The sequence below is a fragment of the Streptomyces macrosporus genome (genome assembly GCF_039533145.1).
Lineage (GTDB): Bacteria > Actinomycetota > Actinomycetes > Streptomycetales > Streptomycetaceae > Streptomyces > Streptomyces macrosporus.
The window spans coordinates 50965-104856 of record NZ_BAAASZ010000008.1 but is presented as its reverse complement, the minus strand read 5'-3'; the positions used below and the strand labels follow the sequence as shown (position 1 = coordinate 104856).

49 protein-coding genes, 1 tRNA gene and 1 pseudogene are annotated in these 53892 nt (G+C 72.9%); 22 read left to right on the top strand and 29 right to left on the bottom strand.

The window, feature by feature from the left end:
* Nucleotides 1-68: 68 nt before the first annotated feature.
* From ABD335_RS05610 to bldG, 3 genes are all read right to left on the bottom strand, one after another.
* Nucleotides 69-2531, bottom strand: a complete 2463-nt coding sequence (locus tag ABD335_RS05610) for a sodium-translocating pyrophosphatase (RefSeq protein ID WP_344320952.1) — start codon at nt 2529-2531, stop codon at nt 69-71.
* Between the two features lie 241 nt (nt 2532-2772).
* Entirely contained in the window at nt 2773-3207 is a 435-nt protein-coding gene (locus ABD335_RS05605) for an ATP-binding protein (RefSeq protein ID WP_344320951.1), read from the bottom strand.
* Between the two features lie 152 nt (nt 3208-3359).
* Nucleotides 3360-3701, bottom strand: a complete 342-nt coding sequence (bldG, locus tag ABD335_RS05600) for an anti-sigma factor antagonist BldG (protein WP_093657489.1) — start codon at nt 3699-3701, stop codon at nt 3360-3362.
* A 336-nt stretch (nt 3702-4037) separates the two neighbouring features.
* Here bldG and ABD335_RS05595 point away from each other — a divergent pair, with 336 nt between their 5' ends.
* Entirely contained in the window at nt 4038-6350 is a 2313-nt protein-coding gene (locus ABD335_RS05595) for a DEAD/DEAH box helicase (protein WP_344320950.1), read from the top strand.
* Here the strand turns inward: ABD335_RS05595 and ABD335_RS05590 are convergent.
* The 7 genes from ABD335_RS05590 to ssd form a co-directional block, all read right to left on the bottom strand.
* On the bottom strand, nt 6274-6624 hold the full coding sequence (locus ABD335_RS05590) for an Rv3654c family TadE-like protein (RefSeq protein ID WP_344320949.1): 351 nt from the start codon (nt 6622-6624) through the stop codon (nt 6274-6276). The genes ABD335_RS05595 and ABD335_RS05590 overlap by 77 nt on opposite strands.
* On the bottom strand, nt 6608-6985 hold the full coding sequence (locus tag ABD335_RS05585) for a TadE family type IV pilus minor pilin (RefSeq protein WP_344320948.1): 378 nt from the start codon (nt 6983-6985) through the stop codon (nt 6608-6610). The genes ABD335_RS05590 and ABD335_RS05585 overlap by 17 nt, the downstream gene beginning before the upstream one ends.
* Nucleotides 6972-7181: a DUF4244 domain-containing protein gene (locus ABD335_RS05580; protein WP_344320947.1), complete on the bottom strand. Its 210-nt coding sequence runs from the start codon at nt 7179-7181 to the stop codon at nt 6972-6974. The genes ABD335_RS05585 and ABD335_RS05580 overlap by 14 nt, the downstream gene beginning before the upstream one ends.
* A 142-nt stretch (nt 7182-7323) precedes the next feature.
* Nucleotides 7324-7941 carry a type II secretion system F family protein gene (locus tag ABD335_RS05575; protein ID WP_344320946.1) on the bottom strand — a complete coding sequence of 206 codons (618 nt, stop codon included), beginning with the start codon at nt 7939-7941 and terminating at the stop codon, nt 7324-7326.
* A 200-nt stretch (nt 7942-8141) separates the two neighbouring features.
* Nucleotides 8142-9050, bottom strand: a complete 909-nt coding sequence (locus ABD335_RS05570; RefSeq protein ID WP_344320945.1) for a type II secretion system F family protein — start codon at nt 9048-9050, stop codon at nt 8142-8144.
* Complete coding sequence (locus ABD335_RS05565) at nt 9047-10261, bottom strand: TadA family conjugal transfer-associated ATPase (RefSeq protein WP_344320944.1); 1215 nt, start codon at nt 10259-10261, stop codon at nt 9047-9049. The genes ABD335_RS05570 and ABD335_RS05565 overlap by 4 nt, the downstream gene beginning before the upstream one ends.
* Nucleotides 10258-11370: a septum site-determining protein Ssd gene (ssd, locus tag ABD335_RS05560; RefSeq protein WP_344320943.1), complete on the bottom strand. Its 1113-nt coding sequence runs from the start codon at nt 11368-11370 to the stop codon at nt 10258-10260. The genes ABD335_RS05565 and ssd overlap by 4 nt, the downstream gene beginning before the upstream one ends.
* Before the next feature lie 454 nt (nt 11371-11824).
* Here ssd and ABD335_RS05555 point away from each other — a divergent pair, with 454 nt between their 5' ends.
* The gene (locus tag ABD335_RS05555; protein WP_344320942.1) at nt 11825-12661 is read left to right on the top strand and encodes an HAD family hydrolase; all 837 of its coding nucleotides are present in this window, start codon (nt 11825-11827) and stop codon (nt 12659-12661) included.
* A 421-nt stretch (nt 12662-13082) separates the two neighbouring features.
* Here ABD335_RS05555 and ABD335_RS05550 read toward each other — a convergent pair whose 3' ends face one another.
* Nucleotides 13083-13931 carry a Fic family protein gene (locus tag ABD335_RS05550; protein WP_344320941.1) on the bottom strand — a complete coding sequence of 283 codons (849 nt, stop codon included), beginning with the start codon at nt 13929-13931 and terminating at the stop codon, nt 13083-13085.
* A 105-nt stretch (nt 13932-14036) separates the two neighbouring features.
* Between ABD335_RS05550 and ABD335_RS05545 the strand changes: the two genes are divergently transcribed.
* Entirely contained in the window at nt 14037-15026 is a 990-nt protein-coding gene (locus ABD335_RS05545) for an ATP-binding protein (protein WP_344320940.1), read from the top strand.
* A gap of 146 nt (nt 15027-15172) precedes the next feature.
* Here ABD335_RS05545 and ABD335_RS05540 read toward each other — a convergent pair.
* Nucleotides 15173-16465, bottom strand: a pseudogene (locus ABD335_RS05540) (polysaccharide deacetylase family protein).
* Between the two features lie 250 nt (nt 16466-16715).
* Here ABD335_RS05540 and ABD335_RS05535 point away from each other — a divergent pair.
* From ABD335_RS05535 to ABD335_RS05515, 5 genes are all read left to right on the top strand, one after another.
* Complete coding sequence (locus ABD335_RS05535; RefSeq protein ID WP_344320939.1) at nt 16716-19106, top strand: bifunctional SulP family inorganic anion transporter/carbonic anhydrase; 2391 nt, start codon at nt 16716-16718, stop codon at nt 19104-19106.
* Nucleotides 19107-19308: 202 nt separating this feature from the next.
* A complete protein-coding gene (gene acs / locus ABD335_RS05530) occupies nt 19309-21273 on the top strand; it encodes an acetate--CoA ligase (protein WP_344320938.1) in 1965 nt (654 codons plus the stop codon).
* Nucleotides 21274-21577: 304 nt separating this feature from the next.
* A complete protein-coding gene (locus ABD335_RS05525) occupies nt 21578-22039 on the top strand; it encodes a phage holin family protein (RefSeq protein WP_344320937.1) in 462 nt (153 codons plus the stop codon).
* A gap of 23 nt (nt 22040-22062) precedes the next feature.
* Nucleotides 22063-22995, top strand: a complete 933-nt coding sequence (locus ABD335_RS05520) for an alpha/beta fold hydrolase (protein WP_344321085.1) — start codon at nt 22063-22065, stop codon at nt 22993-22995.
* 243 nt (nt 22996-23238) lie between these two features.
* The gene (locus tag ABD335_RS05515; RefSeq protein WP_344320936.1) at nt 23239-23424 is read left to right on the top strand and encodes a hypothetical protein; all 186 of its coding nucleotides are present in this window, start codon (nt 23239-23241) and stop codon (nt 23422-23424) included.
* Nucleotides 23425-23525: 101 nt separating this feature from the next.
* Here ABD335_RS05515 and ABD335_RS05510 read toward each other — a convergent pair whose 3' ends face one another.
* From ABD335_RS05510 to nth, 3 genes are read right to left on the bottom strand one after another with little or no spacing between them, the layout of a single operon-like run.
* Nucleotides 23526-24725, bottom strand: a complete 1200-nt coding sequence (locus tag ABD335_RS05510) for a MarP family serine protease (RefSeq protein ID WP_344321084.1) — start codon at nt 24723-24725, stop codon at nt 23526-23528.
* Between the two features lie 13 nt (nt 24726-24738).
* Nucleotides 24739-25476 (bottom strand): NUDIX hydrolase, encoded by a 738-nt coding sequence (locus ABD335_RS05505; RefSeq protein WP_344320935.1) that lies wholly within the window; start codon nt 25474-25476, stop codon nt 24739-24741.
* Between the two features lie 5 nt (nt 25477-25481).
* Entirely contained in the window at nt 25482-26228 is a 747-nt protein-coding gene (nth, locus tag ABD335_RS05500) for an endonuclease III (RefSeq protein ID WP_344321082.1), read from the bottom strand.
* Nucleotides 26229-26568: 340 nt separating this feature from the next.
* Between nth and ABD335_RS05495 the strand changes: the two genes are divergently transcribed.
* Nucleotides 26569-27243, top strand: a complete 675-nt coding sequence (locus ABD335_RS05495; protein WP_031509240.1) for a Crp/Fnr family transcriptional regulator — start codon at nt 26569-26571, stop codon at nt 27241-27243.
* A 45-nt stretch (nt 27244-27288) separates the two neighbouring features.
* Here ABD335_RS05495 and ABD335_RS05490 read toward each other — a convergent pair whose 3' ends face one another.
* The 4 genes from ABD335_RS05490 to sp36 form a co-directional block, all read right to left on the bottom strand.
* Nucleotides 27289-28119 (bottom strand): MBL fold metallo-hydrolase, encoded by an 831-nt coding sequence (locus ABD335_RS05490; RefSeq protein WP_344320934.1) that lies wholly within the window; start codon nt 28117-28119, stop codon nt 27289-27291.
* The gene (locus tag ABD335_RS05485) at nt 28116-29138 is read right to left on the bottom strand and encodes an NUDIX hydrolase (RefSeq protein WP_344320933.1); all 1023 of its coding nucleotides are present in this window, start codon (nt 29136-29138) and stop codon (nt 28116-28118) included. Before ABD335_RS05485 ends, ABD335_RS05490 begins: the two co-directional genes overlap by 4 nt.
* A 96-nt stretch (nt 29139-29234) precedes the next feature.
* Complete coding sequence (locus tag ABD335_RS05480) at nt 29235-29699, bottom strand: RidA family protein (protein WP_344320932.1); 465 nt, start codon at nt 29697-29699, stop codon at nt 29235-29237.
* Nucleotides 29696-29851, bottom strand: a complete 156-nt coding sequence (sp36, locus tag ABD335_RS05475; RefSeq protein ID WP_100202903.1) for a Sp36 family protein — start codon at nt 29849-29851, stop codon at nt 29696-29698. The genes ABD335_RS05480 and sp36 overlap by 4 nt, the downstream gene beginning before the upstream one ends.
* Before the next feature lie 136 nt (nt 29852-29987).
* On the opposite strand from sp36, the gene bagA reads away from it, so the two are divergent.
* Both bagA and bagB read left to right on the top strand, forming a co-directional pair.
* The gene (gene bagA, locus ABD335_RS05470; protein ID WP_344320931.1) at nt 29988-30965 is read left to right on the top strand and encodes an ATPase BagA; all 978 of its coding nucleotides are present in this window, start codon (nt 29988-29990) and stop codon (nt 30963-30965) included.
* Nucleotides 30962-32323, top strand: coding sequence for an ATPase BagB (gene bagB / locus ABD335_RS05465; protein ID WP_344320930.1), 1362 nt, complete (start codon nt 30962-30964; stop codon nt 32321-32323). Before bagA ends, bagB begins: the two co-directional genes overlap by 4 nt.
* Before the next feature lie 175 nt (nt 32324-32498).
* Here bagB and ABD335_RS05460 read toward each other — a convergent pair whose 3' ends face one another.
* Nucleotides 32499-32858: a WhiB family transcriptional regulator gene (locus ABD335_RS05460; protein WP_344320929.1), complete on the bottom strand. Its 360-nt coding sequence runs from the start codon at nt 32856-32858 to the stop codon at nt 32499-32501.
* A 395-nt stretch (nt 32859-33253) separates the two neighbouring features.
* Here ABD335_RS05460 and ABD335_RS05455 point away from each other — a divergent pair, with 395 nt between their 5' ends.
* Nucleotides 33254-35626, top strand: a complete 2373-nt coding sequence (locus tag ABD335_RS05455; protein ID WP_344320928.1) for a transglycosylase domain-containing protein — start codon at nt 33254-33256, stop codon at nt 35624-35626.
* Nucleotides 35627-35758: 132 nt separating this feature from the next.
* Here the strand turns inward: ABD335_RS05455 and ABD335_RS05450 are convergent, their stop codons facing one another.
* Entirely contained in the window at nt 35759-36223 is a 465-nt protein-coding gene (locus tag ABD335_RS05450; RefSeq protein ID WP_344320927.1) for a GatB/YqeY domain-containing protein, read from the bottom strand.
* A gap of 96 nt (nt 36224-36319) precedes the next feature.
* Between ABD335_RS05450 and ABD335_RS05445 the strand changes: the two genes are divergently transcribed.
* From ABD335_RS05445 to ABD335_RS05420, 6 genes are all read left to right on the top strand, one after another.
* Nucleotides 36320-37261, top strand: coding sequence for a metallophosphoesterase (locus tag ABD335_RS05445; protein WP_344320926.1), 942 nt, complete (start codon nt 36320-36322; stop codon nt 37259-37261).
* A gap of 83 nt (nt 37262-37344) precedes the next feature.
* A tRNA-Pro gene (locus tag ABD335_RS05440) sits at nt 37345-37418 on the top strand.
* Nucleotides 37419-38218: 800 nt separating this feature from the next.
* Nucleotides 38219-38734 (top strand): hypothetical protein, encoded by a 516-nt coding sequence (locus ABD335_RS05435; RefSeq protein WP_344320925.1) that lies wholly within the window; start codon nt 38219-38221, stop codon nt 38732-38734.
* Between the two features lie 82 nt (nt 38735-38816).
* Nucleotides 38817-39659: a DUF4097 family beta strand repeat-containing protein gene (locus ABD335_RS05430; protein ID WP_344320924.1), complete on the top strand. Its 843-nt coding sequence runs from the start codon at nt 38817-38819 to the stop codon at nt 39657-39659.
* Between the two features lie 62 nt (nt 39660-39721).
* Nucleotides 39722-40714 carry an ATP-binding cassette domain-containing protein gene (locus ABD335_RS05425; RefSeq protein WP_344320923.1) on the top strand — a complete coding sequence of 331 codons (993 nt, stop codon included), beginning with the start codon at nt 39722-39724 and terminating at the stop codon, nt 40712-40714.
* Nucleotides 40711-41502 (top strand): ABC transporter permease, encoded by a 792-nt coding sequence (locus tag ABD335_RS05420; protein ID WP_344320922.1) that lies wholly within the window; start codon nt 40711-40713, stop codon nt 41500-41502. Before ABD335_RS05425 ends, ABD335_RS05420 begins: the two co-directional genes overlap by 4 nt.
* A 129-nt stretch (nt 41503-41631) precedes the next feature.
* Here the strand turns inward: ABD335_RS05420 and ABD335_RS05415 are convergent, their stop codons facing one another.
* From ABD335_RS05415 to ABD335_RS05380, 8 genes are all read right to left on the bottom strand, one after another.
* Nucleotides 41632-42354, bottom strand: a complete 723-nt coding sequence (locus ABD335_RS05415) for a hypothetical protein (RefSeq protein WP_344320921.1) — start codon at nt 42352-42354, stop codon at nt 41632-41634.
* Between the two features lie 59 nt (nt 42355-42413).
* On the bottom strand, nt 42414-42953 hold the full coding sequence (locus tag ABD335_RS05410; RefSeq protein ID WP_344320920.1) for a SigE family RNA polymerase sigma factor: 540 nt from the start codon (nt 42951-42953) through the stop codon (nt 42414-42416).
* A gap of 97 nt (nt 42954-43050) precedes the next feature.
* Nucleotides 43051-43662 carry a hypothetical protein gene (locus tag ABD335_RS05405; RefSeq protein WP_344320919.1) on the bottom strand — a complete coding sequence of 204 codons (612 nt, stop codon included), beginning with the start codon at nt 43660-43662 and terminating at the stop codon, nt 43051-43053.
* A 242-nt stretch (nt 43663-43904) separates the two neighbouring features.
* Nucleotides 43905-44747: an SURF1 family protein gene (locus tag ABD335_RS05400; protein ID WP_344320918.1), complete on the bottom strand. Its 843-nt coding sequence runs from the start codon at nt 44745-44747 to the stop codon at nt 43905-43907.
* Between the two features lie 87 nt (nt 44748-44834).
* Entirely contained in the window at nt 44835-46124 is a 1290-nt protein-coding gene (locus ABD335_RS05395; protein ID WP_344320917.1) for a hypothetical protein, read from the bottom strand.
* Nucleotides 46121-46696, bottom strand: a complete 576-nt coding sequence (locus ABD335_RS05390; protein ID WP_344320916.1) for a SigE family RNA polymerase sigma factor — start codon at nt 46694-46696, stop codon at nt 46121-46123. The genes ABD335_RS05395 and ABD335_RS05390 overlap by 4 nt, the downstream gene beginning before the upstream one ends.
* A gap of 415 nt (nt 46697-47111) precedes the next feature.
* A complete protein-coding gene (locus tag ABD335_RS05385) occupies nt 47112-48212 on the bottom strand; it encodes an aspartate-semialdehyde dehydrogenase (RefSeq protein ID WP_344320915.1) in 1101 nt (366 codons plus the stop codon).
* Nucleotides 48209-49480: an aspartate kinase gene (locus tag ABD335_RS05380; RefSeq protein ID WP_344320914.1), complete on the bottom strand. Its 1272-nt coding sequence runs from the start codon at nt 49478-49480 to the stop codon at nt 48209-48211. Before ABD335_RS05380 ends, ABD335_RS05385 begins: the two co-directional genes overlap by 4 nt.
* 317 nt (nt 49481-49797) lie before the next feature.
* On the opposite strand from ABD335_RS05380, the gene ABD335_RS05375 reads away from it, so the two are divergent.
* The 4 genes from ABD335_RS05375 to ABD335_RS05360 all read left to right on the top strand — a co-directional run bounded on the left by ABD335_RS05375 (nt 49798) and on the right by ABD335_RS05360 (nt 53847).
* Entirely contained in the window at nt 49798-50271 is a 474-nt protein-coding gene (locus ABD335_RS05375) for a hypothetical protein (RefSeq protein ID WP_344320913.1), read from the top strand.
* Nucleotides 50268-51437, top strand: coding sequence for a zinc-dependent alcohol dehydrogenase (locus ABD335_RS05370; protein ID WP_344320912.1), 1170 nt, complete (start codon nt 50268-50270; stop codon nt 51435-51437). Before ABD335_RS05375 ends, ABD335_RS05370 begins: the two co-directional genes overlap by 4 nt.
* A 578-nt stretch (nt 51438-52015) precedes the next feature.
* Nucleotides 52016-52267, top strand: coding sequence for a hypothetical protein (locus tag ABD335_RS05365; protein ID WP_344320911.1), 252 nt, complete (start codon nt 52016-52018; stop codon nt 52265-52267).
* A gap of 194 nt (nt 52268-52461) precedes the next feature.
* Nucleotides 52462-53847, top strand: coding sequence for an FG-GAP-like repeat-containing protein (locus ABD335_RS05360; protein WP_344320910.1), 1386 nt, complete (start codon nt 52462-52464; stop codon nt 53845-53847).
* The last annotated feature ends 45 nt before the right edge of the window (nt 53848-53892 follow it).

Genomic DNA, 53892 nt, shown 5'->3' with positions numbered 1-53892 from the left:
GCACGGTGTCCGTGCGTGCCGCCCACCCGTGCGGGACCCCGCCGAGAGGGTCCGGCCCTACGGGGACGTCATCGGAGCCTCGGGCTCCGACGGGCCCGAACCGTCTCCCGACCTGTCGGAGGGGTGATCGGCCTCCCCCTTCCGACCGTCCCCGCCGCTCCCGTCGGTCCGCCGCTCTCTCCGCCCTCGCCGCTCGTGTCGCCGACCGCGATGCCGCGCCGCTTGGAGACGCGGACCGCGACGACGATGATCGCCAGGGCGATGGCCGCGACGACGATCCGCGCCCCGACATGGGCGTCGTCCCCGTGGCCGAGCTGCACCACCGCCGGCGCGATCAACAGCGCCACCAGGTTCATCACCTTCAGCAGCGGGTTGATCGAGGGGCCGGCGGTGTCCTTGAACGGATCGCCGACCGTGTCCCCGATGACGGTGGCGGCGTGGGCCTCGCTGCCCTTGCCGCCGTGCCGGCCGTCCTCGACGAGCTTCTTGGCGTTGTCCCACGCGCCGCCGGAGTTGGCGAGGAAGACCGCCATCAGCGTGCCCACGCCGATGGCTCCGGCGAGGAAGGAGCCGAGCGCGCCCACGCCGAGGGTGAAACCGACGGCGATGGGCGCCATCACGGCCAGCAGGCCGGGGGTGGCCAGCTCGCGCAGCGCGTCCTTGGTGCAGATGTCCACGACGCGGCCGTACTCGGGCTTCTCGGTGTAGTCCATGATTCCGGGCCTCTCACGGAACTGGCGCCGCACCTCGAAGACCACCGAACCGGCCGACCGGGAGACCGCGTTGATCGCCAGCCCGGAGAAGAGGAAGACCACGGAGGCGCCCAGAACGAGGCCGACCAGGTTGTTCGGCTGCGAGATGTCCAGGCTCAGGCCGAGCTCCCCGGCGCGGGCGTTCACGTCCTCCACGGCGGTGGCGATCGCGTCGCGGTAGGAGCCGAAGAGGGCGGAGGCGGCCAGCACCGCGGTGGCGATGGCGATGCCCTTGGTGATGGCCTTGGTGGTGTTGCCCACGGCGTCGAGGTCGGTGAGCACCTGGGCGCCCGCGCCCCGGACGTCGCCGGACATCTCGGCGATGCCCTGGGCGTTGTCGGAGACCGGGCCGAAGGTGTCCATGGCGACGATCACGCCGACGGTGGTGAGCAGGCCGGTGCCGGCCAGGGCGACGGCGAACAGCGCCAGCATGACGGAGGCGCCGCCCAGCAGGAAGGCGCCGTAGACGCCGAGGCCGATCAGCAGGGCCGTGTAGACCGCGGACTCCAGGCCGAGGGAGACCCCGGAGAGGATCACGGTGGCGGGGCCGGTCAGCGACGTCCTGCCGATGTCGCGGACGGGCCTGCGGCCGGTCTCCGTGAAGTAGCCGGTGAGCTGCTGGATCAGCGCGGCGAGCACGATGCCGATGGCGACCGCGATCAGTGCCAGCACCCGCGGGTCGCCGGCGTGGCCGACGATGTCGGGGTCGGTGACGCCGCCGAGCTCGTCGTAGTCGGAGGGCAGGTAGGCGAACGCGGCGACGGCCACCAGGCCCAGCGAGATCACCGCGGAGAGGAAGAAGCCGCGGTTGATGGCGCTCATGCCGCTGCGGTCGGCGCGGCGGGGCGCGACCGCGAAGACGCCGATCACGGCGGTGACGACGCCGATCGCCGGGACGAGCAGGGGGAAGACCAGGCCGAAGTCGCCGAAGGCGGCCGTGCCCAGGATCAGGGCGGCCACCAGGGTGACGGCATAGGACTCGAAGAGGTCGGCCGCCATGCCCGCGCAGTCGCCCACGTTGTCGCCGACGTTGTCCGCGATGGTGGCGGCGTTGCGCGGGTCGTCCTCGGGGATGCCCTGCTCCACCTTGCCGACGAGGTCGGCGCCCACGTCGGCGGCCTTGGTGAAGATGCCGCCGCCGACCCGCATGAACATCGCGATCAGGGCGGCGCCCAGACCGAAGCCCTCCAGCACCTTGGGGGCGTCGGCCGCGTAGACGAGCACCACGACGGCGGCGCCCAGCAGGCCGAGGCCGACGGTGAACATGCCGACGACGCCGCCCGTGCGGAAGGCGAGCTTCATCGCCCGGTGGGAGACCTCGGTCAGGTCCCTCTCGGGCTCGCCCTCGCCGGGGGTCGCCTCCCGCGCGGCGGCGGCGACCCGCACGTTGCTGCGCACCGCGAGCCACATGCCGATATAGCCGGTGGTCGCGGAGAAGCCGGCACCGACCAGGAAGAACACCGAGCGGCCCATTCGCTCGCCCACGCCTTCCGCCGGGAGCAACATCAACAGGAAGAAGACCACGACGGCGAATACGCTCAGAGTGCGCAACTGCCGTGCCAGATAGGCATTCGCGCCCTCCTGCACGGCGGCGGCGATCCTCCGCATGCCTTCGGTGCCCTCGCCCGCCGCGAGCACCTGGCGCACCAGCACCACGGCGACGACCAGAGCCGCCGCGGCGACGAGCGCGACAACCAGGACCAGACCGCGGTTGCCGCTGGTGAGAACGGCCTCGGCGAGCTGTAGCCGACTCTGTGAAAGGAAGGGTTGCCGTGCCATTCGTCCTCCTCGACGTTTGGCACACGGGCGCGCTCGAGCACGCTCGGGCGTCCTGCCGCAAAGATGTCGACGGATTGCGGAAGCGCCCCGTGTCACAACCAGGGTGCGACATTCGCTATTGGTCCGCACCCGCAGAGATCGAATGACGGCGAAAAACAATTCCCCCGGACGGCGAAGATATTCGTCTTCCGCGCCGCGGGGGAAATGATCTCGAAGAATACCGGGCGGTCCCGGAACGGGGTCAGGGCTCGACGGACGCCGAGGTGGTCGGCCAGCTCATCCTGATGAGGCCGCCGTGTCCGTCGGCGGTCACCTCGAGGTCGTCCACCAGACCGCTGATCACCGCGAGCCCCATGTCGCCCTCGTCGTCGATCTCGGTTCCGTCCCCGTCGGAGGAGGAGCCGTGCACCGGACCGTGCGCGGCCCGCGGGGCGTCGTCGCCGACCTCGATGCGGAACGTCTTCTCGTCCTCGCTCAGCGCCACCCGGACCGGCGTCTCCAGACCGTGGCCGATGTGGAGGCCGACCGCCCTGCTGCACGCCTCGCCCACCGCGAGCCGGACCTCGTCGAGGACGGCCTCGTCGACACCGGCCCGACGTGCCACGGCGGCCGCCACCAGACGCGCCGTTCTGACGTGCTCGGGCAGCGGGCTGAAACGCAGTTCGACGGTGGCCATGCCATCCCCCTCGGTAAATACGTGCGGTCACCTGATGACCCGATGCCTGCGGTGGCCAAGGGGTACCGGGCCGGCACACACGTGCGCGCGGCCCGGTACCCCTGATCGCCGCCTTGTGCGGGCTTGTTCCGGCTCGACTTCTCTCGGTCGGCTCAGTCGGTGGCAGCCACGGCCTCGTCGACCGAGGTGTGGATGGGGAACACCTTGGTCAGGCCGGTGATACGGAAGATCTTGAGAATGCGCTCCTGGTTGCAGACCAGGCGCAGCGAGCCCTCGTGGGCACGCACCCGCTTGAGCCCGCCGACGAGCACACCCAGGCCGGTGGAGTCGAGGAAGTCAACGCCCTCCATGTCCACGACCAGGTGGTAGCTGCCGTCGTTCACCAGCTCGACCAGTTGCTCACGCAACTTGGGCGCGGTGTATACATCGATCTCGCCACCCACCGAGACGATCGTGCGATCGCCGACGGTACGGGTCGACAGGGACAGGTCCACGGATCCTCCAGCACCTTGCTATCGAGCGGTCCGCCCCCCTGGGATTCCCCGCCCAGGGCGGGAAGGGGACCTCCCCACCGGTGGTGGAGAGCGTCTCCCCGCCGAGGGTGGGACTGGGCCTCCCCACCGAAGGTAGGGGACGGATCGGCAGCCGCAGAAGCATTCAATCACTTACCCAGGGGCCTGCACGACGCCTTGCGACCATTGTCCGTCGCGCCGGTGACACACTCGATGCCGATGGCCAACGACCACCACGCGACGTCGGCAGACGCACGCCCCTCCCCCTCGTCTCCCCGAGCGGTTCTCCAGAGCCTCGCCGCCGGGGCGGACCGGGCCATGCGCATCACCCATACGGAGCACTTGCCCCCGCGGAACGGTCGTCATGCGGACTGGCCTGGCCAGATTCGGTCGGAAGTAATCGACGCGATCCGGACGGCGGGCATCGACCGCCCGTGGGAGCACCAGGCCCGCACCGCCGAGCACGCCCTGCGGGGCGAATCGGTGGTCATCGCCACCGGCACGGCGTCGGGCAAGTCCCTCGCCTACCTGGCCCCGGTGCTCAGCACCCTGCTGGACGGCGCCGAGGCACCGAACGGACGCGGCGCCACCGCCCTGTACCTCGCCCCGACCAAGGCGCTCGCCGCCGACCAGCGGCGGGCCGTGGGCGAGCTGGCCGCGCCGCTGGGCAGCGCGGTCCGTCCGGCCGTGTACGACGGCGACACCCCGGTCGAGGAGCGCGAGTGGGTGCGGCAGTACGCCAACCTCGTGCTCACCAACCCCGACATGCTGCACCGCGGGATACTCCCCGCCCACCCCCGCTGGTCCTCCTTCCTGCGAGCCCTGCGCTACGTGGTCGTCGACGAGTGCCACACCTACCGCGGGGTGTTCGGCTCCCACGTCGCCCAGGTGCTGCGCCGGCTGCGGCGTGTGTGCGGTCGCTACGGCAGCGCCCCGGTCTTCCTCCTGGCCTCCGCCACCGCGGCCGAACCGGGCGAGGCCGCGACGCGGCTCACCGGCCTGCCCGTCACCGAGATCACCGAGGACGCCTCTCCGCGCGGCGAGATGGTCTTCGCCCTGTGGGAGCCCCCGCTGACGGAGATGCGCGGCGAGCGCGGCGCCCCCGTCCGGCGGACGGCCACCGCCGAGACCGCCGACCTCCTCACCGACCTGGCCGTGCGCGGCGTGCGGACCGTCGCCTTCGTCCGCTCCCGGCGCGGCGCCGAGCTGATCTCGGTGATCGCCCGGGAACGGCTCGCCGAGGTGGACCGCGCCCTGGCCGAACGGGTCGCCGCCTACCGCGGCGGCTATCTGCCCGAGGAGCGCCGCGCCCTGGAACGGGCCCTGCACTCCGGCGACCTCCTCGGCCTGGCCGCCACCACCGCCCTCGAACTGGGCATCGACGTCTCCGGCCTCGACGCCGTCCTGCTGGCCGGCTGGCCCGGCACCCGGGCCTCGCTGTGGCAGCAGGCCGGGCGCGCCGGACGGGCGGGCCAGGGAGCCCTGGCCGTCCTCGTCGCCCGGGACGACCCGCTGGACACCTATCTCGTCCACCACCCCGACGCGATCTTCCGCCGTCCCGTGGAGTCCACCGTCCTGGACCCGGACAACCCCTACGTCCTCGCCCCCCACCTGTGCGCCGCCGCGGCGGAGATCCCCCTCACCGAGGCCGACTTCGCGCTGTTCGGTCCGGCCGTGCCGGAGTTGATGCCGCAGTTGGAGCGGCGCGGACTGCTGCGCCGCCGAGGGACGGGCTGGTACTGGACCCGCCGCGAACGGGCCACCGACCTCACCGACATCCGCGGCCGGGGCGGCAGGCCCGTCCAGGTCGTGGAGGCGGGCACGGGACGGCTGCTGGGCACGGTCGACGCCGCGGCCGCCCACACCACCGTCCACGACGGCGCGGTCCACCTCCACCAGGGCCGCACCTACGTGGTCGAGCGCCTCGACCTGGACGACGCGGTCGCCCTGGTGAAGGAGGCCGGTCCGCCTTGGACCACGATGGCCCGGGACACCACCTCGATCTCCGTCCTGGAGACCGACGCCGAGGTCCCCTGGGGCGAGGCGCGGCTCTGCTTCGGCTCGGTCGAGGTCACCAACCAGGTCGTCTCCTACCTGCGCCGCAAGCTCGTCACCGGCGAGGTGCTCGGCGAGACCAAACTCGACCTGCCGCCGCGCACCCTGCGCACCCGCGCGGTGTGGTGGACGGTCACCGAGGACCAGCTCGACGCCGCCCGGGTGGGCCCGGAGGTGCTGCCCGGGGCCCTGCACGCCGCCGAGCACGCCTCCATCGGCATGCTGCCCCTCTTCGCCACCTGCGACCGCTGGGACATCGGCGGCGTGTCCGTCCCCCTCCACCCCGACACCCTCCTGCCGACCGTCTTCGTCTACGACGGGCACCCCGGCGGCGCCGGCTTCGCCGAGCGCGCCTTCCACACCGCCCACGAATGGCTGACCGCGACCCGCCAGGCCATCGCCGCCTGCGAGTGCGACAGCGGCTGCCCGTCGTGCATCCAGTCGCCCAAGTGCGGCAACGGCAACGACCCCCTGCACAAGAGCGGCGCCGTCCGACTCCTCACCGAGCTGCTGCGGCAGGCCCCGCCCGGGCCCGCACCGCGGCGGCGTACGGACCCGCCCGCACCCGCACCGTGAGGTCGGCGACGAGGTCCCGCACCTGGCAGCGCACCACCCGCGCCCGCTGCGCGGCGGCCACCTCCCGGGCGGCGGCGCACGCCGCCTCCGCGCCCAGGACGGCGCGGTCGGCCGCGGCGAGCGCCGCCGTGTCCGCCGCCGCTCCCGCGCGGTGCCGTGCCGCCACGGCCTGTCCCAGGCCCACCACGCCCACCGCCACCAGGCAGAGCACCACCCCGCACAGGACCGCCCACACCGTGGCCGAGCCCCGCTCCCGGTCATCCCGGTTCCACACGTGCCACCGCCTCCGCCTCCACCTCCACGTCCAGCGGCCCGGGGCCGGCCGCCCGGGCCGTCACCCGGACCCGCACCAGCTCGCCCTCCCGCGCCATCTCCACCCCCGCTCCACGCGGCGCGACCGCCCGCACCGCCTGCCGGATCCTCTCCGGCGGCTCGTCCCGGGCCGCCGCCCGCGCACCCGCGCCCGCCGCGTCCACGCACCGGACCTGCGCGACCATCGCCGTCACGCCCCACAGCAACATCCCGAGCAGAGCCACCAGGGACGGCACCACCACGGCCGTCTCGGCCGTGACGTGGCCGCGCTCCCGCGCCCCCGCTCCGCCCGCCCCGAGAGGCCGCTTCTCAGAAGCCCGCATCGAGCGCCCGCTCGATCAGCCCCCGCATCGCCGTGCTCACCGGACCGCTGGTGACGATCTTGTAGAGCACCGCCGCGAACCCCGCCGCCGCGATCGTGCCCACCGCGTACTCCGCGGTGCTCATCCCGGCCTGCGCGTCCTGGCTCCGCGCCCTGCGCACGACCCGGTCGATCCGCTCCCTCGTCCATCCCCACATGACCCTCTCCTCACTTTCCGCCGTCGTCGTTCCGTCGGTGTCGTTCCGTCGGTGTCGTTCCGTCGTCGTGGTTTCGTCGGCGTGGTTCCGCCGTCTTCGTTCCGTCGTCCTCGCCACGGCCCGCCGTGGCCATCCACGCGGCTCACATCAGCGCCCCCGCCAGGCCGATGACCACCGGGACCACGCCCGCCAGCAGGAAGGCGGGCAGGAAGCACAGGCCCAGTGGCGCCGTGACCAGGACCGCCGCCCGCCGGGCCCGTTCCGTGGCCGCCCTCGCGCGACGGGCCCGGCACTCCGCGGCCAACCGGCCCACCGGTTCCACCGCGGGCACCCCGGTCGTCCCCGCCCGTTCCAGACAGCGCGCCAACCCCGCGGCCCCCGGCACCTCGCCCAGCCGCCCCCAGACGGCCGCCGGGTCGCCGCCGAGCCCGAGTTCGGCCGAGGCCCGCACCAGCCGTTCGCCGAGCGGACCCCCGATCGAGCCGCCCACCGCACCGGCCGCCTCACGCGGCCCCGACCCCGCAGCCAGACAGGCGGCCAGCAGTTCCGCGACGATCGGCACCTGACCGATCAGCCGCGACTCGTCGCCCCCGCCAAGCGATTCGAGGTTTTTGCCCGGATATGCTCTCTTCGTCTGCCCCGGCCGGTCTCCGCGGCCACGCGCGACGCACCTCAGGCCGTACGCCACGGCCATCCCGAGGAGACAGCCGACCACACCGCCGACCAGGACGAACCCCAGCGCCACGACCCCGGACGCCACCGCCGCCTCCCGAACCGGCAACCGCCTCCACACCCCGACCGACCACGAAGTCCTCCGCCCACCGGTTCCGGACCCCGACAGGGCCGCCAGTCGCCGTCTTCGCACCCTCCTCGCCGGCAGCACCGCGTCCACCAGGCACACGGCGACCGGCACGGACAGGGCCGCACAGGTTGTCCACAGCCTGTGGACGACTTCCCCGCTCATCCCCGACCGCCTTCCTCCGCCGTTCGGACGATCCGCGAGACCCAGGCCAATCCGGCCCACTCCAAGAGCCCCGCCGCCACCAGGCAGGCCCATCCGGCCGGACTGTGGAGCAGCACCCGCAGCGGCTGCGCGCCCATGGCACCGCCCAACAGCAGCCCGAAGACCGGCAGCAGCGCCAACACCACCGCCGTGGACCGCGGACCCGCCAACTGGGCGCGCAGTTCCTCCCGTTGGTCGCGTTCCGAGCGCAGGGCCCCGGCCACCCGGTCCAGCCCGTCCGCGAGTCCCGCGCCCCCGTCCACCGCCACCTGCCAGCACGCGGCCATCCCGGTCAGCCCGTCCGCCCCCTCCTGCCGGGCCGCCTGACGCAACGCCCCCGGCACGTCCCCGCCGAAGCGGGCCGCCGCCAGCACCGCCGCCCCACCGTCTCCGAACCCGGGCATGCCGACCGCCAGCAGCGCTCGCTCCGGTGTACGGCCCGCCCGCAGTTCCCCGGCGATCGCCGAGCACAGGTCGATGACGGCCTCCTCCCGCAGCTCCCGCGCGCGCCGCCGCTCCCGCCGCCGCAGCCGGCGTCCGAGCAACGGGACCGCCACGGCGCCCGCCAGCAGTGGCAGCACCGACTCCCCCAACAGCGCCAGCGCCGCGCCGCCCGCCAGACACCACCCCTCACGCCCCCATCGGGCTCCGAGGCGCCGTACGGCCCGGACGACGGCCGCCACCCCCGGCCCTCCGGCGCCACCCCAGCGGGGCACCGGCTCCGCGCCGTCCGCGCACAGCAGCCGCGCCCGGCGCACCCCCTCCCGGGAACCGCCCGTCAGCCGACTCAGCGCGCCCGCGCACACCAGCGCCGCGCACACCGATCCCGCGTACAGCACGCCCGGCTGCCCCTCCGCCGCGATCACAGCGCACCCCCGCTCCGCGCGCACAACCGCTCCAACCGCGGCCAGCCCCGCTCACGGACGAAGCCGTCCGGGCCCCACACCGCGGCGGGCACGGTCGCCACCAGGCCGTACCGGTCCTGCTCCACCACGTGGATCTCGGCGATCCGCCGCCGGCCTCGGCGATCCCGCGCCAGGTGGAGGACCACCGACAGCGCCGCCGCGAGCTGGCTGTGCAGGGCGGCCCTGTCGAGCCCGGCCGTGGTGCCCAGCGCCTCCAGCCGGGCGGGCACGTCGGCCGCCGCGTTGGCGTGCACCGTCCCGCACCCGCCCTCGTGGCCGGTGTTCAGCGCGGCCAGCAGATCCGTGACCTCCGCGCCCCGCACCTCGCCGACCACCAGCCTGTCCGGCCGCATCCGCAGCGCCTGCCGCACCAGATCCCGCAGGGACACCCGACCCGCGCCCTCCTGATTGGCCGGTCTGGTCTCCAGCCGGACCACGTGCGGATGGTCGGGCCGCAGCTCGGCGGAGTCCTCGGCCAGGACGATCCGCTCCCGCGGTCCCACCAGCCCCAGCAGGGTCGACAACAGCGTCGTCTTGCCCGAGCCCGTCCCCCCACTGACCAGGAACGACAGCCGGGCGTCCAGGATCGCCCGCAGCAGCCGGTCGCCGCCGCGCGGCACCGTCCCCGCCGCCACCAGCTCCGGCAGGGCGAAGGCGCGCGGTCTGACCACCCGCAGGGACAGGCACGTACAGCCGACCGCCACCGGTGGCAGCACCGCGTGCAGCCGGGTGCCGTCCGGAAGCCGGGCGTCCACCCAGGGACGGGCGTCGTCCAGCCTCCGTCCCGCCGAGGTCGCCAGCCGCTGGGCCAGCCGGCGGACCGCCGCCGCGTCCGGGAAGCGGACTCCGGTGCGCTCCACCCCGCTGCCCCGGTCCACCCAGACCTCGTCCGGCGCCGTCACCAGCACGTCCGTCACGTCCGGCTCGGCGAGCAGCGGTTCGAGCGGCCCGGCTCCCACCATCTCCGACCGCAGGGCCTCCACCACGCCCAACACCGCGCTGTCCCCGAGCAGCCGGCCCTGGGCCCGCAGCGCCGCCGCGACCCGGGCGGGCGTGGGCTCGGCGCCGGTCTCCGCCAGCCGCAGCCGTACCGCGTCCACCAGCGTCCGCGGGGCCCGGGGCCCGACGGTCGCGCCCTCCGCGCTCGCGCGGGCGTCCGTGCGCGCGCTCATACGGCCACGCTCCCCAGGCCGCCGACGGGCGGAGCCCCGCCGTTCTCGGGCAGCGCCCGTGCCCAGAACTCCGCGCAGAACCGGGCCAGTGGGCCGCGCGCGTCCGCGCCGGGCGGCCGGCCGCCGTCCACCGCCGCCGACAGTCCTCCCTCGGTGGGGACCGCACCGGCGAGCCGCAGCCCGAGCAGCCCCGCGATCTCCGTGCCGTCCAGGCCGCCCGGGCCGCTCCCGGCGGGGCCGCGCACCACCACTCGCAGGTCCCGCAGCACCATGCCCGCCCGGGAGGCCACCCGCTGCGCCGCCGCGACCGCCCGCAACTCGGTGGGGACGACCAGCAGACCGAGGTCGAGTTGGGTCAGCGCCTCGGCGACCGCTTCGTCCAGACGCCGCGGCAGGTCCACCACGACCACCCCGCCGAGGCGTCTGGCCGCGCCCAGCACCGCGCGCACCGCCTCGGGCGGGACGACCGTGCTGTCCCCGCGGTCCCAGCTGAGCACGCGCAGCCCGTGCAGCCTCGGCAGGGACTCCTCCAGCGCCATGCCGCCGACCCGGCCGCGCGACTCGGCGAACGCGGGCCAGCGCAGGCCCTCCGCCCGCTCTCCGCCGAGCAGGATGTCCAGTCCGCCGCCGAGCGGGTCGCCGTCGACGAGCACCGTGCGGTGCCCCGCCCGCGCCGCCGTGACCGCCAGCGCGCACGCCAGGGTGGAGGCCCCGGCGCCGCCCCGGCCGCCCATCACCCCGACGGTCAGCGCCTGCCGTCCGACGCCCTCGGCCGCGTCGGCGATGCGGCCGGTGAGCCACGACTCCCCGTCCGGCAGGAGCACCACGTGCTCCGCGCCGATCCCCATGCCGCGCCGCCAGACGCCGGGGTCGTCCGGATCCCGCCCGACGAGCAGCACCCCGGCCCGGCGGGCGGGCGAGCGCGCCGAGCGGAGCAGCGGCCCGGCCCGATCGTCCCCGACCAGGACCAGCGGAGCGCTCTCCCAGGCCCCGGGACCCGGCGGAATCCCGTGTGCCACTTCCGCCTCGGCTCCCGCCGCCGCGCACAGCCGCAGCAGGTCGTCCAGCAGTTTCTCGTCCTCCGTGACGATCAGGATGCTTTCGGTCACCGTCACCGTCCCCTTCCGGATTCGCACTCTCCAGTTCGCGGAACATCCGCGAACGCCGTGCTCAATCACCGTGCCGGGGATCGGAAAAACGAGATGATCTTGGTCTAAATACGGGGACAACTCGGCAGTTGTGAATAACTTGCCCACCCAAACGGGTGGCTTCCCATGAGCAGCCTGACGGACACGGAGAGTGACCGATCGGGAGAGGCGGGACGCCGGCGCCCCGGAGGGCCGAGGGCGGGGAGAAGAGGGCGCCGGAGGACGCGACATGCCCCCGGACATGCGACGACCCCCGCCGGGGGGGAGAGCGGGGGTCGTCTCCACGGCCGACTCGGGGGGGGAGGAGCCGGACCGGGGTAGCACGGTCGCGAACGATCCGTGACTTCCATGGTGTACCCGAGAGCCTTCTCAGGCAAACCCACGCGCCCCACCTTACGCCGAATGGCGGGCGCATATGCTCACCCCCGTGGAAAACCACTCGCTGCCGCGCACCGCAGCCTTCTTCGACCTGGACAAGACGGTCATTGCGAAGTCGAGCACGCTCACCTTCGGCAAGTCCTTCTACCAGGGCGGCCTGATCAATCGGCGTGCCGCTCTCCGCACCGCCTACACGCAGTTCGTGTACCTCGTGGGCGGCGCCGACCACGACCAGATGGAGCGGATGCGCGCCTACCTGTCCGAACTGTGCCGCGGCTGGAACGTCCAGCAGGTCAAGGAGATCGTCGCCGAGACGATCCACGAACTCATCGACCCGATCATCTACGACGAGGCCGCGTCCCTCATCGAGGAACACCACCTCGCCGGCCGCGACGTCGTGATCGTGAGCACCTCCGGCGCCGAGGTGGTCGAGCCGATCGGCGAGCTGATCGGCGCGGACCGCGTCGTGGCGACCCGCATGGTCGTCGAGGACGGCTGCTACACGGGCGAGGTGGAGTACTACGCCTACGGCCCGACCAAGGCGGAGGCGGTGCGCGAGCTGGCGGAGTCCGAGGGGTACGACCTCTCCCGCTGCTACGCCTACAGCGACTCGGTCACCGACATACCGATGCTGGAGGCGGTCGGCCACCCGCACGCCGTCAACCCCGACCGGGCGCTGCGCCGGGAGGCGCTGGCCCGGGACTGGCCGATCCTCACCTTCCAGCGCCCGGTCCGCCTCAAGCAGCGGCTGCCCGCGCTCTCCATGCCCCAGCGGCCTGCCCTGGCCGCCGCGGTGGCGGTCGGCGCCGCGGCGGCCACCGCCGGCCTGGTGTGGTACGCGAGCCGGAGACGCGCCCGATTCGATGCCGTATAGGAGCACTTGAAGGGAAAAGTAAATTCTGCGGCGAGGTGTTCCGCTTCTCCCCTCGGCGCAGTACAAAGGAACCAGAAGGCCCGCGAGACCTGAACCGAATCGAATCCGAGAGGAAGTCCGGTACAGACAAAGGCCCCACGGACCTGTACATGGAAACCGGGAACCCACGCGCAGCAGACCCGCGATCGGGCCAGCCGCATCGGAGTCGGGCGAAGTCCCCCCCGATGTTCCGGCAGATACCGTGCACGCTTGGTACCCCGGTGGACATGCCAGCGGCGGCACCGGCTCCACGCCGGTGCCGCCGCATCTCGTCGTACGGCCGCTCGTATGACCGCGGCGTCCGCACCGTCCGCGCCGCCCGCCCCCTCCCCCGCGGGCCGCAGAGCCGCGAGAGGGACGGGCCGCGCACGGGGCCGGAAGGTCAGGCCGCCCCTCGCTGCAGGGCCTCACAGACGGCCGTGCTCTCGCGCGCGCCCAACTCCACCGCCCGGCCGCAGTGGGCGATCCACTCGGCCATGCCCTCCGGGGTGCCCGAGACGTACCCCCCCAGGGCGCGGACGTAGCCCTCGTCGCCCTGTTCGGCGTGGCCGACCTCCGCGGGGCAGATGGACTTCGGGTCCAGGCCGCTGCCGACCAGGACGATCCGTTCCGCCGCCCGGGCGACCAGGCCGTTGTACGTGCCGAAGGGACGCAGGGCCATCAGTTCGCCGTGCACCACGGCCGCCACGACGAGCGCGGGCGCGGAGGTGCCGGCCACGACGAGCTGGGCCAGGCCGTCCAGCCGGGCCGAGACCTCGTCGGCGTCCAGCAGCGGGAACCCTTCGAGCAGCGGCTCCGTCACCGGCTCGCCCGCCAGCCGCGGCCGGCCCACCGGTTCGCCTCCGGACCGCACCGAGGTCGTGTCCCGCACGTCGCCGCCCGCCGCCACCAGGTGCAGCCGGGCCAGGACCCGCAGCGGCGACTGCCGCCACACGTCCAGCAGTTGTCCGGCCTCCGCCGTCACCCGCAGCGCCGCGCCGACCGTGCGCGCCTCGGCGTCCGCCCCGAAGTCGCTGCGGCGGCGCACCTCCTCCAGCGGCCAGTCGGCCCCGCCGAGCGCCGCGGAGGACCGGGCGCCGCGCAGCACCGCCTCCGCGGTGACCTCGCTGCTGCGGCGCCGCATCACCCGGTGTCCGTACACCCGGTCCACGGCTCCGCGCACCGATTCGACGGAGTCGGCGACACCGGGCAGCGCGCCCAGCGCGGCAAGGGGATCAGCAGTCGTAGGCATGCCTAGACCCTACGCACCCCCGAACGACGGCCATGCCCCACGTTCGAGTGGTCTTCTTCACGTGAAGCGGCCTCGCGCCCCGGACGTCCGGCTACGCTTCCGGTTATGAAAATCGCTTTCGTTGGAAAGGGCGGCAGCGGCAAGACGACGCTGTCCTCGCTGTTCGTCCGTCATCTCGCCGCCCACCGCGTCCCCGTCGTCGCCGTGGACGCCGACATCAACCAGCACCTGGGGGTCGCGCTGGGGCTGGACGAGGCGGAGGCGGCCGCCCTGCCCGCGATGGGCGCCCATCTGCCGCTGATCAAGGAGTACCTGCGCGGCACCAATCCGCGGATCGCCTCCGTCGAGACGATGATCAAGACGACCCCGCCGGGCGAGGGCTCCCGGCTGCTGCGGATCACCGAGGACAACCCCGTCCACGACGCCTGCGCCCGACGCGTCCGGCTCGACGGCGGCGAGGCACGGCTGATGGCCACCGGCCCCTTCACCGAGGCCGACCTGGGCGTGGCCTGCTACCACTCCAAGGTCGGCGCCGTGGAGCTGTACCTCAATCACCTGGTCGACGGGCGCGGGGAGTTCGTGGTCGTCGACATGACGGCGGGCTCCGACTCCTTCGCCTCCGGGATGTTCACGCGCTTCGACATGACGTTCCTGGTGGCCGAGCCGACCCGCAAGGGCGTGGCGGTCTACCGACAGTACAAGGAGTACGCCCGCGACTGGGGCATCTCCCTGCGCGTGATCGGCAACAAGGTGCGCGGCGAGGACGACCTGGACTTCCTGCGCGCGGAGACCGGTGACGACCTGTTGGTGACCGTCGGGGACTCCGCCTGGGTGCGCGCGATGGAGAAGGGGCGCCCCCGGCCCTTCGTGGAGTTGGAGGACGCCAACCTCGAGGCGCTGCGCACGATGTACGAGGCGGCGGACGCGTCGTACGAGCTGCGCGACTGGGAGCGCTACACCCGGCAGATGGTGCACTTCCACCTGAGGAACGCCGAGAGTTGGGGCAACGCGAGGACGGGCGCCGACCTGGCCGCCCAGATCGACCCCTCCTTCGTCCTGGGCGAGGAGCCGGCCCCCGCGCCCCAGCCCGCCTGACCCCGCCGGCCGCGCCGCGCCGGAGTCCGTCCGGGGCTCCGGCGCGGCGTGTGACGGACGGGGCGGTGGCCCCACCGGATCACCCGGACGGATCACCCCGGCGGATCAATCGGGCGGGGCGGATCGGTCGGGCCGTCCGCAGCGGCTCACGCCGGTTGCCGCGCGGGGTGCCGCGCGCCGGGGCCGGCCGAGGAGGACGGCGGCGCGGTCGAGGGCGTCGAGGGCGCGGCCAGGAAGTCCTTCCACCCGCCCTCCGGGGCCTGTCCCACCTCCAGGGTGCGCAGCTTCTCCAGGGTGGCCGGGTCCTGCTCGTCGAGCCAGTCCACGAGCTGCCGGAAGGAGACGCAGTGGACGTCCTTCTTCGGGCAGACCTCCTTGATAACGTCCTCGACGGCCTTCATGTAGACGCCGCCGTTCCAGTCCTCGAAGTGGTTCCCGACGATCATCGGTGCCCGGTTGCCGTTGTACGCCCGGTCGAAGCCCAGCAGCAGGCCGTCGCGCATCTGGCGTCCCCACGCGGCACGCTGCGACGGGTCGCCGTTGACGGTTCCCGACTGGTTGGCGAGGAAGTTGTAGTCCATCGAGAGCGTCTCGAAGGAGCGGCCGGGCATCGGGACCTCCTGGAGCGGGAGGTCCCACAGCCCACCCTCCTTGTCGGGCCAGACCTGGGTGCCGCTGCCGGAGGAGTCGTAGCGGAAGCCCATCTCCCGGGCGGCCGGCAGCAGGTTCGCCCGGCCCTCCAGGCAGGGGGCGCGGCCGCCGACCAGTTCCTTGTCGTAGTCGAAGGGGAGCGGCTCCTCGCTCGTCCAGCCGGTCGTGGTCTTCCAGTTCCGCACGAACCACTTGGCCTGCTCGATCTCGCTCTTCCACTGCTCGGTCGTCCAGGTGCCGACGCCGGCCGGCCCGCAGAAGTGACCGTTGAAGTGGGTGCCTATCTCGCTGCCGTCGAGCCAGGCGCCGCGCAGCTGCTCCAGCGTGGCCCTGACGTTCTCGTCCTCGAGGTAGCCGATGTCGGAGGCGCCGGGCGAGCGGCCGGGCGGGACGTAGCGGTAGGCCTCCGACTCGGGGAGGACGTAGACGCCGCTGAGGAAGTACGTCATGTGGGCGTCGTACTCCCTGCCCACCCGGCGGAAGCGGGAGAAGAGCCTCTTGTCGTCCTCGCCGGCACCGTCCCAGGAGAAGACGACGAACTGCGGGGGCTTCCGGCCGGCTTCGAGCCGTTCGAACTAGGGTTGGTTGGGTTGGGCGCCTATGGACGCGGTGGAGCCGTCGCCTATGAGTCTTGCCCTGGCCGCCCGGCTCTCCCGTCGCCCGTCCTTGTTGGCCTTGTCCCCCCTGCCGCCCTCCGGCGTGGCCGGGGCGATCGAGCAACCGGCCGCCAGCACGACCAGTGCGGCCGCTCCCGCGACGCTTCTGGTCAACCTCCCTGTGGCTCCCATGAGTTCCACCTCACCACTTCTGTGCGTGTACGACCGATGTGTTCGGCCTGCGACCAACCTCACACGCACCGTGAGAGGCGCAAGTGCGACAAGTGGCTCCCCTGACTTTTTCACCCCCAAGCGTGAATAGTGGACCCGTTTGCCCGACTCCCCTTCCAAGGTCCTTTACGCGACATTACGATTCGTTTACCAAAACTTTTAGTAGCCAACTTCATACGGACCGTGACGGATCTCTGTGACGGAGACGGATATGTCCGCCTGCGCCCCCTCTCGCTCCTCTGACGCCGACCCCACCGGTCGTACCGGCCGGTCCGCCCCCTCGGCCCGCGCCCGCCGGGCCGGAGACGACCCACGCCGCTTCCGGTACGGGAACGGCCCCCGAGGCGCCCTGTCCGCCGACCTCTCGGCCTCCGTGGCCGTCTTCCTCATCGCCCTGCCGCTCTCCCTGGGCATCGCGCTGGCCACCGGCGCGCCCCTCCAGGCGGGACTGGTCGCCGCCGCCGTCGGCGGCATCGTCGCCGGACGGTTCGGCGGCGCGCCCCTCCAGGTCAGCGGCCCGGCCGCGGGCCTGACGGTGGTCGTCGCCGAACTGATCCAGCGCTACGGATGGCGCACCACGTGCGCCATCACGGTGCTCGCCGGCCTCGCCCAGCTCGGGCTCTCCGCGCTGCGGACGGCCCGCTCCGCGCTGATGATCAGCCCCGCGATCGTGCACGGCATGGTGGCGGGCATCGGTGTGACGATCGCCCTCGCCCAGCTGCACATCGTGCTCGGCGGAAGCCCGGAGAGCTCCGCCGTCGCCAATGTGCTGGCCCTTCCCGGCCAACTGTCCGACCCGCGTCCCGCCGCCCTGTCCGTGGGCGTCCTCACGGTGGTCGTCGCCCTGCTGTGGCCACGGCTGCCCGGCCGGGCGGGCGCCCTGGCCCGCAAGGTGTTCCCCCCCGCCTTGGCGGCGGTGGCGCTGGCGACGGCGATGGCGGCCCTCGCCGGCCTGCGGCTGCCCCGCGTGGACCTGCCGTCCTGGCACAGCCACGCCCTGCCCTCGCTGCCCGAGGGGCCGGTCCTGGGGCTGTTCGCCGCCGTGCTGACCGTCACCCTGGTCGCCAGTGTGGAATCGCTGCTGTCCGCGATGGCCTCCGACAAGCTGGCCGTCGCCCGCACCCTCCCGGAGCACCTGGCCGGGGTCAGGGTCCCGCGCGCCGACCTGGACCGGGAGCTGCGCGGGCAGGGCCTGGCCAACATGGTCTCCGGAGCCCTGGGCGGGCTGGCGGTCACCGGAGTGGCGGTGCGCACCGCGGCGAACATCCAGGCCGGCGCGGTCAGCCGGAACTCCACCGTCCTGCACGGGGTGTGGGTGCTGCTCGCCGCCGGACTGCTGGTGGGCGTGCTGGAGCTGATCCCGCTGGCCGCCCTCGCCGCCCTGGTGATGGTGGTCGGCGTGCAGATGGTCAAGATCGTCCACATCCGCAGCGTCACCCGCCACCGCGAGGTGCTGGTGTACGTCGCGACGGCGGCGGGCGTGGTGCTGTTCGGCGTTCTCGAAGGGGTGGGGATCGGCATCGTCGTCGCCGTCGCCGTCGCGCTGCACCGCCTGGCCCACACCCGGATCGCCTGCGAGACCGACGCGGAGGACGGAACCCACCGGGTACGGGTGCGCGGCCAGCTGACGTTCCTCGCGGTGCCGCGGCTGAGCCGGGCCCTGGGCCGGGTGCCCGAGGGGAGCCGGGTGGTGGTCGAGCTGGGCGGCTCCTTCATGGACCACGCCGCGTACGAGACCCTGCGGGACTGGGAGACCTCCCACACGGCGCACGGCGGCAGCGTGGAGATCACCGGTCGTTCGGCGCCCTGCGTGCAGGAGCCCGCGTCCTCGCACGGCTGCACTCCGTGGACCCCTTGGCGCAACCACCAGTGCACCAGGCCGCACGCCGACTCCGGCGGGCGTCCCGACCGGGACCAGCTCCTGGGCGGCGTGCGCAACTTCCAGCGCGCCACCGCGCCCCTGGTCCGCGAGGAGCTGGCGCGCCTGGCCCGGGAGGGGCAGCGGCCCTCGCAGCTCTTCCTCACCTGCGCCGACTCGCGGCTGGTCACCAGCATGATCACTTCGAGCGGGCCCGGCGACCTCTTCACCGTGCGGAACGTGGGCAATCTGGTGCCGCCGCCCGGCGCCGAGGTGAACGACGACTCGGTGGGGGCGGCGATCGAGTACGCCGTCGAGGTGCTGCGCGTGCGGTCGATCACCGTCTGCGGGCACTCCGGCTGCGGCGCGATGCAGGCGCTGCACGACTCCGGGCCGGAGGGCTCCGCCACCCCCCTGAACCGCTGGCTGAGTCACGGCCGTCCCAGCCTGGAACGGCTGGCCGCACGGCGCGGTACGGGCCCGCGCATCGCGGACCACGGCCCCGTACCGCGCGAGGTCGACGAGCTGGAGGCCCTGTGCCTGGCCAACGTGGTGCAGCAGTTGGAGCACCTGCGGGCCCATCCGTGTGTGGCCCGGCGGCTGGCCGAGGGGTCGCTGGAACTGCACGGTATGTACTTCCACGTCGGCGAGGCCCAGGCGTACGTCCTGGACGACACGGGCGACGGGGACGGCGGGGAGGGCCCGGTCTTCACCCCCGTACGGCCCGATGTGGCGGTGGCCTGAAGCCACGGTCGGGCGAGCGGGCGACCGCGGTCCGAAGGGGTGGAACCATGCCGTTCGACCGCTCGTCGCCCGCTCGCCGACACACGCCGACCCCTCGCCGCAAAAGGTCTACACCACCTGGCAGACAAGTCTTGTCAGGCGGCACACGGCCTGATGAGCTATGACGTGGGACACAGCAGACACCCTGGGAAAGGGAGATGTCGTGAGCAACGAAAGCCTGGCCAACCTGCTCAAGGAGGAACGGAGGTTCGCGCCCCCCGCCGAGCTGGCAGCGAACGCCAACGTCACCGCGGAGGCGTACGAACGGGCGAAAGCGGACCGGCTGGGCTTCTGGGCCGAGCAGGCCCGTCGGCTGACGTGGGAGACGGAGCCGACCGAGACGCTGGACTGGTCCAACCCGCCGTTCGCCAAGTGGTTCAAGGACGGCCGCCTCAACGTGGCCTACAACTGCGTCGACCGCCACGTCGAGGCGGGCCTCGGCGACCGGGTCGCCATCCACTTCGAGGGCGAGCCCGGCGACACCCGCGCCATCACCTACGCCGACCTGCAGCGTGAGGTCTCCAAGGCCGCCAACGCCCTCACCGAGCTGGGCGTCCAGGCAGGCGACCGGGTCGCGATCTACATGCCGATGATCCCCGAGACGGTCGTGGCGATGCTGGCCTGCGCCCGCATCGGCGCCCCGCACTCGCTGGTCTTCGGCGGCTTCTCCGCCGACGCGCTGGCCGCCCGCATCCAGGACGCGGACGCCCGGGTCGTCATCACCTCCGACGGCGGCTACCGGCGCGGCAAGCCCAGCGCGCTCAAGCCCGCGGTGGACGAGGCCCTGACCCGGCCGGGCACCGAGAACGTGCGCACCGTCCTGGTCGTCCGCCGCACCGGCGAGGAGACCCCCTGGACCGAGGGCCGGGACGTGTGGTGGCACGAGCTGGTGGACCGCCAGTCCGAGCAGCACACCCCGCAGGCGTTCGAGGCCGAGCACCCGCTGTTCATCCTCTACACCTCCGGCACGACGGGTAAGCCCAAGGGCATCCTCCACACCTCCGGCGGCTACCTCACCCAGGCGTCCTACACCCACCACGCCGTCTTCGACCTCAAGCCGGAGACGGACGTCTACTGGTGCACCGCCGACGTCGGCTGGGTCACCGGCCACTCGTACATCGTCTACGGGCCGCTGGCCAACGGCGCCACCCAGGTGATGTACGAGGGCACCCCGGACACCCCGCACAAGGGCCGCTGGTGGGAGATCGTCGAGAAGTACAAGGTCACGCTCCTCTACACCGCCCCGACGGCCATCCGCACCTGCATGAAGTGGGGCGACGACATCCCGGCGAAGTTCGACCTGTCCTCGCTGCGCGTGCTGGGCTCGGTCGGCGAGCCGATCAACCCCGAGGCGTGGATCTGGTACCGCCACCACATCGGCGGCGACCGCACCCCGGTGGTGGACACCTGGTGGCAGACCGAGACCGGCGCCATCATGATCAGCCCGCTGCCGGGCGTCACCGAGGCCAAGCCCGGCTCGGCGCAGGTGCCGCTGCCCGGCATCTCGGCGACCGTCGTGGACGACGAGGGCCACGAGGTCCCCAACGGCTCGGGCGGCTACCTCGTCCTGACCGAGCCGTGGCCGTCGATGCTGCGGACGGTCTGGGGCGACGACCAGCGGTACCTGGACACCTACTGGTCGCGCTTCAAGGACCGCTACTTCGCGGGCGACGGCGCCAAGAAGGACGACGACGGCGACATCTGGCTGCTGGGCCGGGTGGACGACGTGATGCTGGTCTCCGGCCACAACATCTCCACCACCGAGGTCGAGTCCGCGCTCGTCTCCCACCCGAAGGTCGCCGAGGCCGCGGTCGTCGGCGCCACCGACCCGCAGACCACCCAGGCCATCTGCGCCTTCGTCATCCTGCGCGGCAACGCCGCCGAGGACGAGAACCTCGTCGAGGAGCTGCGCGCCCACGTCGCCAAGCACCTCGGCCCGATCGCCAAGCCCAAGCGCATCCTGCCGGTGGACGAGCTGCCCAAGACCCGCTCCGGCAAGATCATGCGGCGTCTGCTGCGCGACGTCGCCGAGAACCGGGCGCTGGGCGACGTCACCACCCTCACCGACTCCACGGTGATGGACCTCATCCAGGCCAAGCTGCCGGGCGCCGCCTCCAGCGAGGACTGAACCGGCGAGGGACCGAACCGGCGAGGACCGGGCGCGGCCCGAACGGGCAGCCCCCGGCGCCGCCGGCACACGAGGGACGCAGGGGCGTCCGACCACCGTCGACACGGTGGCCGGGCGCCCCTGCCCTCGTTGTGGTGCCCTCGTTGTGGCGGGACGACGAGGCGGGCGGACGGCGGGCCGGAACGGCGTGAGAGACGTGAGATACACCTCGGCCGGGCACCGACGGCTCGCCGCCGCGACGCCGGGGACCGCGGTCCGGCATGATCTGAGCCATTCGGTAGCCGAGGACGGGAGGAAGCAAGCGATGAGCGCAGCCGACGACGGCCGCAGCATCGGCCAGTTGGTCGCCGCGGCCACGACCGAGCTGTCCGCGCTGGTGCACGAGGAGATCGCACTGGCCAAGGCCGAATTGCGGCAGGACGTCAAACGGGGCGTGATCGGCAGCGGAGCCGCCATCGCGGCGGGGGTGCTGCTGCTCTTCTCGCTGCCCGTGTTCAGCTTCGCCGCGGCGTACGGCATCCACAACCTGGGACTCGGGCTCGCCTGGTCCTTCACCATCGTGGGCGGCGTGTACCTGGTGATCGCGGCCGTCCTCCTGCTGCTGGCCAAGGTCAAGCTCTCCAAGGTCAAGCCGCCGCGGCGCTCGATCGCCTCGGCCAAGGAGTCGGCGGCCCTGCTGTCGAGCGTCAAGCCGCACCCGCGAGCCGTCCCGAGGGGGAGGACGGAGTCCCAGGCCATCGAGAACATGTCACGCTCTTCCGCATGACCGACAACACGGGCACGACAGGCATGACAGGCACGCCCCCCGGCTCCCCCTCGTCCGTCGTGCGGAGGGACGGCCCCTGGACGCACCGGGACGTCGCGGCCAACGGCGCTCGCTTCCACATCGCCGAGATGGGCGACGGCCCGCTGGTGCTGCTGCTGCACGGCTTCCCGCAGTTCTGGTGGACCTGGCGGCACCAGCTGCCCGCCCTGGCCGGGGCCGGCTACCGCGCCGTCGCGATGGACCTGCGGGGCGTGGGCGGCAGCGACCGCACGCCCCGGGGGTACGACCCGGCGAACCTCGCCCTCGACGTCACCGGCGTGATCCGCTCGCTGGGCGAGCCGGACGCGGCGCTGGTCGGGCACGACCTGGGCGGCTACCTGGCGTGGACGGCGGCGGTGATGCGTCCGAAGCTGATCCGGCGCCTGGCCGTGGTCTCGATGCCGCACCCGCGCCGCTGGCGCGCGGCGATGCTGGGCGACCCGCGGCAGACGGCGGCCGGCTCGTACGTCTGGGGCTTCCAGAGCCCCTTCGTCCCCGAGCGTCGGCTGGTGGCGGACGGCGGGGAGCTGGTCGGCCGTCTGCTGCGGGAGTGGTCCGGACCCCGGCCGCCGGAGGACGACGCGGTCGAGGTGTACCGGCAGGCGATGTGCATCCCCTCCACCGCGCACTGCTCGATCGAGCCGTACCGCTGGATGGTCCGGTCGCTGGCGCGGTTGGACGGCTTCCAGTTCAACCGGCGCATGAAGCGCCCGGTCCGCGTCCCCACCCTCCATCTGCACGGCTCCCTCGACCCGGTGATGCGCACCCGCAGCGCGGCGGGTTCGGGCGAGTACGTGGAGGCCCCGTACCGCTGGCGGCTCTTCGACGGGCTCGGCCACTTCCCCCACGAGGAGGATCCGGAGGCGTTCACCAAGGAGCTGATCGACTGGCTCAAGGACCCCGAACCGGACCGCTAGGGACCACCGGCGGGGGCCCGGCCGGGGGACCGGGCCCCGGAAAAAGGCCCGGAGAAAAAACCCGGAGGGAGCCCGGAAAAAGACGGCCCTCGCGCAGGGAATTCGAACACATGGACCGAGGAACCGGTCGACTCGCTCACGTCCCCGAACCGGGCCGATGATATGCGCACGTGACGCGCGCATAGGCCAATTGACGGACCATTGGGCGATTACCGACCTTGGGGCCCGGGCAGAGTCCGGGGTATGGGCTGGACGCACGACTACCGTGACGTGTCACGCGACATCCGGGAACAGAGCAGCGCGCGGGGCGCCTCCCCGCGCCCCCCACGGGACCACCGCGATCTCCGCGACCCCCGACTCGGCATTCCGCACATCCTGCGCCGCCGCGCCCGTTGGGTCGGCGCGCGGCTGCGGCATCCGCGCGACTGACGCCGCCGCCCCGCCGTCACGGCACCGAAGCGGCACCGAAGCGGCACGGACCCGGTATGGATCCGGCATCGCTTCGGTGCCGTCCCGGCGCCGTCTCCGCCTCACATCGCGCAGCCCTGGCTGTCCACCGGACCCCGGGCCACACGTCCTTGCCGGACGTCCTGCAGCACCTCGTCGTTGGTGAGGGCGTATCCGGTGCTGTCGTCCTCCAGGGACTTGGCGAAGACGACGCCGTACACCCTTCCGTCGGGCGTGAGCAGCGGGCCGCCGGAGTTGCCCTGCCGGACGACGGCGTGCAGGGAGTAGACGTCGCGGCGCACCGTGCCGCGGTGGTAGATGTCCGGGCCGGTGGCCTGGATGCGTCCGCGTACCCGCGCGGAGCGGACGTCGAACCCGCCGTTCTCCGGGAAGCCCGCGACGATCGCGTCGTCGCCGGTCTCCGCGTCGTCCGACACGAACCGCAGCGCCGGCGCGTCGAGTGACGGCACGTCGAGTACGGCGATGTCGCGCTCCCAGTCGTAGAGGACGACCGTGGCGTCGTGGAGCCTGCCCTCGCCGCCCACCTGCACGGTCGGCTCGTCGACGCCGCCGACGACGTGCGCGTTGGTCATCACGCGTCCGTCGTCGAAGACGAATCCCGTGCCCTCCAGCGCCTTGCCGCAGCTCGGTGCCGTGCCCATCACCTTGACGATGGACCGCTTGGCGCGGGCGACGGCCGGGCTGTCGGCGAGCGCCGGGTCCGGGGGCGCCACGGAGGTGATCGGCTCGTTGGCGAACGGTGAGAAGACCTGCGGGAACCCGTTCCGCGCCAGGACCGAGGTGAAGTCCGCGAACCAGGTGCCGGCGGTGTTCGGCAGCACCCTGGAGACGCCCTGGAGCACCGCGGAACCGCGCACCTCCCGGGCGAGGGTGGGCAGGGTCGTGCCGGCCAGCGCCGAGCCGATCAGCCAGGCCACCAGCAGCATGGCCATGACGTTGACCAGCGCGCCACCGGTCGCGTCCAGGGCCCGCGCGGGCGACCAGGTGATGTGGCGGCGGAGCCGGTTGCCCAGGTGGGTGGTGAACGCCTGGCCCACCGAGGCGCACACGATCACCACGACCACCGCCGCGACCGCGCCCAGCGTGCCGGGCGACGCCCCGCCGGTGACCTCGTTCCAGACGATCGGCAACAGGTAGACCGCGACGAGCCCGCCGCCGAGGAACCCGGCCACCGACAGCACACCCACCACGAAACCCTGGCGGTAGCCGATGATCGCGAACCACACGGCGGCGAGCAGCAGCAGTACGTCCAGCACGTTCACGTCGCTCACCGTCTCATGCGTGCCAGTCGAGAGGAACGCGCCTCTCGGTGTCCCACGGCCGTTCCCACCCGGAGAAGTGCAGCACCCGGTCGATGATCCCGGCGGTGAAGCCCCACACCAGGGCTCCGCCGACGAGGAAGCACGGGCCGCGGTAGCCGCTGGGGTGGACCACGGTGGCGCGGTTCGCCGGGTCGGTGAGGTCGGCCACGGAGACGGTGAACACCCGGGCCGTCTCGGCCGGGTCCACCGGCGCCACCGGGCTCGGCTCCCTCCACCACCCCAGTACGGGCGTGACGACGAATCCGCTCACCGGAATGTAGACGCGCGGCAGCCGGGCGAAGATCTGCACCCCGGACGGGTCGAGTCCGGTCTCCTCCTCGGCCTCCCGCAACGCGGCCCGCAGCGGCCCGTCGCCCTCCGGGTCCCCGTCCTCCGGGTCGAGGGCGCCGCCGGGGAAGGACGGCTGCCCGGCGTGGGAGCGCAGGCTGGAGGCCCGTTCGATCAGCAGCAGCTCGGGGCGGGCCCGGCCGTCCTCCGCCGGCCCCCCGTCGCCGAAGAGGACCAGGACGGCCGACTGCCGTCCGCCCTCCTTCGGCGGCAGGAAGCGGCTGAGCTGCCTCGCCCGTACGGTCGCGGCGGCGTCGGCGACCGGGCGGAGCCAGTCGGGCAGCCCGCGGTCGGTGACGGTGACGGGCGTGACGGGCGTGGCGGGCGTGACGGGGCTGCCGTGCGCGCTGTGCGTGTCCCTCATGCGCCTCACTCCGCGCCCAGCGGCGGCGCGGGCTGCCCGGGGTAGTCGGCCGGGGGCCTGAGCCGCTGGCCGGGCATGCCCCCCATCTCGTACTTCAGCAGCTTCCGGGCCTTCTCCGGGTCCGTCTCGCCCTCTCCGTAGGAGGGGCAGAGCCGGGCGATCGGGCAGGCGCCGCAGGCGGGCTTGCGGGAGTGGCAGACGCGCCGGCCGTGGAAGATCACCCGGTGCGAGAACATCGTCCACTCGCTCTTGGGGATGATCTCGGCGATCTCGGCCTCGACCTTCTCCGGGTCCGTCTGCTCGGTCAGCTTCCAGCGGCGCACGAGCCGGCCGAAGTGCGTGTCGACGGTGATGCCGGGCCTGCCGAAGGCGTTGCCCAACACCACGTGGGCCGTCTTGCGGCCGACGCCGGGCAGGGAGACCAGGTCCTCCAGGTTGTCCGGCACCTCGCCGTCGAAGCGGTCGCGCAGGGCCGCGGAGAGCCCGAGCAGCGACTTGGCCTTGTTGCGGAAGAACCCGGTGGGCCGGATCAGCGCCTCCAGCCGCTCGGGGTCGGCCGCGGCCATCTCCTCGGGGGTGGGGTAGGCGGCGAAGAGGGCGGGGGTGGTCTGGTTGACCCGCAGGTCGGTGGTCTGGGCGGAGAGGACGGTGGCCACCAGCAACTGGAACGGGTTCTCGAAATCCAGTTCGGGGTGGGCGTAGTAGTACACCTCGGCCAGCTCGCGGTTGATGCGCCGGGCGCGGCGGACCATGGCGAGCCGGGACTCCGACCCGCCGCCTCTCGCCGCTCCCGCCCCCGCGACCCGTTTGGCGGGCACCTGTTCGCCCAGAGCGGAATCACGGGAAGAGCCACGGGACACCGTCACCCGTACGCCCCCTTTCCATCCGGCCTCACCGGCGTGTTGGACACCCGGCCAGCGTACGGGGGCGCGACGACATTCGCCCCGCTCACCGCCGATTCGACGGTCCAATCGGCCCCCTGACTCATCCGTCGGGCCCCGGGTACGTCAAACTTGTGATTGATCGCACTGTTTTACCGTCCGGCATCATGGGGGCGACAGTCCCGTGGGCAGGTCGACAAGGAGAGAACTCGTGGACGACGTTCTGCGGCGCGCCCCGCTTTTCGCGGCGCTTGACGACGAGCAGGCTGCCGAACTGCGTGCCTCCATGACAGAGGTGACCCTCGCCCGGGGCGAGGCCCTCTTCCACGAGGGTGAGCCCGGCGACCGGCTCTACGTGGTGATCGAGGGCAAGGTCAAGCTCCACCGGGCCTCCCCGGACGGCCGCGAGAACATGCTGGCCGTCCTCGGCCCCGGCGAGCTCATCGGCGAGCTGTCCCTGTTCGACCCGGGCCCCCGCACCGCCACGGCCACGGCGCTGACCGAGGTCAAGCTGCTCGGTCTGGGCCACGGCGACCTCCAGCCCTGGCTGAACGCCCGCCCCGAGGTCGCCACCGCGCTGCTGCGCGCCGTCGCCCGACGGTTGCGCCGCACCAACGACTCGATGTCCGACCTGGTCTTCTCCGACGTGCCCGGCCGTGTCGCCAAGGCCCTGCTGGACCTGTCGCGCCGCTTCGGCGTGCAGTCGGAGGAGGGCATCCACGTGGTGCACGACCTCACCCAGGAGGAGCTGGCCCAGCTCGTCGGCGCCTCCCGCGAGACGGTCAACAAGGCCCTCGCCGACTTCGCCAGCCGCGGCTGGCTCCGCCTGGAGGCCCGGGCGGTCATCCTGCTGGACGTGGAGCGCCTGGCGAAGCGCTCGCGCTGAGCCGCCGTTCCACCGCGCGCCGCCGCGTCCGCGCACGGCCCGCCGTCACACCAGGCCGCGTTCCTCCAGGTACTCCAGCTGCGCCCGCACCGACAGCTCGGCGGCGGGCCACAGCGAGCGGTCCACGTCCGCGTAGACGTGTGCCACCACCTCCGGGGCCGTGCGGTAGCCGTTCTCCACGGCCGTCTCCACCTGCGCGAGCCGCGTGGCGCGGTGCGCCAGGTAGTACTCGACGGCCCCCTGCGCGTCGTCCAGCACCGGCCCGTGTCCCGGCAGCACCGTGTGCACGCCGTCGTCCACGGTCAGTGAGCGCAGCCGCCGCAGCGAGTCCAGGTAGTCGCCCAGCCGCCCGTCGGGGTGGGCCACCACCGTCGTGCCGCGGCCCAGGACCGTGTCGCCGGTGAGTACCGCCGCGTCGGCGGGCAGGTGGAAGCTGAGCGAGTCCGCGGTGTGCCCCGGGGTGGGCACCACCCGCAGCTCCAGGCCGCCGGTGGTGATCACGTCCCCGGCCGTCAGTCCCTCGTCCCCCAGCCGCAGCGCCGGGTCGAGCGCGCGGACGGCCGTGCCCGTCAGCTCCGCGAAGCGGGCGGCGCCCTCGGCGTGGTCCGCGTGGCCGTGGGTCAGGAGCGTCAGCCCCACCCTCCTGCCCGTCCGTTCGACGGTGGCGATCACCTTGCGCAGGTGCCCCTCGTCCAGCGGTCCGGGGTCGATCACGACCGCCAGGGACGAGTCGGGCTCGGCGACGATCCAGGTGTTGGTGCCGTCCAGCGTCATCGGCGAGGCGTTGGGCGCGAGCACGCACACCGCGCGGGCGGTGCCCGTGCCGTCGATCGCGCCGCCGCGCGGCTGTCCCGGCAGGGCCGCTGCGTCCGTCATGCCCCCTCGCCCCCGTTTCCTCCGGCGCCCCGCTCCCCCGCGGGCACGTGCTTGGTGAACTCCTCGTGTCCCGGCCAGCTCAGCACCACCCGCTGCTCGCCGGCCCCGTCCTCCTCCAGCGTCGCCCGGGCCAGTACGGGTGTCAGGTCCCGCCCCTCGGCGGCGGCCAGCGCCGCGGCCGCGTCGGCGTACGGCTGGAGCTGCCGCAGGGTGGCGATGGTCGGCGGCATCATGGTCAGCTCGCCGCGGTCGTAGGCGGCGGCCGCGTCCGCCGGACGGATCCACACCGTGCGGTCCGCCTCGGTGGAGGCGTTGCGGGTGCGCTGCCCCTCGGGCAGGGCGGCGACGAAGAACCAGGTGTCGTAGCGGCGCGCCTCGAACTCCGGGGTGATCCAGCGCGCCCAGGCGCCCAGCAGGTCGCTGCGGAGCACCAGCTCGCGGCGGGTGAGGAAGTCGGCGAAGGACAGCTCGCGGGCCACCAGCGCCGCCCGGTCCGCCTCCCAGTCCTCGCCCGTGGTGTCGGCGACGACCGTGTCCGGGTCCGGGCCGGCCAGCAGGACGCCCGCCTCCTCGAAGGTCTCCCGCACGGCCGCGCACACCACGGCCTGCGCGACCCGCTCCTCCACCCCGAGCCGCCGCGCCCACTCCTCGCGCGTCGGACCGGCCCAGGCGGGCACGTGCCGGTCGCTCTCGTCGCGCGGATCGACGCCGCCGCCCGGATAGGCGTACGCGCCCCCGGCGAAGGCCATGGAGGCGCGACGGCGCAGCATGTGGACGGCCGGACCGCCGTCGGGGGTGTCCCGCAGCAGCATCACCGTCGCCGCTCGGCGCGGCTCCACGGGCGTGAGCCGCCCCTCGGCCAGGGCGCGGATACGGTCGGGCCACTCGGGCGGGTACCACTGCCCGTTCCCGGCCGGGGACGGCTGCGACGGTTGTGACGGCTGTGTCGACTGCGGTGGCCGTGCCGCTTGCGGCGACTGCGGCGACTGCGGCACGGAGGACGGCGGCATTGACGGCATGGCCGGATCGTACGGCCGCGAGCTGCGATGTTCGAGGGGTGATCTCGAACATCACAGCCGTCCGGCCCGTGCGGCGCCTCCGGCCCGCCCGCCGGCTCAGTCCACCAGCTCGACCAGGACCTCCAGCTCGACCGGCGCGTCGATCGGCAGCACCGCGACGCCCACCGCGCTGCGGGCGTGCACGCCCTTGTCGCCGAAGATCTCGCCGAGCAGCTCGCTGGCGCCGTTGACCACACCGGGCTGGCCGGTGAAGTCCGGGGCGGAGGCGACGAAGCCGGTGACCTTGACGATCCGGGCGATCCGGTCCAGGTCGCCGACGACGGACTTCACCGCCGCCAGGGCGTTCAGGGCGCAGATCCCGGCCAGGTCCTTGGCCTCCTCCGCCGTCACCTCGGCGCCGACCTTCCCGGTCACCGGCAGCTTGCCGTCGACCAGGGGCAGCTGACCGGAGGTCTGCACGTACGAGCCGGACCGCAGGGCCGGGACGTACGCCGCCAGCGGCGCCGCCACCTCCGGCAGGGTCAGCCCCAGCTCGTCCAGCCGCGCCTGGACGGTACTCACTGCTTCTCCCGCTTGAGGTACGCCACGAGCTGCTCCGGGTTCGGGCCCGGCACGACCTGGACCAGTTCCCAGCCGTCCTCGCCCCAGGTGTCCAGAATCTGCTTGGTCGCGTGCACGAGCAGCGGCACGGTCGCGTATTCCCACTTCGTCATGGGGGTGACCTTAGCCGCTCGCCGGGCCTCGGCCCCACCGCCGCGGCCCCTCCGGCCCTCTCTCCCCCGCCTCCCGCGCACCGCCATGGGCCATCCCCCCGCGTGACCCACCGGCCCGGTGGTTAGGCTCCACAGGGTGAGCAGGCTCCATGTGGTGACCGGCAAGGGCGGGACCGGGAAGACGACGGTCGCCGCCGCACTCGCACTCGCGCTGGCCGAGGAGGGGAAGCGCACGCTCCTGGTCGAGGTCGAGGGGAGGCAGGGCATCGCCCAGCTCTTCGAGACCGAGGCCCTGCCGTACGAGGAACGCAAGATCGCGGTCGGACCGGGCGGCGGCGAGGTGTACGCGCTGGCCGTCGACGCGGAGAAGGCCCTGCTGGACTACCTGCAGATGTTCTACAAACTCGGCGGCGCCGGGCGGGCCCTGAAGAAGATGGGCGCGATCGACTTCGCCACCACCATCGCACCCGGTGTGCGCGACGTCCTGCTCACCGGAAAGGTCTGCGAGGCGGTGCGCCGCCGCACCCGCAGCGGCGCCTTCGTCTACGACGCGGTCGTCATGGACGCGCCGCCCACCGGCCGGATAACCCGCTTCCTGGCCGTCAACGACCAAGTGGCCGGGCTGGCCAGGGTCGGCCCGATCCACAACCAGGCACAGGCCGTGATGCGGGTCATCAAGTCGCCGGAGACGGCCGTGCACCTGGTGAGCCTGCTGGAGGAGATGCCGGTCCAGGAGACGGTGGACGGCGTCGCCGAACTGCGCGCGGCCGAGCTGCCGGTGGGCTCCGTGTTCGTCAACATGACGCGTCCGGCGCTGCTGGACCGGGACGCGGTGCGGGCCGCCGAGGAGTCCCGCACCGAGATCGCCAAGGCGCTGTCCCGGGCGGGCCTGGGCGGCGCGCGGCGCGGCGGACGCGCGGAGCAGCTCGTCGACCCGCTGCTCCGCCAGGCCCACGAGCACGCCGAGCGGGTGGCCTTGGAGGGCGAGCTGCGCGCGGAGCTGGACCGGCTGGAACTGCCCACGTACGAACTGGAGCTCCTGCCCGAGGGCGCCGACCTGCCGGGCGTCTACCGGCTCGCCGGGGAGCTGCGCGAACAGGGGGTGACGGCATGACGGCACGGACGGTGCGGGCGGCCGGGACGGCCAGAGCGGCCGAGCCGGGCGGGGGGCTGGGCGAACTGCCGGTGCTGGACGTCGATCCGCTGATCGACGACCCCGAGACCCGGATCGTGGTCTGCTGCGGCGCGGGCGGCGTCGGCAAGACGACGACGGCCGCCGCCCTGGGCGTACGGGCGGCCGAGCGCGGCCGGAAGGTCGTCGTCCTCACCATCGACCCGGCCCGCAGGCTGGCCCAGTCGATGGGCCTGACCGAGCTGGACAACACCCCGCGCCGGGTGGACGGCGTCGGCGAGGCGGCGGGCGGCGAACTCCACGCGATGATGCTGGACATGAAGCGGACCTTCGACGAGATCGTCGAGTCCCACGCCGATCCCCAGCGGGCCCGCGCCATCCTGGAGAACCCCTTCTACCAGTCGCTGTCGGCGGGGTTCGCGGGGACGCAGGAGTACATGGCGATGGAGAAGCTCGGCCAGCTCCGCGCCGGCGACGAGTGGGACCTCATCATCGTCGACACCCCGCCGAGCCGGTCCGCGCTGGACTTCCTCGACGCGCCCAAGCGCCTGGGGTCGTTCCTGGACGGGAGGTTCATCAGGCTGCTGACGGCGCCCGCGAAGGTCGGCGGCCGGGCGGGGCTGAGGTTCGTGAACCTGGGGGTCTCCGGGTTGTCGCTCTTCACCGGCCTGCTCAACAAGCTGCTGGGCACGGGCCTGCTGCGCGACATGCAGACCTTCGTGGCGGCGATGGACACGATGTTCGGCGGCTTCCGCACCCGCGCCGACGCCACGTACCGGCTGCTCCAGGCCCCGGGCACGGCGTTCCTGGTGGTGGCGGCGCCGGAGCGCGACGCGCTGCGCGAGGCGGCGTACTTCGTCGAGCGGCTGGCCGCGGACCGGATGCCGCTGGCCGGCCTGGTGTTGAACCGGATGCACGGCAGCGAGGCGGCCCACCTCAGCGCGGAGCGGGCGATGGCCGCCGCGGAGAATCTTGAGGACGAGGGCATTGTCGATCATCACACCGGGAAGGGTGGTGAGGAGCGCACTTCGCGGTCCGCTTCCGACGACGGCTCCCCCGCCGACGACGACCCTCCCGAGGAACTCCGCGAAGACTCCGGGAACGGCTCCCCCACCGCCCCCGCCACGGCCGAGCGGCTGGCCGCGGGCATGTTGAGGCTGCACGCCGAACGCATGCACGTCCTCGCGCGCGAACGCCGCACGCTGGACCGCTTCGCCGCGCTGCACCCGGAGGTGCCGGTGGCGGAGGTCGCCGCGCTGCCCGGTGACGTCCACGACCTGGACGGGCTGCGGGCGATCGGCGAGCGGCTCGCGACGCAGCCCGCGCGCGAGCGGGAGTGAGCGGTCGCACGCCCGACGTCCTCCGTGCCCGGGCCCGCGTTCGGCCCCGGGCACGACGACACGACCCGGCGGCCCTGTCGGCACCGGGTCGTCACGACCGTCCGACGGTCGGTGGCCCCGCGCCACGCCGGCCACCGGCCGGTCTCGGGCCCACCGCGGGCCCGAGGCCCGGGGGTCAGCCCGCCGCGGCGTAGTCGCCGTTGTACTGCCGGGCCTCGTACCGCTGCCCGTCGACCTCCACGGGCAGCAGGCCCGCGCCGCGCTCGTACTCGGTGCGCGCGGTCTCCAGGAGCCGCCGCCAGGAGGTGACCGTCGGGCGGCGGCGCAGCAGCGCCCTCCGCTCCCGCTCGGTCATACCGCCCCAGACTCCGAACTCCACGCGGTTGTCAAGGGCGTCGGCCAGGCACTCCGTGCGCACCGGACATCCGGTGCAGACCGCCTTGGCGCGGTTCTGGGCCGCCCCTTGTACGAACAGTTCATCCGGATCGGTAGTGCGGCAGGCCGCCTGCGCACTCCAGTCGGTTACCCAGCTCATGCCGGCGCCGTCCTCTCCCGAATCGAGGCTCCCCCACGGCGGCAACGGCATATTCACCGCTGCCAGTGCAGGACGTTACGGAAGGCGGGCAGGGCACAACACCCCCGACGGGCCCAATCTTGAATGGTCCGAACGGACTATGGGTGCGCCGCAGGTCACCCGACGGAGTGACCGAAGAGAAAAACGGACTTACCGCTCAAGAGAGGGCATTTCTCCCGCGAATCGCCACTCTCCGGATTGAAATCTTCCGACACTTGGTTGCAATTCGGTCACATCTCAACACCCGATTGAGTGATCTGAGAGTTGACAAGGAACCGCACAGCCATGCCAGACGTGATACAGCGTAGGCGAACACATGCTCACCTGTCCGGCGAATGAGAACGTAGGCTGCCCTCATGGCTAACAAGCGCTCGGGTGGCGGGCTGACCGGCCCCCAGCACGCCGCCAAGTTCCTCGGCGTCAGCGTGCTCGCGGGAGCCGTGCTGGCGGGCATCGCGCTGCCCGTCGCCGGGGGTCTCGGCCTCGCCGCCAAGGGGACCGTCGAGAGCTTCGACGAGATACCCATCGACTTCAAGCGCCCCCCGCTGAGCCAGAAGAACCGGATCCTCGACTCCGAGGGCAATCTGATCGCCATCGACTACTACCGCGACCGCACCGTCGTGCCGTTGGACGACATCGCCCCGGTCATGCGGAAGGCGATCGTGGCGATCGAGGACTCGCGGTTCTACCAGCACGGGGCGATCGACCTCAAGAGCGTGCTGCGCGCCCTCAACAAGAACGCCCAGCAGGGCGAGGTCGCCGAGGGCGGTTCCACGCTCACCCAGCAGTACGTCAAGAACGTCTTCGTCGAGCAGGCCGGCGACGACCAGGAGAAGGTCGCCGAGGCGACCCAGCAGACCATCGGCCGCAAGATCCAGGAACTGAAGTACGCGATCAAGGTCGAGGAGGAGCTGAGCAAGGACCAGATCCTGGAGAACTACCTCAACATCACGTTCTTCGGGCAGCAGGCGTACGGCATCGAGGCCGCCGCCCAGCGCTACTTCTCCAAGTCCGCCGCCGACCTCGAACTCCACGAGGCCGCGATGCTCGCCGGCCTCGTCCAGTCCCCCACCTACTACGACCCCGTCAACTACCCGGACCGGGCCGTCAAGCGCCGCAACATCGTCCTCAACCGCATGGCCGAGACGGGGGCCGCCTCGAAGGAGGACGTCGCCGCGGCCAAGGAGCGGAAACTCGGTCTCAAGGTCAGCGAGCCCAAGAGCGGCTGCATCACCGCCACCGACAAGGCGGGCTTCTTCTGCGACTACGTCCGCAAGGTCATCCTGACCGACCCGGTCTTCGGCAAGACCGCGGAGGAGCGCCAGGAGCGCTGGAAGCGGGGTGGCCTGACGATCCGCACCACCCTCTCGCCCAAGGCGCAGAAGGCCGCCGCCGAGGCCGCGACCAGCAAGGTCTACGAGGACGACCCGGTGGCCGCCTCCGTGGTCCAGGTGGAACCCGGCACCGGGAAGATCCTCTCGATGGCCCAGAGCCGTCCGTACGGCCTGGACCAGAACCAGAACCAGACCCTGCTCAACCTCGCGGTCGACAACGCCATGGGCGGCAGCACCCACGGTTTCCAGGTCGGCTCCACCTTCAAGCCGATCATCGCCGCCGCCGCGCTGGACAAGGGCATCAGCCCCACGTACTCCTACACGAGCGACTGGAAGACCACCTTCGACACGAGCAAGTTCACGGTCTGCGGCAACAAGCCCTACGGCTCCGAGCAGTGGAAGGTCCAGAACGAGCTGGAGTCCGAGAAGGGCACCTGGGACATGACCAAGGCGCTCGGCATGTCCATCAACACCTACTTCGTCGACCTGGGCCAGAAGGTCGGCCTGTGCGACATCGTGAAGATGGCCGAGAAGATGGGCGTCAAGCGCGGTGACGGCACGTCGATCGAGCAGAAGCCGTCCACGCTCCTGGGCACCCAGAACACCAGCCCGCTGACCATGGCCGCCGCCTACGCCACGTTCGCCAACCGCGGCACCTACTGCTCGCCGGTCGCGATCGAGAAGGTCACGGACTCCAGCGGCAAGAGGCTGCCGGTGCCCCGCACCAAGTGCGACCGGGCGATGTCCGAGCACATCGCGGACACCATCAACAAGATGCTCAAGGGCGTGGTCGAGGACGGCACCGGCACCAGGGCCGGCCTCTCCGACCGCGACAACGCGGGCAAGACGGGTACGACGGACGGCCGCAAGGACGCCTGGTTCGTCGGCTACACCCCGAACCTCTCCACCGCCGTCTGGGTCGGCGACGACATCGGCACCCCGCAGGAGATGTACGACATCACCATCGGCGGCCAGTACTACCCCAAGGTCTGCGGTGGCTGTCTGCCCGGTCCCATCTGGAAGACGGCGATGACCGGCGCCCTGGCGGGCGAGCCCGTCGAGTCCTTCAACGACGTCCAGGTGCCGCGCGGCGACAACGGCGAGCGCGACGGGGGCCGGGGCGGAGACGACGATGACGACAAGCCGGGCGACGGCCGGCCCGGGTTCCCCCTGCCGGACATCACCATCACCCCGCCCGACCTGATCGGCGGAGGCGACAACGGAGGCACCGACGCCGGTGGAACCGCCAACGGCGGGAACACCGTCGGCGGCGCCGACGGGGGTGCCGACGGGGGCCCGGACAGCGGCGGCACCCCCGGCGGACTCATCAACGGCGGCAACGGAGACGGCGGCTGGCGGACCGAGGGTCAGGACGGCGGCTGGGGTCCGCGGTAGCCGACCGGCCGCGACAGCGCCGCACGCCACCGCGAGCACCGAAGGGGTGCCCGGCCGACACCGGCCGGGCACCCCTCCGTCCTTCCTCCGCGCTTCCTCTGCGCCGTGCGCCCGCGCGCCTCCGCGCCGCGTTCAGCCCGCCAGGCGCTTCTTGACGGCGGCGGCCACCCGGCCGCCCTCCGCCCGGCCCGCCACCTTCGGGTTCACGATCTTCATCACGGCGCCCATGGCCTTCGGCCCCTCGGCCCCGGCGGCCTTCGCCTCCGCCACGGCCTCGGCCACCAGCGCGTCCAACTCCTCGTCGGTGAGCTGCTTGGGCAGGTACTCGGCGAGGACCTCGCCCTCGGCCCGCTCGCGCTCGGCCTGCTCGGCACGCCCGCCCTTGGCGAAGGCGTCGGCCGCCTCGCGCCGCTTCTTCGCCTCCCGGGCGATGATCTTCTCGACCTCGGCGTCGGACAGCTCACGGGCGCTCTCGCCCGCCACCTCCTCCTTCTGGATCGCGGTCAGCGTGAGCCGGAGGGTGGAGGAGCGCAGCTCGTCGCGCCCCTTGATCGCTGCGGTGAGGTCGTCCTGAAGCCGGGTCTTGAGCGTGGTCATGCCCGAAGTGTGCCAGGACGTACGACCGAACGCCCACTGCATTGCGGTCCACTGGTCCGTCCGCGCGCGGTCCGCGCATCTGCGACCATGTTCCCCATGCGTGCGCGATACCCGCTCTCCCTCACAATTCCCCTCGGCATCACGGCGGTCGGCGCCGCCTGCGTCGCCTACTCGGCGGGCATCGAAGCCCGCTCCTTCCGCCTCCGACGCGTCACCGTCCCCGTACTGCCGCACGGGACGAGGCCCCTGCGCGTGCTCCAGGTCTCCGACATCCACATGGTCAGCGGCCAGCGCAAGAAGCAGCGCTGGCTCCAGTCGCTGGCCGGCCTGCGCCCGGACTTCGTCGTCAACACCGGCGACAACCTCTCCGACCCGGAGGCCGTCCCCGAGCTCCTGGACGCGCTCGGCCCGCTGCTGGAGTACCCCGGCGCGTACGTCTTCGGCTCCAACGACTACTACGGCCCCCGGCTGCGCAACCCCGCCCGCTACCTGGTGGAGAAGGCCACCGGCCGCCACGGCCTCAACGGCAACCCGCCGGCCGTCGGCGCCATCCACAACCCGTGGGAGGGCATGCGCGACGCCTTCGACGCCGCGGGCTGGATCGGCCTGTCCAACGCGCGCGGTCGCCTCAAGCTGGACAGCGGTCTGGAGATCGCCCTCACCGGCCTGGACGACCCGCACATCAAGCGCGACCGCTACGAGAAGGTGGCGGGCGGCCCGGAGTCCGACGCGGACCTCTCCCTCGCCGTGGTCCACGCTCCCTACCTGCGCGTCCTGGACGCCTTCACCGCCGACCGCTACCCGCTGATCCTGGCCGGCCACACCCACGGCGGCCAGCTCCGCGTCCCCTTCTACGGCGCCCTGGTCACCAACTGCGACCTGGACACCGACCGCGCCCGGGGCCTCTCCTACCACCAGGCGGGGGGCCACCGCTCCTACCTCCACGTCTCCGCGGGCTGCGGCACCAACCGCTACACCCCGTTCCGCTTCGCGTGTCCCCCGGAGGCCACCCTCCTCACCCTGATCGAACGTCCCTGACCCCGCCCCGCCACCCCCTGCCGCCCCGGGGAAACCGGATTTCTCCTCAGCGCGAGCGTGGGCTAAAGTAGTCCTCGTTGCAACGGGGTGTGGCGCAGCTTGGCAGCGCGCTTCGTTCGGGACGAAGAGGTCGTGGGTTCAAATCCCGCCACCCCGACGCAGGTCAGAGGCCCTGCCGGAGAGATCCGGCAGGGCCTCTGGACGTTCCGCGAGCAGGGGAGCACGGCAACCCCCCACGGCCTTCGCCGACCTTCCTTCTCCCGCTTGGCCCGTGGCGGGATCGGAACGACCATTGGCGGCAACGGGGTCGATCTCGGTTCCGGTGCGGTGACTCGGGTCGTATGCGCCGGTCACGGCCCTACGTTCCGGGTCATGCCGGTTGTTTTCCTGTCGGATGGTCAAGTCTCCCGGCACGGCCGGTCCGTGGCCGAGTCGGCCCCCGGCGAACCGGAGGCGGAGCCGGCCGCGCACCTTGCGGAGTGCGCCTCCGCGCCGCACGGCGCCACCACCAGATCGTCGCCGGGCTGCCGACGAACAGCGCGGTGGTCGTGAAGGACGCAGGCTGCGGCTGGACCACATCGACTTCCTCGGCCGGCGAGGACGGGAGCGAGCCGTGGAGGCGGTCGGTTGGCGGCCCAGGCGCTCGCGGGTGCCGGCCACTCGGAAGCCGGCCCGATCGTGCCGCCTCGGGTGGGCTCGGCCCGGCGGCAGACCGCGAGGCGGGGGCAGGCCACCTTCTTGTGACATCGCATGGCGCCACATGGCACCGGATGGCGCCAAGCAGTGCCATGTGGTGCCACTCGGCGCCCCACAGAACACACGAGTGCGCACGACGCCCCACTGACCCAAGACAACCTCTTCACGTTTCCGCAGCTCAGACGTCCGCCCTCACATTCATGCCACACAAGGTGCCATCTGGGGTTGCACATGGCGTCACTATGGTGCCATGATGACGCCATGGATCTCACCCCGTATGTCGACGCCCTCCGCCGCGAACTCGCGGTGGCCGCCGAAGCCGGCGGAGAAGATGCCCGCAAGCTGGCCGAGCGGCTCACCGCTCCCCTGGAGTCGGCGACCCGCCTGACCATGCTCAACGTGCTCTCCGCCGCGATGGACGAGATCACCCGCGAGCTCGCCCCCGGCTCGGTCGACGTACGGCTGCGCGGACTGGACCCCGACTTCGTGGTGACACCGCCGCCCACCGGCGGCGCCCCCGCGGAGCCGGTCGCACCCGTCGAACCGCTCAAGACCCCGGCCCCGGCCGACGGCGACGAGGGCGGCACCGCCCGCGTCAACCTGCGCCTGCCGGCCCACCTCAAGGCGCGTGTCGAGGAGGCCGCGAGCCGCGAGGGCCTGTCGGTCAACGCGTGGCTGGTGCGCGCCGTGTCGGCCGCGGTCGACGGCGGCGCCCGGCCGCGTACGACGGAGAAGACCCAGACCGTCGGACAGAGCTTCACGGGCTGGGTGCGCTGACCTCGCCCGCGCCCGCACCACTTCACCCACACCACGTCCCACCAGCGGGGACGTCCCAAGGACCCATGAGGACGGTACAGCCATGCCTTCTTTCGACACTCCCGAACCGATTTCGGTCACCGCCTATGTGTACGCCGGCTCCATCCAGTTCACCGCGGGCGACCGCCTCGACACCGTCGTCGAGGTACGGCCCCGCGACCCGAAGAAGGACCTGGACGTGCGGGCGGCCGACCAGACCGAGGTCACCTGTGCGAGCGGCGTCCTGACCGTCAGCACGCCCAAGGCCAATCTGCTCGGGCGCGGCGGCACCGTCGACGTGACGGTCGAACTGCCCACGGGCTCGCACATCGACGTGACCGGCGCCGCGGCCAATGTGATCGGCGAGGGCCGGCTCGGCGAGGTCCGGGTGAAGGCTTCGGTCGGCGACGTCCGCCTCGACACCACCGGTCCGCTGCACCTGAAGGCGCACCACGGCTCGACCACCGTGGACCGGGTCGAGGGCATGGCCGAGATCACCAGCAGCACCGGCAACGTGCGGGTCGGCCTCGTCGACGGCCCCGCCGTCCTCAAGAACACGCACGGCACCACGACCGTCGGTACCGTGACCGGCGATCTGCGGGTGAGCGGCGCCCACGGCGGCATCGAGATCGCGCGCGCCGAGGGCTCGGTCACCGGCACCACCACCCACGGCTTCCTCCGCGTCGCCGACGTCGCCCGCGGCACCGTCCGGTTGGAGACCTCCAACGGCTCCATCGAGGTCGGCATCCGCGAGGGCACCGCCGCCTGGCTCGACGTCAACTCCAACCGCGGGCTGGTGCGCAACACGCTCACCGCCTCCGAGGCCCCGGAGGCGACCGAGGACACCGTCAAGGTCCACGCGCGGACCAACTGGGGCAACATCGACATCCGCCGCGCCAAGGTCTGACCCCGCGCCGGCCTCGTCTCCCCCGATCCTCCATCCACTTCGGCCTTCGAACGGAGGGCTCCATGCCTTCTTCTGTCATGCCCATGCCCAGGCAGGGCGGCGGTCACCCGTCGCCGGCCGCCGTCTCCGCCACCGGTCTGCGCAAGGCGTACGGCGACAAGACCGTCCTCGACGGCATCGATCTGCACATCCCGACCGGCTCGATCTTCGCGCTGCTCGGCCCGAACGGTGCCGGCAAGACCACCACCGTGAAGATCCTGTCCACGCTCGTCACCGCCGACGGCGGGCAGGCCCGGGTCGCGGGCCACGACATCGCCACCGATCCGCAGGCCGTGCGGGCCGCGATCGGCGTCACCGGGCAGTTCTCCGCCGTCGACGGGCTGATCACCGGCGAGGAGAACATGCTCCTCATGGCGGACCTGCACCACCTCTCCCGCCGCGAGGGCCGGCGGGTGACCGCGGAGCTGCTGGAGCGCTTCGACCTGGTGGATGCGGCGAAGAAGCCCGCCTCCACCTACTCCGGCGGCATGAAGCGCCGCCTCGACATCGCCATGACCCTGGTCGGCGACCCGCGGATCATCTTCCTCGACGAGCCGACCACCGGCCTCGACCCGCGCAGCCGCCACACCATGTGGCAGATCATCCGCGAGCTGGTCACGGGCGGCGTCACCGTCTTCCTCACCACGCAGTACCTGGAGGAGGCCGACCAGCTCGCCGACCGGATCGCCGTGCTCGACGACGGCGGGATCGCAGCCGAGGGCACCGCCGAGGAGCTGAAGCGGATGGTCCCCGGCGGGCACGTCCGGCTCCGCTTCTCCGACCCGGCCGCGTACCGGTCCGCCGCCTCCGCGCTGCGCGAAGTGCAGCGGGACGACGAGGCGCTGACGCTGCAGATCCCCAGTGACGGCAGCCAGCGCGAACTGCGCTCCATCCTCGACTGGCTGGACTCCGCCGGCATCGAGGCGGACGAGCTGACCGTGCACACCCCCGACCTCGACGACGTGTTCTTCGCCCTGACCGGCGGCACCGACCAGCCCAAGGAGGCTGTCCGATGAGCTCCCTCTCCCTCGCCGTGCGCGACTCGTCCACGATGCTGCGCCGCAACCTCCTGCACGCGCGGCGCTACCCGTCCCTCACCCTGAACCTGCTGCTCACGCCGGTCATGCTGCTGCTGCTCTTCGTCTACGTCTTCGGCGACGTGATGAGCGCGGGCATCGGCGGCGGCGGCGACGGCCGCTCCGAGTACCTCGCCTACATCGTGCCGGGCATCCTGATGATGACCATCGGCGGCACCGTGGTCGGGACCGCGGTGTCCGTCTCCAACGACATGACCGAGGGCATCATCGCCCGCTTCCGCACGATGGCGATCCACCGCGGGTCCGTGCTCATCGGGCACGTCGTCGGCAGCGTGCTGCAATCGGTCGCCAGCGTGGTCCTCGTGGGTGCCGTCGCCGTGGCCATCGGCTTCCGGTCCACGGACGCCACCGCCCTGGAGTGGCTGGCGGCGTTCGGGCTGATGGCGCTGGTCGCCCTGGCCCTCACCTGGGTCGCGGTCGGGATGGGCCTGGTCAGCCCGAACGCCGAGGCGGCCGGCAACAACGCCATGCCGCTGATCGTCCTGCCGCTCGTCTCCAGCGCCTTCGTCCCGGTCGACGCGATGCCGGGCTGGTTCCAGCCGATCGCCGAGTACCAGCCGTTCACCCCGGCCATCGAGACCCTGCGCGGGCTGCTGCTCGGCAGCGAGATCGGGCACAACGGGTGGCTCGCGGTCGCCTGGTGCGGGGGCCTCACGGTCCTCGGCTACGTCTGGTCCAAGGCGGTTTTCAACCGCGACCCGAAGTAGCCGAGACGACTGCGCGGGCCGCCTCCCGCGGCTCGTCCCGCCCGAGGGCGGCGTACTCCGACACCGCGTCGGAGCACGCCGCCCCGTCCGCGTTCCCGGCCGCCCCCGTGCGCGGCCGGGGAGGAGGCGTCACGGCATCGGGAGCGTGTTCTCCAACCGGGCGAGGACCGTGCCGTCGGGGCCGTACGCGGTGACCGTGACGGGGATCTCGTCACGGTCGAGCCGGCCCGCGTCGACGTGGTACACGCCCCAGCCCGGATCGCCCGGCAGGCTCACCATGCCCGCCTCCCAGGTGCGGTCGGCCGCCGTCACCGTGATCCGCGCGGGTTCGGTGTCGGTGCGCCAGGCGCCCGTGTAGAGCACCCCGTCCTCCGGCAGGTGGTGGTGGCCGCCGCTGAGGCTGTCGGGGCGGATGCCGTCGCCGGCGATCTCCTTGGCCCGCTCGACCGCCTCGTCGAAGGCCGCCCGGTCGCCCCGGACGACGACGTGGTTCTGCCTCCCCTCCGGCAGCAGTCCCAGCAGAGTGCCCTGCCCGATCTCCACCGGCTCGTACGGCTCCACCACCCGCACCCCCGGCGACGCGGCGGGCGCGGACGGCACGGACGGCGACGGCGCGGTGGACGCGGCCGGGGGCGTCCCCACCGGCCCGGTGGTCGGCAGGGGCGGCAGGAGGAGGACGCCGGCGAGGCAGCCCAGCCCGGCCGCGGCCGCCGCGCCCGCCACGGCCCGGCGGCGCTGCCGCCTCCTGCGCCGTCCCTCCCGCAGCACGGCGTCCACGGGCGGCGGGCCCGGGCGCAGGGTGTCGGCCTCGCGGCGCATGGCCTCCGCCAGGCGGGCGGCCTCGTGGTCCATCGGCGCTGTCCCCTCGTGTCCCGCGGTCTCTCCGTGTCCGCCGTGCCCGCCGTGCCCGCTCACCGTCGTGCTCCCGTGCCGGACGCGGTCGCCGTCCGGCCGTTCCCCAGGCCCAGGACGGTGCCGTCGCGGCGCAGTCTCGCCAGGGCGCGGGCGGTGTGGCTCCTGACCGTGCCGATCCGGGTGCCGAGCACCTTCGCGACCTCGGTCTCGCTGCGGTCCTCCAGGAAGCGCAGGACCAACACCGTCCGCTGCCGCGCGGGAAGGCGGCCGAGGGCTCCCAGCAGGAGGTCGCGGTCGACGATCTGGTCGGCCCGGTCGGCGGTCTGGGAGTCCGGGAAGCGGGTGGTCGGCCACTCCCGGATCCGCAGGCGGCGGAGCCGGTCCACATTGGAGTTGATCATGATGCGCCAGACGTAGGCGTCCGGGTCGTCGGCGCGCTGCACGCGCTCCCATCTGGTGTACGCCTTCGCCAGGGATGCCTGCACCAGGTCCTCGGCGTCGTGGTGGTTGCCGGTGAGGAGGTACGCGGTCCGGAGCATGCGGGGCCATCGGTCGGCCACGTACTCGCGGAAGTCCGCCTCCGCGCTCGTCTTCAAACGGGTGCCTCGGTTCGCCGTGGGGGTCGGCCGCCGTGCCGGACGTGGCGTCCGGCACGGCGGCGCGCGTCCGTGGTCGTGGGCGTCGGTCGGTGGACTACCGGGTGGGGAAGTCCATCACCAGCTCGTCGATGACGGTCCCGTCGGGCGCGTGGGCGGTGACGGTGACGGGGGCCCGCCGGGCGTCCAGGGGACCCGCGTCCAGGTGGTAGGTGCCCCAGCCGGGGTTGCCGGGCAGGCGGAGCATCCCGGCGTCGAAGGTGCCGTCGGCGGTCCGGACGGTGATCCGCGCGGGTACGACGTCCGAGCGCCAGGCGCCGGTGAACAGCGAGCCGCGCCCCGGCTCGTAGTGGAGGCCGCCGCTGATGCTGTCGGAGCGGAGGTCGTCCCCGACGATCTCCTTGGCCTGTTCGACGGAGTACCGGAAGCTCTCCGGGCTCCAGTCGACGACGTAGTTCTGGCGGCCCTCCGGCAGCAGCCCCATCAGCGCGCCCTGCCTGATCTCCACCGGCTCGTACGGCCGCACCACCCGCACCCCCGGCGACGTGGACGCCCCGGACGGCGCGCCGTCGTGGGCCTGGCGGACGGTCGCGGTGGCGCGCTCGGGGCCCTGGACCCCGCCCTGCCCCTGCGCGGCCACGGCGGCGCTCTCCAAACCCGTCAGTGCGATGGCGGCGAGCACGGCCGCGGCGAGCCGCTGCTTCCTCATGGTTCCTCCACGTCGTGGCGCGCGGGCGCGCGCCGTCGGTCGGGACCGGGCCGGACGGTGCCCGGCGGCCCCTCTCCTGCCGTCTCCCCCGAGGGGGCGACTTTCGCTGTCACCCCTCAGACGGGAGGAGGGGGCGGGAGCTATGTCAGGGCCGCGGAAGAAATCGAAGATCGAGGAGATCGAGGAGAACGACGGGAGAGGGGACGAGGGAGGGTTCGGGGAAGGCGTCGGGGAAGGGGAGGTCAGCGGGCGGATTCCCCGGCGGTCTCCCGGTCGGGTTCCGGCTCGGAGGCGGCGGGGGCGCCGGGCGTCGGGGCGGGGGCCGGTTCGATGCCGAGGGCGAGGTCGCGGGCGGTCTCCACCTCGCGGCGGAACAGCCGGTACCACATGAAGAGCGCGAAGCCGGCGAAGACGAACCACTGGGCGGTGTAGCCCAGGTTCTGGAACGCCTTGGCGTCCAGTCCGGAGCCCTCCGGCGCGACCGGCGGCACCGCCTTCAGCGGCTCCCGCGTCTCCTGGACGGTGATCCAGGCGTTGTGGACGTCGTAGGGCACCTCGTTGACGAGGGTGGCCGCGCTGATGATGCCGAGCTGCCCGTCGGGCAGGGCGCCGGTGCGCACGCCCTGGGAACTCTGGCTCTCCGGGGCCTGGAGCACGCCGGTCACGGTCACCTCGCCGCCCGGCGCCTCGGGCACCCGGGAGGGGTCCGCCGCGCCGGGCAGCCAGCCGCGGACGACGGGCAGGGCCCGGTCGCCGTCGATGCGCAGCATGGTCAGGACGTAGAAGCCGTCGCGGCCGTCGACGCGGCGCTCGGGCACCAGGAACTCGCGGTCGAGGTCGTAGCGGCCGGTGGCCCGGGCCGGCTCTCCGAGGGTGTCCTCGGTGAGGGGCAGCAGGTCGTCCAGCGGCCGGGTCTCGGCGTCCGAGATCCCGTCGGCGGTGCGTTCCCGCCGGTCCTGGTGCGAGTCCACGCGGTCCTCGAAGCGGTCCAACTGCCAACTCCCCATGAAGAGGCAGACAGGGAGCGACAGCAGCAGGAAGAGGTTGATCGCCCACCAGCGCGGGGTCAGCAGGAACCGGTACACGCCCTCAACGGTACGGTGGCGCCTCGGGCCCGGCCCACTCGCCCCCACCGCGCGCCCTCCGCGTGGCGCGGCCGACCGGCGCCGCCGTCACGCGGCCGGGAGGGGGCCGGTGCGGTAGACCGTCCCCGCACAGGCGTTCGGGATCTGGACGTCGAGTTGGGGCTCCCCGGCCGCCGGCACGTAGCGGAGGACCACCGTGGGCGAGGAGGTGCCGCCCTGGCCGCCGGAGGCGTCGTAGCCGAGCTGGGGGCTGACGCCGCTGTTGGGCTCCTGCACGGTGTCGCCGCCCTCGCCGCTGTCGGGGCTGCCCGTGCCGCCGGTGGTGGTCCCGCCGTCGCCTCCGCCGGCGTCCCCGGTGCCGCCCGCGTCGCCGGTGCCCCCGGTTCCGCCGGTGCCGCCGGTGCTCCCGGTTCCGCCGCCGGGGGTCGGGTCCGGGTCGGGGGCCCGGCACCCGGTGGTGCCGCCCTCGTTCGGCACCCAGGCGAACTGCACCACGTAGGACTGTCCGGGCTCCAGGATGATCGAGGCGGGCTCGGTCGCCGGGTCGGGCAACCGGGCCGCCCTGTCCCCGGGGGTGTGGTGGACGACGCTGACGGCGGCGGGGTCGGCTCCGCCGAGCGCGGTCGCGCTGACCGTGTCGGGGCCCTCGACGCGGCAGGAGGAGTCGGAGACGTTGACGATCCGGAACGAGCCGTACATCTGGCCGTTGACGTCGGCCGGTCCCACGCTGGAGCCGCCGTCGCCGAGTTGGGAGCGCAGACAGCTCGGCGAGGTGGGGCCGAGGGTGTCGTTGGCGTCGGGGCCGGCCGAGCTGTCGGCTCCGGAGGAGTCCTTCGGCTTCGCCCGATCGTCCGGGTCGCCGTCGTCCCCGAACTTCCGGTCGGAGTCGCGGCCGGTGGCGTTGCCGCCCTCGCCGCCTCCCCCGGTGGCCTCCTGCCGGTGGCTGCCGGCGGTGTTGGCGGTGTTGCCGTCCATGACCCGGGCGACCACGCCGGTCTGGGTCAGGACGGGGGCGGCGACGCCGACGACGAGGGCGGCGGCGACCGCGCCGACCGTCATCTGCCGGCGGCGGGCGCGGCGGGCGGGCACGGCCCGGTGCAGGCGGTCGAGGGCGTCGGGCGACGGCTCGACGCCCCGCACCACGTCGTGCATCAGCAGCCGCAGCGCCTGTTCGTCCATCCCCAACAGGTCCCGCTCGGGGGTCTCCCGCTCGGTGTCCCGCGCGGGTGGCTCCCCTTCGGGCAGGTCCCGTTCGGCGTCCCGCGCGGGGGCGTCCGACCCCCGGTCGCCGCGCGGCTCGTCGCCGCCCGGCTCGTGTCCGGGTCCGTGGTCGCCGTGCGGGTCGCGCCGTTCCTCGTGCAGTCCGTCGCCGCTCATGCGGGCGCCTCCATGGCGACTCGCAGGGCCGCGATGCCCCGCGAGCCGTAGGCCTTCACCGAGCCCAGCGATATGCCGAGCGTCTCGGCCACCTGGGCCTCGGTCATGTCCGCGAAGTACCGCAGGACCAGTACCTCGCGCTGACGGCGCTGGAGCTTGCGCAGCGCCCTCTTCAGCTCGTCCTGCTCGATGCGCGCGTACGCGCCCTCCTCCGCGCTGGCCATGTCGGGCATCGGCTTGGAGAGCAGCTTGAGTCCGAGGATGCGGCGGCGCAGCGTGGAGCGGGAGAGGTTGACGACGGTCTGCCGCAGGTACGCCAGCGTCTTCTCCGGCTCCCTCACACGGCTGCGCGCCGAGTGCACGCGGATGAACGCCTCCTGCACGACGTCCTCACAGGAGGCGGTGTCGTCGAGCAGCAGGGCGGCGAGCCCGAGCAGGGAACGGTAGTGAGCGCGGTAGGTCTCGGTGAGGTGGTCGACAGTGGTGCCCGCTGCCATCGCGCCGTCAACGTCCCTCGACTGCGCGGGGAGCGACGTCGTCCGGGACGCCGACCAGGGAGCGATCACGGGCATGCCCCTGTCCGGCGTGCCGCCACGCCCCGGGACCCGTACGGGCGCTGTCGCGATTCCGAGTGCCTCTGCCACGCTTGTTGGACACGCTGCCCCCCGTCAGGGTTGTACGCGTGGGCCATCGTTCTTGACGATGTGCCGAACGACCACATGCGCACCACCTCTTCCTCTGCGCCGCCGTCTGGCGTCATCGAGTTCCGGCAGTGGGAAGAGAGACGCCAGTGCCCGGACCATGGTTCCAGGACGTGCGGAGGCAAAATCCTCACGTAGAAGCTCGACCCGGATCAAGCGGTTACGGGGTAGGACTTCATTACAAGTCCTTCACAACCTTCGCGCGGCGTGCGCGAACACCCCCGCGGCAGGCCCTTTGGGGTGGTGTGTCCGGGTTTCGGCTCAACGCGGGAGAGGGGCGGCCGGTTCAGGCCCGGTTCGCGGTCAGTTCGGCCGCGATCAGCTCACCGATCTGCGCGGTGTTCAGCGCGGCGCCCTTGCGCAGGTTGTCGCCGCACACGAACAGCTCCAGCGCCCGCGGGTCGTCCAGGGAACGCCTGACGCGCCCCACCCAGGTCGGGTCGGTGCCGACGGCGTCGGCGGGGGTGGGGAACTCCCCCGCGGCCGGGTCGTCGCACACCACCACGCCCGGCGCGTTCGCCAGGATCTCGTGCGCCTTCTCCACCGACACCTCGTTCTCGAAGCGGGCGTGCACGGAGAGCGAGTGGGTGGTGATCACGGGGACGCGGACGCAGGTGGCGGTGACGCGCAGCCGCGGCAGCCCCAGGATCTTCCGCGACTCGTTACGGACCTTCAGCTCCTCCGACGTCCAGCCGTCCTCCGCCAACGATCCGGCGAAGGGCACCACGTTGAGCGCGATCGGCGCCGGGTAGGGACCGGTGTCGCCCACCGCCCGCCGCAGGTCGCCGGGCTGGGTGCCCACCTCGGTGCCGACGACGGCGGCGAGCTGCTCGCGCAGGGTGTCCACGCCCCGCTTGCCGGAGCCGGAGACGGCCTGGTACGAGGCGACGACCAGCTCGTCCAGGCCCCACTCCGCGTGGAGGGCGCCCATCGCGACGATCATCGACAGCGTGGTGCAGTTGGGGTTGGAGACGATCCCGCGCGGCCGGACCCGCGCCGCGTGGGCGTTCACCTCGGGCACCACCAGCGGAACGTCCGGGTCCATCCGGAACGCGCCGGAGTTGTCCACCACCACCGCGCCCTTGGAGACCGCCACCGGCGCCCACCGGGCGGAGACCTCGTCGGGCACGTCGAACATCGCGACGTCGACCCCGTCGAAGACCTCCTCGCCCAGCGCGAGGACCTCCACCTCCTCACCGCGCACGGTCAGCTTGCGGCCCGCCGAGCGCGGCGAGGCGACGAGACGGATCTCGCCCCAGACGTCCGCGCGCTCCGACAGCAGCCCCAGCAGCACGGTGCCGACGGCGCCGGTCGCGCCGACGACGGCCAGCGTGGGCCGGTCGGCGCGATCGGCGCCGGCACGGGGGAGGCCCCCGCCGGGAATCATCGCCCGGTGCCTCCGTAGACGACCGCCTCGTCGCTCTCGCTGTCCAGCCCGAACGCGGTGTGCACGGCCCGGACCGCGTCGTTGACGTCGTCCTTGCGGGTCACGACCGAGATGCGGATCTCGGAGGTGGAGATCAGCTCGATGTTGACCCCGGCGCCCGACAGCGACTCGAAGAAGGCCGCCGTGACGCCCGGGTTGGTCTTCATGCCCGCGCCGACCAGCGAGATCTTGGCGATCTGGTCGTCGTAGCGCAGGGAGTCGAAGCCGATGGCGCCCTTGGCCTTCTCCAGCGCCTCGATGGCGCCGCGCCCGTCGTCCTTGGGCAGGGTGAAGGAGATGTCCGTCAGTCCGGTGGACGCGGCGGAGACGTTCTGCACCACCATGTCGATGTTCAGCTCGGCGTCCGCGAGCACACGGAAGATCTTCGCGGCCTCGCCCGGCTTGTCCGGCACACCGACGACCGTGATCTTGGCCTGGGACGTGTCGTGCGCGACGCCCGAGATGATCGCCTGCTCCATCGGCTGGTCCCCTTGCGGTTCGTTGCTGACCCACGTGCCCGGCAGCCCGGAGAAGGACGAGCGGACATGGATCGGGATGTTGTAACGGCGTGCGTACTCGACGCAGCGGTGCAGCAGCACCTTGGAACCGGAACTGGCCAGTTCCAGCATGTCCTCGAACGAGATCCAGTCGAGCTTGCGGGCCTTCTTCACGACCCGCGGGTCGGCGGTGAAGACGCCGTCCACGTCGGTGTAGATCTCGCACACCTCGGCGTTCAGCGCGGCGGCCAGCGCCACCGCGGTGGTGTCCGAGCCGCCCCGGCCCAGGGTGGTGATGTCCTTCTTGTCCTGCGAGACGCCCTGGAAGCCGGCGACGATGGCGATGTTGCCCTCTTCCAGCGCGGTCTGGATGCGGCCCGGCGTGACGTCGATGATGCGGGCCTTGTTGTGGACGGAGTCGGTGATGACGCCGGCCTGGCTGCCGGTGAACGACTGCGCCTCGTGGCCCAGGGCTTTGATCGCCATCGCCAGCAGAGCCATGGAGATCCGCTCCCCGGCGGTCAGCAGCATGTCGAACTCGCGCCCCGACGCGATCGGGGACACCTCTCCCGCGAGGTCGATCAGCTCGTCCGTCGTGTCACCCATCGCCGACACCACGACGACCACCTGGTGGCCGTTCTTCTTGGCTTCGACGACTCGCTTGGCGACGCGCTTGATGCCCTCGGCATCGGCAACGGAGGAGCCGCCGTACTTCTGCACGACAAGGCCCACGTGCGCTCCTCGAACTTTCGTCTTCCGTGGTTCCCGTCCGGGAGTCCACCGGTCGGTTCAGTCTAACGAGCGGGCCTCCACGACCCCGCCCCTGCCACATCGTGAGACGCCCTTCTCACGGGCGGCGCGGCGCAGCGCCCCGTCGCACCGGCTCAGCGACGACCCCTGCCCGTTCGCCGGCCCTTCACACGGAAATGTTGGGCAGGTCACACCCGGGACGCGGGGGCGGCGGGCGCATGACGGCACTCCGACGCGGGTACTGCGAACAGCTCAAAAGCATCAGATGCCGTCAGAGGCTGACGAGAGGTAGGAATGCGATGAAACACGCGGCGCGCACGGCGCTGGTCCTGGCGGGCGCCGGGGCCGGTGCGGCGGCCCTGCGCAGGCTCGCGTCCCCGCCGACGGACCCGCGGCGCGGCGAGCGCTGGATGGTGGTCACCATCGACCGTCCCCCCATGGACGTGCTCCCCGAGGGCAGGCCGCCCCGGCCCCTGGACGAGTTCGGCGACGCCCTGGAGATCACCGTGCGGCCCGCCCCCGGCGACCGCGGCACCGAGCTGGCGGCGCGACTGCGCGGAGGGGTCTCGCCCGCCCGGACCTCCCTGCCGTCCCGGCTCGCGGGCAAGGACCCGCGCCAGGAGGTCCGGCGCGCGCTGCGCGAGGCCAAGTCCCTGTTGGAGACCGGCGAGGTGATGCGGTCCGACGCGCCCCCCACCGCGCGGGAGGAGACCATCGGCGGCAGGATCGTCGGGCTGGCGTCCCGGCGCTCCGGAGGGGAGGGCGTGCTGTGAGGGCCGTGTGCTGGGAAGGCGTGAACAAGCTGTCCGTCGAGCAGATCCCCGACCCGGAGATCCGCAACGAGCAGGACGTGATCGTACGGCTGCTGGCGAGCACCACCTGCGGCTCCGACCTCCACCTGATCGGCGGCTACATCCCGGCGATGAAGGCCGGGGACGTGATCGGACACGAGTTCGTCGGCGAGGTCGTCGAGGTCGGTCCGGAGGTCCGCCGCCACAAGGTCGGCGACCGGGTCGTGGTGTGCTCCTTCATCGGGTGCGGACGCTGCTGGTACTGCCGGAACGACCTGTGGTCGCTGTGCGACAACACCAACACCAACCCCGGCATCGGCCAGACCCTCTTCGGCTACGAGACCGCCGGGATCTTCGGCTACTCGCACGCCATGGGCGGCATCCGCGGCAGCCACGCCGAGTACGTCCGCGTGCCCTTCGCCGACTACGGCGCCTTCCCGATCCCCGAGGGCGTGGACGACATCAGCGCCCTGTTCGCCTCCGACTCCGTCCCCACCGGCTGGATGGGCGCCGACCTGGGCGGGGTGAGGCCCGGTGACGTGGTGGCGGTGTGGGGCTGCGGCGCGGTCGGGCAGATGGCCGCGCGGGCGTCGTTCCTCAAGGGCGCGGAGCGGGTTGTCTGCATCGACCGCATCCCCGAGCGGCTGGCGATGACCGAGCGGTACGTCGGCGCCGAGGTGATCGACTACACCACCACCGACGTCGCCGCCGAGCTGCGCGAGCGCACCGGCGGCCGAGGCCCCGACGTGTGCATCGAGGCGGTCGGCATGGAGGCCCACAGCACCGGCCCGGACTACCTGTACGACCAGGTCAAGCAGCAGCTGAGGCTCCAGACGGACCGTCCCACCGCCGTGCGCCAGGCCATCCACGCCTGCCGCAAGGGCGGCTCGGTCTTCGTCCTGGGCGTCTTCGGCGGGGCGGTCGACAAGTTCCCGCTGGGCATGGTGGTCAACAAGGGCCTGACGCTGCGCGGCGCCCAGATGCACGGCCAGCGGTACATCCCGATGCTGCTGGAGCGCATCGCGAAGGGCGAGATCGGCACCGCGCACCTGGCCACCCACCCCATGTCCCTGGACGACGCGCCCAAGGGCTACGACATGTTCAAGCACAAGAAGGACGGCTGCGTGCGGGCGGTCTTCCGTCCGTAAGGCCCCCGATCGCGCACGCGCGCCGGGACGCGCGGCCCACGCGCCTCGCGCGCCCGTGCGCGAGGGCGGCGGCCCCGGAACGCCCCGGCCCGACGGTTTCCGGAGCCGCACGGGAGGGTGGGCGGGTCGTACCGACCCGCCCGTTCCTCGGACGCAGCTCCCCGAGCCCGCATCCCGGCGCCCGGAGTCCGGAGCCCGAGCCCCGCGAACGGCAAACTGTTGACCGACTCCTCGCGCGTCCGGGCGAAGCCGCCGCCCCTCCCCCACTCCCCGCCGACGCGCCGCGCGGGGCCGGGCCGGCGAGCGCCGACCACCGTCCCGAACCGGCCGGCGCACACCCGCGCCGGGAGGACGCGCCCGCCCAACTCCTGCCGCGCGCACCCCGCTTCCCCGCGGCGGCGTGTCGCCCGTTCGGGGCGTCCGCTCCCGTGCCCGCCGCCTCCGCCGGCGCAGGCCACGGCCCCGTTCCCCTATACCAGCAGACGCGTCGCCGATGTCCTGCCCTTGGCGAGCCCGGCCGGCATCCACCACTCTGTGTGGTGGCTTCGAAACCCTCGGCACAACCAGGAGGTCAGCCCATGGCCACGGCCAGGCGACGCGCCGACAGTGAACGGCTCAAGGTCGCGGAGGAGGCGGCGGACGAGCTGCGGAAGGCACTGCACGGCGCGGGCGTCACGCTGCCGTCCCTCCGCGTCGACCTCGTCTCGTACGCGGGCGAGACCGTCGATCCGCCGCTGGTGGAGCTGGGGCGCTGCACGCCCGACGTGGCCCTGCGGCTGGCCGAGGCCCTCACCCGGACCGGCCGGGGCCCCGGGGACGAGGCGCGGTGATCGCGCCACCGGCGGGAACGGACTTCCCGGCGGGGCCGTACAACCCTCGGACCGCCCGAGGAGTCTTCCGTACGCTGCACGCCCGCCCCGCTCCGGGTCGACCTCCGCTCTCCCCGGAACGAACGGGGGCGTGACACGCACCCTCTTCGGTCCGGGGTGCCCCACCGCGCCCCCAGGCGACAGGAGCCTCCCGCATGCGCCAGTACGTCCGCCTCGCCCTGGCGACAGCCGCCACGGCCTCGCTGACGACCGGTCTCCTCGTCCTCGCCCCCGTCTCGGCGTCCGCGGCACCGGCCAGGCACTACGACGACTTCAACGGCGACGGCCACCGGGACATCGCGTACCGGCACGCCTACAGCGGCGTGGTCGACTCGACCGGCGGGTGGAAGGGCGGCGCCGTCGTGGTCGTGTACGGCGGCGCCCGAGGGCTCGACACCTCGCGCACCCAGGTGGTGCACCAGGACAGTCGCGGCGTGCCCGGTGTGGGCGAGGAGGACGACCAGTTCGGCGAGAGCCTGGCGAGCGCCGACCTGAACAAGGACGGCTACGCGGACCTCGTCGTCGGCAACCCCTCGGAACACGTCGGCGACCACGAGTACCGCGGCTCGGTGACCATCCTGTGGGGCTCCGCGACCGGCCTCTCCGGAGGAACCGGCCTGTCGGTGAAGAGCGGCGCGTACGGCCACTTCGGCCGCGACGTGGCCATCGGCGACTTCACCGGCGACGGCTCGCCCGACCTGGCGGTCCTCGGCGGCCAGGAGGCCTGGCTGTACCGGGGCGGATTCGCCGAGTCCGGCACCACGGGCACCGTCGGCAAGATCGACAAGACGGGGGCGGGCTGGTACTCCACGGCCGGCCTGGCCGCGGGCAAGGTCAACGGCGACGGCAAGGCGGACCTGGTGATCCTCGGCCTCCAGGCGTCCGGCACCGACTGGAACGTCCGCGCCTGGTTCCTCAAGGGCACCTCCACCGGCCTCTCCTCGGGCACGACCAAGACGCTCGCCACGGGGCAGAACGACTTCGGGACGAACGCCGTCATCGCGGACTTCGACAAGGACGGTTACGGGGACATCGCCGTCGGCGAGCCCGACGAGAGCGGCGGCAAGGGCGCGGTGAACGTCTGGTACGGCACCTCGTCCGGCCCCGGCACCCGCTCGGCGAAGTTCACGCAGGCCACCACCGGTGTCTCGGGCACGCCCGAGGCCGACGACAACTTTGGCTACGACCTGTCGGCCGCGGACTCCAACGGCGACGGCTACGCGGACCTGGTGGTGGGCGTCCCGCACGAGGACGTCGACGGCATGGAGGACCAGGGCACCGTCCACGTCTTCCGCGGCGGCTCCGGCGGTCTCTCCGGCTCCCGCTCCTCCGTGGTCGCGCAGTCCGTCACGGGCGGCTCCCGGGACCACGAGTCCTTCGGCCACGCCCTCCGGCTGCGCGACACCAACGCCGACGGCAGGGCGGACCTCGCCATCGGCGCGGCCTCCGGCGGCCACGTCCTGCCCGGCGCGTCCGGCGGTCCGACGGCCGGCGGCTCGTACGAGCTGCCCGACCTGGGCGGCTCCTTCCTCGACGACTGATCCCGGCCTGATCCCGGCCTGGCCCCGGCCGCCGACTCGCGGGCG

What these genes read in the sequence shown, in the direction of transcription:
- ABD335_RS05610 (WP_344320952.1), bottom strand. Translation starts at nt 2,531, where the DNA reads ATGGCACGGCAACCCTTCCTTTCACAGAGTCGGCTACAGCTCGCCGAG.
- ABD335_RS05605 (WP_344320951.1), bottom strand. Translation starts at nt 3,207, where the DNA reads ATGGCCACCGTCGAACTGCGTTTCAGCCCGCTGCCCGAGCACGTCAGA.
- ABD335_RS05595 (WP_344320950.1), top strand. Translation starts at nt 4,038, where the DNA reads ATGCGCATCACCCATACGGAGCACTTGCCCCCGCGGAACGGTCGTCAT.
- ABD335_RS05585 (WP_344320948.1), bottom strand. Translation starts at nt 6,985, where the DNA reads ATGCGGGCTTCTGAGAAGCGGCCTCTCGGGGCGGGCGGAGCGGGGGCG.
- ABD335_RS05580 (WP_344320947.1), bottom strand. Translation starts at nt 7,181, where the DNA reads ATGTGGGGATGGACGAGGGAGCGGATCGACCGGGTCGTGCGCAGGGCG.
- ABD335_RS05565 (WP_344320944.1), bottom strand. Translation starts at nt 10,261, where the DNA reads ATGAGCGCGCGCACGGACGCCCGCGCGAGCGCGGAGGGCGCGACCGTC.
- ABD335_RS05555 (WP_344320942.1), top strand. Translation starts at nt 11,825, where the DNA reads ATGCTCACCCCCGTGGAAAACCACTCGCTGCCGCGCACCGCAGCCTTC.
- ABD335_RS05550 (WP_344320941.1), bottom strand. Translation starts at nt 13,931, where the DNA reads ATGCCTACGACTGCTGATCCCCTTGCCGCGCTGGGCGCGCTGCCCGGT.
- ABD335_RS05545 (WP_344320940.1), top strand. Translation starts at nt 14,037, where the DNA reads ATGAAAATCGCTTTCGTTGGAAAGGGCGGCAGCGGCAAGACGACGCTG.
- ABD335_RS05535 (WP_344320939.1), top strand. Translation starts at nt 16,716, where the DNA reads ATGTCCGCCTGCGCCCCCTCTCGCTCCTCTGACGCCGACCCCACCGGT.
- ABD335_RS05525 (WP_344320937.1), top strand. Translation starts at nt 21,578, where the DNA reads ATGAGCGCAGCCGACGACGGCCGCAGCATCGGCCAGTTGGTCGCCGCG.
- ABD335_RS05520 (WP_344321085.1), top strand. Translation starts at nt 22,063, where the DNA reads ATGACAGGCACGCCCCCCGGCTCCCCCTCGTCCGTCGTGCGGAGGGAC.
- ABD335_RS05515 (WP_344320936.1), top strand. Translation starts at nt 23,239, where the DNA reads ATGGGCTGGACGCACGACTACCGTGACGTGTCACGCGACATCCGGGAA.
- ABD335_RS05505 (WP_344320935.1), bottom strand. Translation starts at nt 25,476, where the DNA reads ATGAGGGACACGCACAGCGCGCACGGCAGCCCCGTCACGCCCGCCACG.
- nth (WP_344321082.1), bottom strand. Translation starts at nt 26,228, where the DNA reads ATGGTCCGCCGCGCCCGGCGCATCAACCGCGAGCTGGCCGAGGTGTAC.
- ABD335_RS05490 (WP_344320934.1), bottom strand. Translation starts at nt 28,119, where the DNA reads ATGACGGACGCAGCGGCCCTGCCGGGACAGCCGCGCGGCGGCGCGATC.
- ABD335_RS05485 (WP_344320933.1), bottom strand. Translation starts at nt 29,138, where the DNA reads ATGCCGTCAATGCCGCCGTCCTCCGTGCCGCAGTCGCCGCAGTCGCCG.
- sp36 (WP_100202903.1), bottom strand. Translation starts at nt 29,851, where the DNA reads ATGACGAAGTGGGAATACGCGACCGTGCCGCTGCTCGTGCACGCGACC.
- bagB (WP_344320930.1), top strand. Translation starts at nt 30,962, where the DNA reads ATGACGGCACGGACGGTGCGGGCGGCCGGGACGGCCAGAGCGGCCGAG.
- ABD335_RS05460 (WP_344320929.1), bottom strand. Translation starts at nt 32,858, where the DNA reads ATGAGCTGGGTAACCGACTGGAGTGCGCAGGCGGCCTGCCGCACTACC.
- ABD335_RS05455 (WP_344320928.1), top strand. Translation starts at nt 33,254, where the DNA reads ATGGCTAACAAGCGCTCGGGTGGCGGGCTGACCGGCCCCCAGCACGCC.
- ABD335_RS05450 (WP_344320927.1), bottom strand. Translation starts at nt 36,223, where the DNA reads ATGACCACGCTCAAGACCCGGCTTCAGGACGACCTCACCGCAGCGATC.
- ABD335_RS05445 (WP_344320926.1), top strand. Translation starts at nt 36,320, where the DNA reads ATGCGTGCGCGATACCCGCTCTCCCTCACAATTCCCCTCGGCATCACG.
- ABD335_RS05435 (WP_344320925.1), top strand. Translation starts at nt 38,219, where the DNA reads ATGGATCTCACCCCGTATGTCGACGCCCTCCGCCGCGAACTCGCGGTG.
- ABD335_RS05430 (WP_344320924.1), top strand. Translation starts at nt 38,817, where the DNA reads ATGCCTTCTTTCGACACTCCCGAACCGATTTCGGTCACCGCCTATGTG.
- ABD335_RS05425 (WP_344320923.1), top strand. Translation starts at nt 39,722, where the DNA reads ATGCCTTCTTCTGTCATGCCCATGCCCAGGCAGGGCGGCGGTCACCCG.
- ABD335_RS05420 (WP_344320922.1), top strand. Translation starts at nt 40,711, where the DNA reads ATGAGCTCCCTCTCCCTCGCCGTGCGCGACTCGTCCACGATGCTGCGC.
- ABD335_RS05415 (WP_344320921.1), bottom strand. Translation starts at nt 42,354, where the DNA reads ATGGACCACGAGGCCGCCCGCCTGGCGGAGGCCATGCGCCGCGAGGCC.
- ABD335_RS05405 (WP_344320919.1), bottom strand. Translation starts at nt 43,662, where the DNA reads ATGAGGAAGCAGCGGCTCGCCGCGGCCGTGCTCGCCGCCATCGCACTG.
- ABD335_RS05395 (WP_344320917.1), bottom strand. Translation starts at nt 46,124, where the DNA reads ATGAGCGGCGACGGACTGCACGAGGAACGGCGCGACCCGCACGGCGAC.
- ABD335_RS05390 (WP_344320916.1), bottom strand. Translation starts at nt 46,696, where the DNA reads ATGCCCGTGATCGCTCCCTGGTCGGCGTCCCGGACGACGTCGCTCCCC.
- ABD335_RS05385 (WP_344320915.1), bottom strand. Translation starts at nt 48,212, where the DNA reads ATGATTCCCGGCGGGGGCCTCCCCCGTGCCGGCGCCGATCGCGCCGAC.
- ABD335_RS05375 (WP_344320913.1), top strand. Translation starts at nt 49,798, where the DNA reads ATGAAACACGCGGCGCGCACGGCGCTGGTCCTGGCGGGCGCCGGGGCC.
- ABD335_RS05365 (WP_344320911.1), top strand. Translation starts at nt 52,016, where the DNA reads ATGGCCACGGCCAGGCGACGCGCCGACAGTGAACGGCTCAAGGTCGCG.
- ABD335_RS05360 (WP_344320910.1), top strand. Translation starts at nt 52,462, where the DNA reads ATGCGCCAGTACGTCCGCCTCGCCCTGGCGACAGCCGCCACGGCCTCG.